This is a genomic window from Pseudomonas sp. GM50 (assembly GCF_000282375.1).
Taxonomy (GTDB): domain Bacteria; phylum Pseudomonadota; class Gammaproteobacteria; order Pseudomonadales; family Pseudomonadaceae; genus Aquipseudomonas.
Genome location: NZ_AKJK01000101.1, coordinates 1 through 57,671 on the forward strand (window position 1 = coordinate 1; position 57,671 = coordinate 57,671).

The window sequence follows — 57,671 nt, forward strand, 5'->3', positions numbered from 1 at the left end:
AAGCCTCGCTCCTACGGGGGATTTGTGGTGTTGATGCATTTAATGTGGGAGCGAGCCTGCTCGCGATGGCGGTGTGTCAGTCAACATGGGTGTTGGTGTCATTCTGAAAGCCGGGTTGTCCGGGTTGTAACCCCGCTCGGCAATCGCTTTTCTCAGTTTGCTCTCCAATGCGCCGTCGCTTTGATCCTTCAACGCGGTTTCAATCAGCGTGGCGCGCGAGATGCCATGACTGCTCGAGTCATTCTTCATCGTCTCGGCATAGTAAAGCCCCTTGGCCAACGGCTGCATGCCCGCCGGTGCATGGTCGATCAAGGCATCCCGGGAAAGCATGGCCTGGAGCTTGCGCCCCAGTGCCTGGGTCGTTGCGTAGTCAGCCTTGATATGGAGAACGGCAGAGTCCGGCCGGGCTCCCATTTCGCTGGGGCCGGCTATCTTGGCAGCGACAATAGCGTTCTCACTCTTGACCAGTGTCGCGATGACTTGCGCCAATTCACCCGAAAAGCGCGGTTCGATATTGACGGTCAGGCGCCCCGTACTCAGCTCGTGGGAAGTCCGTCCTTTCGGCTCGAACCGGTAGAAATCCATGCCCGGGTCGGGATGCCCCTCGATGAGCCTGTCGAGGGTGACGACTCTTCTGTATTCGGCCGGCATCTCATCGAACGATTGCGGCGTTATATCGACACCTTGCTCGCGGTCGAGTCTTACCAGCTCATTCAAGACGGCCTTTTGTTCTGCAGGCTCGAGGCGCTGAACCTTGGGGTTGTCATCCAGATAAAGGGTGTAAATGTCTTCCGTGGTTATGGGCTGTTTGAGGTGTTCAGCCTTTTTGGCCCATTCATGCAAGCTGGCAAAGGCCTCTTTGCCGTCGGGCACGCCCTGGTCTTTTACTTCGGTCACCGGGCTGCTGCTCTGGCCTTTTTCGAGGATGAGCGGGTTGAGCTGGAAACGTCCCCCCGGGAAAGGTTCTTGCCGTGGATTTGTCGGGGGATTAGCGGCTTTCTCGTTCAGTGTCCGGGCGATATGCGAATCCTCGCTCTGCCCATTTAGGAGGGCGTAGACGCTTTTAAAGAAGGTCCACTGTGTGGCTTGATCGTCCGGGCGTTCGACCTGAAATTGGCCATCCGCCGCACTACTGATCCGATAGGTATTGCCGCCGACCTCGATCTGGCCATGGGCCTTGAGCGCCGGGATATCGACGGGCGCGTTTATCAGTGCCTCGACACTGGGGAAGCGAAATTGCAGAGGATTCATGGCGCAGAGGCGTCCTTGTTCAGCGGGTGGATGGTTGCCTGAAAGCCGGGTTGTCCGGGTTATAGCCTTTCGCGGCAAGCGCGGTTTTCAGCTTTTTCTCCAGGGAGCCGCTGCTGTGATCGCTCAGCACGGTCGCAATGATGTCTGCTCGTGACAGGCCATGACTGCTCGAGTCACCCTTGACTGTTTCGGCATAGGCCAGACCTTTGCCCGCCGACTGCATGCCCGCGGGGGTATGGTCGATGAAGGCCTGCGCGGGCAACATGCTCTGTAGTTTGCGGCCCAACGCCTGGGTCTCTGCGTAATCGCTGCGCACATAGAGAATGGCCGAATCGGTTCGTTGGCCAAATATTTCCGGCCCGGCTATTTTGCCGCTGAGGACATTGCCCTCGTTCTTGATCAGCGTCGTCATGGCCTTTGCCAATTCGCCGGCATAGCGCGGCTCGACACCGATGGTCAGCCGTCCCGTATCGTCTTCCTCTGTGCGACGAGAGTGTTCAGGCACGATCCGGTAGAAGTCCTTGCCTGCACCAGGATGCTCGGCCATGTAGACGCCGAGTAGGCGGTCTTCCTTGTTCATGCCGTCCAGCCCTTGGGGCCACAGATCGATACCCACCGTGCGTTCGAGCTTTTTAAACCCCTCCATGTAGGCTTTCTGCGCGTCGGGCGCCATGAGCCTGGACTTGGGTGTTTCCTGCTTGAACAGCTGGTAGATGGTTTCCTGCATGGGCTGTTTGAGCTTTTGCGCTTTTTTCGTCCAGGCGAGCAGGCTGGCGAAGGCCTTCTTGCCGTCGGGGATCTCGCCTTCTTTTGCCGTAACGGCGGTCGCCGAGGAACTGCTCTGGCCTTGCTCCAGGTTGATCTGTTGCAGATTGAGGCGTCCACCCAGTTGGCGCGTAAGCTGCGGCCGTGCAGAGGCTGCGGCGGCTTTCTCGTTGAGCGTCTGGGCGATCCGCGTGCTCTGGCTCTGTCCGCCGAGAAGATGGCTGGCACTCTTGAAGAACTTGTCCACGGCGGCCTGTTTGTCCGGGCGTTGCACACTGAGTTGCCCATCCGCCGCGGCGCGGATTTCATAATGCTTGCCATTGACCTCGATCCGGCCGTGGGCCTTGAGCGCCCGCACGTCGACAGTCGAGTCTTTCAGCGCTTCGACACTGGTAAAGTGTGATTGCACGGGATTCATATACGCGCCTCACGCCAACCCTTGATCCAGTCGATCAGCGTCGCGATTTCGCGCATCAACACCGCTACGCTGGCTTTTTCCCGGGCGATGCTTTGATAGGCAAAATACAAACCGCTGCCAGCATCCCAACCGAGTCCGGGACCGGCACTGACGAGGGGATTGAGCGCACCACCCAACAAGCGCTGCAGCGGCAGGTCTTTTGGCGTCTCGAGCAAACCGATCAGCAGCAGGCGCTGGTGAGGGTCATTGCACGCCAGCTTCAGCGGATAGGTGTCATCGATGATCAGATCGCACATCCCTCGGGCATCGAACGCCAAGGGCTGCATCTCGAGGGCGGTGGAAAGATCTTTGAGCAAGGTTTTGTAGAAGAGGCCACTCATGGCTTAACCCGTAAATGATGGACATAGGGGCTAAGTGGTGTGGCGGGTGCTGGCGGTTCCGTTATTGCGACAAATAGCTCTGTTGTATACGCGCCAGGGTGCCGTCATCGCGAAGCGTTTCAACCGCCTTGCGCAAGTCTTGCACCAGTTGCTCGGAGCAAAGCCTGGAGCAAGCCAGATAGAGCTCCGCGCGGCTCATGACGGGGCTCATGAACAGCTTGCGTTCAGACATCTTCGGCCAGATGTATTGACTCTCGGGCACACCGTTGAACCAGGCATCAAGGCGACCTTTCAAGAGCATCTGCGCGGGATTGTCGCCAATGGTCAGCGGGTAGATCTGCTCGTCGCTGAAGCCTTGTGCACGCAGGATTTCCTCCTGCGCACTGCCCAGGCCGACGCCGATCACCCGGTAGGTTTTTTTCGCTTGCGCAAAGCTGCTCACTGGCCGGTCGAGGCTGAAAAAGGCTCGCTCCATGGGCATGATCGACGCGATCCAGGTGAAGCGATCCTCGCGTTCTGGCGTACGTGACAAGGGGGCTATCAGGAGATCCTGCTTCTCGCTGACGTACTTCTGCGATCTGGCCCAGGGAAGCCCATGGACATGAGCGACATAACCCGCGTTGGCAATGGCCGTCAGGACGGCTTCTCCGACCATTCCGTGGCCTTTGGAACCATCGACAAACGTCAGTGGCGGAGCGTCCGGGATATACAACTCAAGCGGCAAGGAGGCGCCCTGCGCGTTAAAGGTGATCAGCAGCGATACCCACAGACAAAGCCTGCAAAGCGCTTTTGTATTGGCTATTGATACCCATGAGCTCTCGCTCATGGTTGATAGTTCAGGCATTGAACGTAAAAGGGCGCCACAAGTCACCAGTGGTGTTGATCACAGGGATGATGAGTCTGCCGACCGTCGTTTGTTATTGAATCCGGTATCGGCCCGGCATTCTACGCAGACTTGAGGTCAGGACACATCCTCCCAGGGTGACAGGGGCGCTTGTTGCTCTTTATTCAAGCCTCTATTTGCGCGATCAGCGCGCACAAATACGCTGCGCCCCTGTCACCGATTGCATTACGCAATGTCCTCTCGGTTACCGTGACAGCGTTATGGCTGGCCGCCCGGCAGAATCGATAAACCAGATCAACCACTTGTTGCCGGTCCGGCGCCTGCCGTGTGTCGGCATCACAATGGGCAAGCAGCAGGTGGCGTAGCGTCAAGGTCCGGATGGCCAGTGTGGCCGCCCACTCGGTAAGGCTCGCCCCATAATCAAGCCCGGCACTGGTACTGGAAATGAACGGGAATCCCGTGCGGGTCATTTCGGCGGCAATGAAACGCTTCAGGATCGGGTCGAGCGTGCCATGAATCTTTTCCCGGTAAAGGTCTCGATAGGCAGGCTTCAGCATCCATTGAGCCTGTTCCGGCGTTTCACCGGGCTCGATGAGCGAGGCGCCGAGGATTTGTTGACGCAATGCCGGCGGCACACCGGATGCGTTCAGAATGTTCATCAGCACGATCAGCAACGGGTCCGCAATGATCGGCTCGCTGCTGGCTATTGGCGGTTCATACCCTGCCGCCTGAAAGGGGAGCTCTTCGGCCCAACAGGCATAGGGCAACGCGTTCAGCCTGGCGGCGATCCAGTGCAGGCGCAGCAATACCTGCCCGGTGGACAGTTCCGTCGACAGCGCTATCTGCAGAAGAAAGTCGACCACTGAACGCCAGTGGGACGCGTCGATGCCAGCAAACGCCAGGTTGCTTGCCCCGTAAAGGTGGAAGTCGTCTTGCCGGCTTTCCTCGATACGGTACGGGTCGTCGCCAAACAGCCCCAGGCGGGCGATTTCCGGGCAGCTCATGGTCGCCGATTTCACCAGCGAACCATTGATCCGGCGATACATGCGCGGGTAGTTGGCACAGGTATCCGTGAGTACTTGTTCGCCCTGTTGCGCGTGTATCTGGCAACGTCCGCCCTGAAGCGCTCCACACTGACCGCCAGCCCGGCTCATTTGATAGCCCGAATCGTCTTTGACGATCAGGTTCAAGAGCTCAGGGTAGGTTCGGCTATACAAATCCTGACTGCGATCACTGACCGCGATACGCCAGTCGCCCTTGCAGCAGTTGTCTTCGCAGCGTTCGGCCAAGCACGCGAATTGCTGCACATACCTGAAAGCCCTGGTGGACTGAATTCCCATGAACAATCTCCAGCGTTCGTTTCAGACTGAGTGGACGTTGTGCTGGAGTTGTTCCATGGCCGCAGCGCAAATAGCGAGGGAACTTCTGATTGCCTTGATCGCGTTGCAATGGAACTGAATCGCTTCGGGCAGCCACTGAATTAAAACCGCTGGCTTGCAGGAGATCGTTCGGTTTTTGTTTTTCGCCAACGACGGAATTCTTATTTTAATAAAATAATGCGCATGGAGATCAACATGGGACTGAAGCTGAACGTTGGGCAGAAACTGGGGTTGGGCTTTACCTTTGTATTGATACTGACGCTTGCTTCCATACTGCTGGCCATGAGTCGCGTGCATGAAATCAAGGACACATTGACGCGAATCAATGACGTCAACAATGTGAAAACCCGCTATGCCATCAACTTCCGGGGAAGTGTGCATGATCGGGCGATTGTTTTGCGTGACATCCTGCTGATAAACAACATTCAGGATGTCTATCCTGAACTTGAAAAAATAAAACAACTCGCGGCGAACTACGCTGAAGCGGCCATCGCCCTGGACAAGATTTTTGCGTCGCGCACCGATATTACCGACGAAGAACAGCGAGCGCTTTCAGCGATTAAAGAGGTTGAGGTCAATACCTTGCCGTTGATTGAAAAGGTCATCCATTTACGCATGAGCGAACAAGCGCCACGCGCGGTAGAGGTCTTGCTTGCCGAAGCCCGGCCTGCTTTTGTGGAGTGGTTGCGCGTGGTCAACCAAATGATCAACCTCGAAGAAAGGATGAACCAGAAGGCTGCGGCGCAAGCTCGCGATGTCGCGACAAGCTTTGACGCACTGATGTGGGCGCTGGCACTCGGAGTGATTCTGCTCAGTGCAGTGATGGCATGGCTGCTGACGCGCAGCATCACGCAACCACTGCGCCAGGCTTCAAAGCTGGCTCAGGATATTGCTTCCGGTAATTTGTCCGGGGTGGTCAATATCAAGGGGACAGATGAGCTGGCAGGGTTGCTCAATGCGCTGGTCGGTATGCAGTCGAGTCTGAGTGGCACGATCAGGCTCATCTCGGACACGGCAGACAAAGTAGCCGTCTCCGCAGAACAGATGCAGGTGGCTACCGAGAAAAATACGCAGCACATGCACAAGCAGAGTGACGAAGTGATCCAGGCTGCAACCGCCGTCAATCAAATGAGTACGGTCGTCGATGATGTGGCACGCAATGCCGCGTCGACTTCAGATTCATCAGTCATCGCCAATCGTTCTTCCCGGCAAGGGCGGGACCAGGTGCTTGCCACGGTCGGTGCGATTCAGAACATGGCCGATGAATTGGGCCATACCTCGGTGTTGGTCCTGGGGCTGGCCGATAAAAGCCGGGAAGTCGGCCGGGTGCTGGATGTGATCCGTAACATCGCCGATCAAACCAATCTGTTGGCACTCAATGCCGCCATCGAGGCCGCCCGTGCCGGCGAAAGTGGTCGCGGTTTCGCCGTTGTGGCGGACGAGGTAAGGGCGCTGGCGCACAGAACTCAAGCATCGACGGTTGAGATTGAAGCGATGATTTCCAGTATTCAAACATGCGTCGATGGTGCCACACACTCCATGAGTCAATGCACGAGCAGAGCGGAAAGCACGCTCGAAGTCGCCAATTCTGCGGGCAGCGCCCTTGACGAAATTGCCGCTGCGGTCGAGCTGATCACTGAACGTAATCTGCTCATTGCCGGTGCCGCCGAGCAACAGGCCCAAGTGGCTCGGGAGGTCGATCATAATCTGGTCAACATTCGTCAACTCTCGATGCAATCCGCTGAAGATGCAGGTCGCTCCAGCGTGGCCAGTGGTGAACTGTCCAGGCTGGCTCAGGGCTTGCGGGAGATGGTGCTGAAGTTTTCGTTATGAAAGAAAACTTCAGCGATAGAACACGCCCAGGCTGATATCAACGACCCAGGTGCCGTAGGAGGAAGGCGCTGATCTGGTCCAGTGCCCGGCGGGCTTCTTCGAGTTGATCGCTCATGGTCTGGAAGACATGAATCATTCCCGGCCAGACGTCCAGGTGGACCGCCACTTCGGCGCTGGCCAGGCGGCTGGCGAGCCGGGTTGAATCGTCCAGCAGGCATTCCCGACTGCCCACCTGGATCAGCACTGGCGGTAAACCCTGAAGGTCACCGTACAGGGGGGAGGCCAGCGGATTCAGTGGCTCGGCGCCCTGCAAATAGGTGTCGGCCATAAGGGTCTTGCCAGCAAGCGGGCCGAGCAATGGATCTCGAGCCTTCTGCAAATTCCAGGACTCTCCTGTCTGAGCCATGTCCACCCAGGGCGACATCACTACCGCAGCCGCGGGCAGCGGCAAACCAGCGGCCTTGGCAGCCAACATCAGAGCCATGCACAGACCGCCGCCGGCACTGTCTCCGGCCAGCACCAGATGCTCGGCGTTCACACCGTTTTCGAGGAGTGCACGGTAGACATCCAGAGCGTCGTCTACGGCGGCCGGGAAAGGGTGTTCCGGGGCCAGGCGGTAATCGATGCACAGGGTACGAATCCGGCTGCGGGCTGCCAATTGGCTGGTGAGCGGGCGATAGGCCTGGGCACTGCCGAACGAGTAGCCTCCGCCATGCAGATACAACAACACGAAGTCAGGCCGGGCATCCGTGGGAATAGCCCAAAGCCCGCTGACGCTGGCCAGGTTGGCGGCCTCAAAGGTCACGCCTTCGCCACAGGAAGCGCTGCCGAAGAGTCGTTCGGCCTGTTGACGTTGTTGGTCGATCGTCAGCGAGCCGAGGGGCGGCAGTTGGCTGAGTTGTTCGATGAGGCCGTCGATATTGTTGTGGGCCATGTGGTTTCCTGATCGTTGTACCGCGATGGATGGGGTCTTCCGCCAAACAAGTTAACTTTCAACATAGTTAATGTTAATAACTATATTGGCAAGATAATTTCGTTTCATCCCCAGGTCGGCCTGCATCAGGCCGATGCTTGTCGGTACTTCTTCAATCGGTACGCAAACTGCGCACGACTCAACCCCAGCAACCGCGCGGCGGCCGCCAGGTTGCCTTCGCTCTTTTGCAGTGCTTCGTCGATCAGGCGCGACTCCAGTCCTTCAATGGAGAAGCCGTGTTCCAGACGAGCCAGGGTTTCCAGCAAGGCCGGCCGAGGCTGTGTGCTGGCGGGGCAGGGGTCAGTGGCTGCGAGGCTGCCATTGCCGTCCAGAGAGTACGCCTCCTGCGGCATGGGTTCGTTGCGAAACAGGTGGACCAGATCGATGGCTTGACCGTCTTCGCTGGCGATCAGGCCGCGCTCGACCAGGTTCTGCAATTCCCGCACGTTGCCGGGAAAGTCATAGCGCAACAGCACCTTGAGCGCGCGCATGGTCAGCCCGGCGGGCTTGCGCGCATAGGCCTGACAGAAGCGTCGCAGGAACGCGTTGACCAGCAACGGGATGTCATCACGACGTTCGCGCAGTGGCGGCAACGTGATGGGGTAGACGTTCAGGCGATAGAACAGGTCCTCGCGAAAGTCTCCGGCCGCCACGGCTTTGCGCAAGTCGACGTTGGTTGCCGCCACCACCCGGACATCGACCTTGATCGGCTGGCTGCCACCGATGCGCTCGATCTCACGCTCTTGCAATGCACGCAGCAGCTTGCCCTGCCCGGGCAGGCTGAGACTGGCGATTTCATCGAGAAACAGCGTGCCGCCGTGAGCCCGTTCGAAGCGTCCTGGGCGCGAATGGGTCGCGCCGGTATAGGCGCCGCGCTCGACACCGAACAGTTCGGCCTCGATCAGATTGTCCGGGATCGCGGCGCAGTTGAGGGCCACGAAAGGTGCTTGATGGCGTGGGCTGAACTGATGCAACTGACGGGCGAACAATTCCTTGCCGACCCCGGACTCGCCGCTGAACAGCACCGTGGCCGGCGTCGGCGCAACGCGCTGCAAGGCGAGGGTCGCGGCGTTGAAGGCGGCGCTGGCGCCAATGGGTTTTGGCCCGCCGGGTAGTTCGCTGTCGTCATCCTGGGGCGTGGGCGCCGGGGCTGGACGCTGCTTGGGGGCGACGCTGGATGGCGTGGCGGTGAGGTAACTCAGGTCCTGTTCGACATCGCCCCATTGCTCGGCAGTCTTGCCGATCACCCGGCAGCTCTCATGGCCCATGCCGCGGCACTCGGTCTCACGGAAGATCACCAGGCGGCCGAACAGCCCGCTGACGTAACCGATGGCATAGCCCAGTTCGGTCCAGCACACCGGATCCTGGCCGATCCCGTAGGCGGCGATATGTTCGTCGGCCTCACAGGAGTGGTGCCAGAGGAACTCACCTTCGTAGAAGCCTGAGTCGGCGTCGAATTTGAAGTGCAGGGGTTCGACCTTGGTCATGCCTTCAAGCGTGTGCAGGCGCGTGCCGGCGGAGAAAACCGCCGCAGCATCGGCGTCTGGCCAGCGCTCGCGGATCAATCGCGCATCGCGAGCGCCGGACAAATACCCGGTGCGGGTAAACAGACCGCGGGTCTGTTCCAGTCCCTGGCGCTCGATAATCTCGCGCCGCAGTGCGCCGAAGGATGAACTGTGCAATAGCAGCATGCGCTGGTCGTTGAGCCAGATGCGCCCGTCGACAGGGGAAAAGAACAGGCATTCGGTCAACTCGGCCAGGGTCGGTGAGTTGCCCTCGGCCAGTTGCGTACTGTCTCCCCGGGGCGAGAAATGTTCCTCCTGCACCGCGAGATGAGGAAGCAGCGAATGGGGATTATTCATTGTTATATGCCCCTGAGCGAGTCGACTGATCGAAATGATCAATTAGCAAAACAGTTATTAAACATAACTTTATCATTTGGACAAGTGGCCGGGTGTCGGCCGAGGGCCGAACGCTTTGCTCTATTCGTCGATGCTCCTCTCAAGCCCTCAGGCCAGAGCCTTCGCTACCTAAAACGCAGCGCAACGCTGGAAGTCGGCACAGCCCTTGCTCTAGTGCTTCAAGACGCAGACGACCTTCATCGCTTTAGCAAGGCCGCGTCAGGCAATTACAAACACAAGAGCCGGGAGACCGAAATGTCGGTAAGTGAACCATCTGATTTTCTGCGGGACGAGCTGTGGTGCGAACGCATCTTCAATGGCGACTGGATACGTCCATTGGGCGGCGTCAATAGAGTCATCGAGCCGGCCACCGGAGAGGTACTGACCGTCACAGGATTGGCCGATGCGGCGGACATCGCGTTTGCCAGCCTGATCGCTGCCCGTGTTCAACCGGCCTGGGCGGCATTGGGGCCACGGGAACGCGCAGAGATCTTTCGCAACGCCGCAGCCTTGGCCCAGCAACACTTTGCCGAATTGGCGCTGTACATCGCTCGAGAAAGCGGCGGCAGCCTGTTCAAGGGTGAGCATGAGGTTCGTGAGGCGATCGTGTTGCTGCATCAGGCTGCCGGCCTGCTGTCGCAACCCCATGGGTTGGTCCTCCCAAGCGAAGCGGGGCGTTTGTCCTATGCGCGCCGGTTGCCCCATGGCGTGGTCGGGGTGATCTCGCCGTTCAACTTTCCCCTAGTGCTCTCCCTGCGCTCGGTGGCACCGGCGCTGGCGGCCGGCAACGCGGTGGTGCTCAAGCCCGATCCGCAAACCCCGGTGAGTGGCGGTTTCATCATTGCCCGGTTGTTCGAGGCGGCCGGTCTGCCCAAGGGACTGCTGCAGGTTTTGCCGGGCGCAGCCGTGGCCGGTGAGGCCCTGTGCCGCGACCCGCATGTTCGGATGATCGCGTTCACTGGTTCTACCGCCGCCGGGCGCAAGGTCGCGGAGCTGGCTGGGCGTCATCTGAAAAAAGTCGCCCTGGAGTTGGGCGGGAAGAACTCGTTGATTGTGCTCGAAGATGCCGATCTTGAGTTGGCGGCGAGCAATGCCGCCTGGGGTGCCTGGCTGCATCAGGGGCAAATCTGCATGGCCACTGGACGCATCCTGGCCCATGAATCGATCGCGCAAGAACTGGTCCGCCGGCTGGCAGAGAAAGCCCGGGCGATCACGGTCGGCAATGCCGCTCGCGGCGAGGCGGTGCTGGGGCCTTTGATCAACAAACGACAGCTGCAACGCGTGCATGAAATCGTCACGGAGAGTGTGACTGCCGGGGCAACGCTGGAAGCCGGCGGCGAGTTTGAACGGCTGTTCTACCAACCTACGGTGCTTTCCGGTGTGCGCCCGGGCATGCGCGCATTCGACGAGGAAATCTTCGGCCCGGTGGCCACGGTGGTGAGTTTTGCCAGCGACGATGAGGCCATCGACCTGGCCAACCGCACCGAGTATGGCTTGTCCGCGGGGATCATTTCGCCTTCGGTCGGGCACGCGATGGCGATTGGCGAGCAGCTTAATTGCGGTCTGCTGCACATCAACGATCAGACGGTGGCCGACGAGTGCATCAACCCGTTCGGTGGGCGCGGCAGCTCGGGAAATGGCGGCAGCGTTGGCGGCCCGGCCGACTGGGACGAATACACCCAATGGCAGTGGGTGACGGTCAAGGATAAGGCGCCACGCTACCCGTTCTGACGGACAGGACCAGACCGACGAGGTCGGGCGAGTACACAAAAATAATAAGAGGACTCAACATGAAACTCGACAACAAGATGGTGCTGGTGACCGGGGTCTCTTCGGGTATCGGCGCCGCCACTGCAAGCCTGCTGCGCGCCCACGGCGCCCACGTGATTGGTATCGATCTGAAGGCCCCGCACATGACCCTGGACGGTTTTGTTCAGGGCGATCTGAGCAGTGCCGAGAACATCGACCGGCTGTTGCCGCAGCTACCGGCACGGGTCGACAGCCTGTGCAATATCGCCGGGGTGCCGGGCACCGCAAACCCGCAACTGCTGGCGAAGGTCAACTACCTGGGGTTGCGTCACCTTAGCCAGGCATTGCTGCCGCGCATCACCGCTGGCGGCAGCATCGTCAATATCGCCTCGATCCTCGGCGCCGAGTGGCCGTTACGCCTGGAGTTGCACAAGGCGCTTGCGCGCATCGAAGGTTTCGCCGCCGCGCAAGCCTGGCTGGCCGAGCACCCGGTACCGGATGAGACCTGCTACCAGTATTTCAAGGAAGCCTTGATCGTCTGGAACTACCTGCAGGCCCAGCCCTGGTTTCTCGAACATTCAGTGCGCATGAACAGCGTGGCGCCGGGCCCGGTCTTCACCCCCATCCTCGGCGACTTCGTGAGCATGCTCGGTGAAGCACGAACCCAGGCCGATGCCCATCGCATGAAGCGCCCCGGTTATGCCGATGAGGTGGCGGCGGTGATCGCTTTCCTGTGTGCCGACGAGTCGCGCTGGATCAACGGCGTCAACCTGGCGGTCGATGGCGGATTGGCCTCCACCTACATCTGAAACCCCGTGGCGAGGGGGCTCGCCCCCGTTCGGCTGCGAAGCAGTCGCAAACCGGTACACGGGGTCTGCTTGAGAGAACTCGTTGCCTGAATTCAGGGCCGCTGCGCACCCCAGCGGGGGCAAGCCCCCTCGCCACAAATGCAAAGCCATGCCAAAAATAAAAATAATGAGGAGCGTCCATGGACAACGTTAAACGTTGCTTTCGTTTCAAGCATTGCGCCCTGTTTCTGGCGTTATGCAGCACAGGCGTAATGGTCGAAAGGGCCGAGGCCATGCAAATGGACCTGGGTGATTCGGACTGGAAACTGCGTTGGGACAACACCATCAAGTACAGCCAGGCCTGGCGTCTGCAAGGTCAGGACAGCCGATTGGTCAACGCACCGACCGCCAACGGCCTGTACCCCTCGATCCAGAGTCAGGGCGATAAAAACTTCAGCAGCGGCCTGGTCTCCAACCGCCTGGACCTGTTCTCTGAAATGGACCTCAGCCGGCAAAACTATGGGCTGCGTGTGAGCGGCGCGGCCTGGTACGACGATATCTACAACCAGGACACCGACAGCAGCGAGCAGCCGCATTTCCTCAGCGAAACCCGCGAACTCCACGGTCGCGACGCGGAAATTCTCGACGCCTTCGTGTTCCTGCGCGGTGACCTCGGTGACGACTCCCAGGGCGTGGTGCGTCTGGGCCGGCACAGCCTGATCTACGGTGAAAGCCTGTTCTACGGTGGCAACGGCATCGCCAATGCCCAGGGCCCGACCGATGTGGTCAAGTTGCTCAGTGTGCCGGGGACCCAGTTCAAGGAGATCCTGCGTCCGGTCAACCAGATCTCCGGGCAGTTGCAGATCAACCCGCAGTTGTCGGTGGGCGCTTACTACCAGTTCGAGTGGGAACGTTCCAATCTGCCCGGCGCCGGCAGCTACTTGAGCGATGTCGATGCCATCGGATATGGCAGCGGTTCGCTGCGCGAAGTGTTCGGCAACGACACGGTGAATGGCGGCGATGTGAAGCCACGAAATTCGGGGCAGGGCGGCATGCAGATTCGCTTCAAACCGACCGGGACCGAACTGGAGCTGGGTTTCTACGCCGCGCAGTATCACGACAAAACCCCGATCGGCCTGTATGCCTACCTCGACGGTGCGGCCGCGGCGGCCACCGGGCTGCCGATCCTGGGTTCTTATCGTCAGGTCTACGCCGAAGATATCAAGACTGCCGGCGTCAGCTTCTCCACTGCCTATGGGCCGTTCAACTTTGCCGGTGAAACCTCCGTGCGCTGGAATGCGCCGCTGGTGAGCAACCTGCAAGTGGTGACCCCAGGCATGGAGGCCGATGGCGGCGATGACTCACTGTTTGCCCGAGGCAAAACCGCTCACGCCAACCTCTCGGCGATTTACCTGTTATCGCCTGGTGCTTTCTGGGATGGCGGTTCGGCACTGGCCGAACTGGCCTGGAACCGAACCCTGAGCGTCACCGAGAACGCCGCGGCGCTGGACTCCAACACCACCCGTGATGCCACGGCGCTAAGGGTATTGGTGGAGCCTGCGTACTTCCAGATTGTCGACGGGATCGACCTGACCGTGCCGATCGGCATGGGTGTGGTGCTCGACGGGCGTTCTTCGGCCGTCAACAAGTCGGGCTTCGGCAATACCCATGCTGGCGACTGGAGTGTCGGGCTCAAGGCCACGTATCTGCAGCGCTGGGATGTCGGCCTCAACTACGTGAACTTCTTCGGTGCGCCAAAAGCCGGGCTGCGCGAGGACGGCAATTTCAGTTACGGGCAATCACTGGCCGACCGTGACTTCGTTTCGCTCTACGTGAAAACCTCATTCTAATAAGGTGGATTCGCCATGCAGAACAACGCTTTCCTGAACACTTGCGTCCTTACCCTGGCCCTGGCCGGAATCAGCCTGGCGCAGGCAGCGGTGTCGCCTGAACAGGCTGCACGCTTGAAGTCTGAACTGACGCCCCTTGGCGGTGAGCGCGCCGGCAACGCCGATGGCAGCATCCCGGCCTGGGACGGCGGTTACACCAAGGTCGCGCCGGGCTACAAACCGGGTGACAAACGTGCCGATCCATTCGCCGGCGAGAAACCGCTGTACTCGATCAAGGCCTCGAACATGGAGCAGTACGCCAGCGGATTGGCCGAAGGCACCAAGCTCCTGCTGAAGAAATACCCGGACTATCGCCTGGACGTATACCCGACCCATCGCTCGGCAGCGGCCCCGCAATGGGTGTATGACAACACCGGCAAGAATGCCACCCGTGCCACACTGGATGTGGACACCGAGAAAGTCAGCAGCGCCTATGGCGGTATCCCGTTCCCGATCCCGGACAACGGCGCGCAAGTGCTGTGGAACTACCGGTTGTCCTGGCAGGGCGGCGAGACCATCAGCGCACCTTTTGATACCTGGCTGATGACCGCCGGTGGCAAGAAGGTCCAGGCCACCCGAGCCCTGTTCAGCTATCAGTTTCCCTACTACTCGGAAAGCGGCAGCCTGGAAAATTTTGCCGGCAAGTACCAGATTGGCAAGCTGCTGACCGAACTGCCGTCATCCAAGGCCGGCGAAGGCCTGATGACCCATTGGGACATGGACCCGGCCAACCGTGCAGCCTGGCAGTATCTGGTCGGCCAGCGCCGGGTACGGCGAGCGCCGAACATCGCCTACGACACCCCGGACTTCGTCACCTCCGGCGTCGGTCTGTTTGACGAAGCGTTCATGCTGTTCGGGCCTACCGACCGCTACGATCTCAAGCTTGCGGGCAAGAAAGAACTGATCGTCCCTTACAACAATAATCGCGCCGGCCTGGCCAAGAGCGACGACCTGGTCAAGCAGAACTTCCTCAATCCTGATCTGGTGCGCTGGGAGAAGCATCGGGTCTGGGTGGTCGAGGCCACGCTCAAATCCGGCAAGCGCCATGTGGTGCCGCATCGGACCTACTACGTCGACGAGGACTCCTGGCAGATCCTGATGGTCGACGGGTATGACGCCCAGGGCAAACTGGGCCGGCAGATGTATTCGCTGACGCTGTTGGCACCGGACCTGCCGGCGCTCACTGCGCAAGTCATGTGGGGCAGCTACAACCTCGATACGGGCGCCTACTTCCTTAACTCTTCGAGCAACGATCTGGCGGTCCAGTACCAGACGATCGCAAAACCTTCGGCTTCCTTTTACACACCGGATGCCATGGCCAACGAAAACATGCGTTGAACCATGGAGCGCCGTGACGAGCGAAAAACTCGTCGCGGTCGCTGGCGATTTTCCAGGCGGGATAAAGACATGAACGTTGAAAAAATCTTTGCGAGTTTCGGTCTGCGATGGAGTGCCGGCGCGCTGGCGTTGTGTCTGTTGGCGAGCACGTCCATGGTTGCGCAGGCCGCGACGTTTGCTGTGCTACAGCAGCCGGCACTGCCGACCGCCAAGGCGGCACGTGCGGTATTGCTTGGGTTGGCCCGGGCCGGCGAGCGTCTGGTGGCGGTCGGCGAGCGCGGCATCGTGTTGCTCTCGGATGACTCTGGAATGAGTTGGCGCCAGGCCCGTGTGCCGGTCAGCGTCAGCCTGACCGCGGTGCAATTCGTCGACGCGGAGCAGGGCTGGGCGGTCGGTCATCTGGGGGTGGTGTTGCACACCGAGGACGGTGGCGAAACCTGGCACAAGCAACTCGACGGTGAGCGTGCCGCCGCGCTGGCGGTGCAGGCCGCGGAGCGCGATGCCGATCAGCCGGGCGGCGCCAGTAACCTTGCGCAGGCACGGCAGATGCTGGATGACGGGCCGGATAAACCGTTTCTCGACCTGTACTTCAGTGACCGGCTGCATGGCTACATCGTGGGTGCCTATAACCAGATCTATCGGACCGACGACGGCGGACGAAACTGGCGACCGTGGATGCAGCATGTGGACAATCCGCAGGGCCTGAACCTGTATGCGATCCGTGCTTCGGGTAACGATCTGCTTCTGGTCGGAGAGCGCGGTCTGTTGTTGCGTTCGACCGATGCCGGGCATTCGTTCAAGGCCCTGAAATCACCTTATGAAGGCAGCTTTTTCGGTCTTCTCGGTACCCGCGACGGAGCGTTGATTGCCTATGGATTGCGCGGCAACGCCTGGTGGTCCGAGGACCGTGGCAGCAGTTGGCGACGACTCGACACCGGCATCGAATCAACGCTGGCGACCGCCATCGAACTGCGTGACGGCAGCCTGCTGTTGGCCAGCCAGAGCGGCGAACTGTTGTTCAGCCATGACCAGGGTCGCAGTTTCGACAAACGCCGGAGCCGCAGCGGCGGGACGGTCGCTGCCGTGCAACAGACAGCCGACGGCAGTCTGGCCAGCGTCGGTTTGAGTGGCGTGGCCACTGATCAGGATCCGCGGGCCTCCGCCAAACCTTGAAACTTCACGGTGTAGCGCTATCGGGCCATGGCCCGTGCAACAGGAGTCAGACTTGAAAGACGACAAAACCCAAACCGTGATCGGCCGCCTGGAAGACTTCGACCAGGCGTCGGGCAACTTCGCCGAGCGAATGATCTTCAACCATCGGCCGCTGGTGATCCTGCTGTGTCTGCTGGTGACGCTGGTGCTCGGTTGGCAAGCCACGCGCATCGGCATCAACGCCAGCTATGAGAAGACCATCCCTACGGGGCACCCCTATGTCGCCAACTTCCTGGAGAATCGCAGCGAGTTGAGCGGTCTGGGCAACTCGTTGCGAATCGCCGTGGAGGTCAAACAGGGCAGCATCTTCACCAAGGATTACCTCGACACCCTGGCCAGGCTCAACGACGAGCTTTATCTGCTGCCGGGTGTCGACCGCCCCTACATGAAGTCGTTATGGACCCCGACCACGCGCTGGACCGCCGTGACCGAGGAGGGGCTCGATGGCGGCACCGTGATCCCCGACGATTACGATGGCTCGGCGACCAGCATCGAGCAGGTGCGGACCAACGTCGCCCGCTCCGGTGAGGTCGGTCAGTTGGTGGCCGGTAACTTCAAGTCCAGCGTGATCTTCGTGCCGCTGCTGGAAATCAGTCCGCAAACTGGCAAAGCCCTGGATTACGGTGAGTTCTCCCGGCAGCTGGAGGCGCTGCGGGACAAGTACCAGACCGATGAACTGCGCATCCACATCACCGGTTTTACCAAGATCGTCGGCGACCTGATCGAGGGGCTGACCCAGGTCTTGTTGTTCTTTGTGATGGCTGTGTTGGTGACCGTGGTGGTGCTTTACGGTTACACCCGTTGCGCGCGCAGCACCCTGGTGGTGGTGACCTGTTCGCTGGTGGCCGTGCTTTGGCAGATGGGCCTGCTTGCGACGCTTGGGTACGAGCTGGACCCGTACTCGGCGCTGGTGCCGTTTCTGGTGTTCGCCATCGGCATGAGCCATGGCGCGCAGAAGATGAACGGCATCATGCAGGACGTCGGTCGTGGCACCCATCGGGTAGTGGCGGCGCGTTATACCTTTCGCCGACTGTTCGCCGCCGGCATGACCGCGTTGCTCTGCGATGCGGTGGGCTTCGCCGTGTTGCTGCTGATCAATATCCGGGTGATTCAGGACCTGGCGATCACCGCCAGCCTCGGCGTGGCGGTGCTGATCTTCACCAATCTGATTCTGCTGCCGATCCTGCTCAGCTATATCGGTGTCAGCCCGACAGCGGCGCAACGCAGCCTGAGTTCGGAAACCGCCGAGTTGCAGGCACAGATCAAGCATCCGTTGTGGCGTGTGCTCGATTTGTTCACCCAACGGCGCTGGGCCATTGGCGCCATGCTGGGCGGCCTGCTGTTGGCAGCGTTCGGTTTTGCCGTGAGCCTGAACCTGAAGATCGGCGATCTCGATCCTGGCGCCCCGGAGTTGCGCGCCGACTCGCGCTACAACCGCGACGCGCTGTTCATGACCCAAAACTATGCGGCCAGTTCGGATATTTTCGTGATCATGATCAAGACGCCAGAAGATCAGTGCACGCGCTACGCCAGCCTGTCTGCGGTGGACACGTTGGCCTGGCAACTGGAGCAATTGCCCGGCGTGGAGTCGACCACTTCAATGGCAGCGCTGAGCAAGATTGCCACGGCCGGTTACAACGAAGGCAACTTCAAGTGGTATGAGCTGATCCCCAATGACGGCGCGCTGGGAGCGGTACAGACCCGTGCACCGCGGGAGCTGTTCAATCAGGGCTGTTCGATGCTGTCGCTGTACGTTTACCTGTCCGATCACAAGGCCGATACCTTGAATCGGGTGGTGGAGGCGAGCGAGGCCTTCATCGCTGCGCATCAGGTGCCAGAGGTCAAATTCATGCTGGCCGCCGGCAGCGCCGGTATCGAAGCCGCGACCAATATCGTGGTGAAAAAATCCATGCACGAGATGCTGTTCTGGGTCTACGGTGCGGTCAGCCTGCTATGCCTGCTGACTTTCCGTAGTTGGCGTGCAACCCTTTGCGCGATGCTGCCGCTGATGCTCACCTCGATTCTTTGCGAGGCGCTGATGGTGGGGCTGGGCATGGGCGTAAAAGTGGCGACACTGCCGGTCATCGCGCTCGGCGTGGGCATCGGCATCGACTATGCGCTCTATGTGTTGAGCGTGATCCTGGCTCGAATGCGTGCCGGTGACACCCTGGCCCAAGCCTATTACCAAGCGCTGTTGTTCACCGGAAAAGTGGTACTGCTGACCGGCATGACACTGGCGGTTGCAGTATCAACCTGGGCCTTCTCGCCGATCAAATTCCAGGCCGACATGGGCATCCTGCTGGCCTTCATGTTCCTGGTGAACATGCTCGGTGCCTTGATCCTGCTGCCAGCACTGGCCTGGCTGCTGCTGCCGCAGAAGGTCTTCGCAAAAAAGCCTGAGGCGAGCGTGCTTGTGCAGTGGGTCAAGGAGGGCTGAAGCACTCGGTAAAGAGCAAGGGCCGGGATGGAGTGCTGTCGTTGCGAGTAGCCGTTTTCGGCACAATTGCACCATTGCTCGGTCTGGCGGAATGGAACTTGCGTGCTCAACGGTCTGTAAGCCTTGTGTGCCCAACAGGACAGGTCCATGAATAACAATAATCCAGGCGTGGAAGTCGCTACCGGCACGCCGGACATGACCGCGGTGATTCATCGCTATCGCACCAATGACATCGATCAGCACGCACAGAACATGGGCGGCTGGCAGGTACGCTATGACCAGCTGACGCCAGGACGTTTCGAAGGCGAGTTGATCGAGTTTCGCGCAGGCTGGATGCAACTGGTGCGGGACCGCTCTAATCAGTCGATGCTCAAGAGTGGTAACGCCTGGAAAGGGGCCATTACCTTCAGTGTGCCGTTGAGTTCACAGGGGCCGGTGTTTTGTGCGGGGCATCCGATTCATGAGCAGAGCCTGCTGGTGGCTCATGGTGACCACCTGCCCGATCTGCGCACGCCCGAGCATCTGGATCTCTTGGGGGTGGCGGTTGAAGTTCAGGCCCTTGAACATGTGCTGGAGCGCCAGGGCGCCCGGTTTCGAATTACCGATCTTCCCAAGTGTTACCGTTTGGGGATGTCCTCGGTGCAGGCGGAGCTGGCGGCACTGTTCGATGAGTTGGCCAGTGCCGATCAGGGGCACGATAGCCTGCTGGGCTATGAGGCGATTCGTCATGGCATCCGCGACGCCGTGATGGTGCAACTGCTGGAGTTAGTCGCGCCGGACCAGGTACCGCCCCTGAGCCCGACGGCGCGCAAACGCATGGTCGATCGCGCCAGGGAATACGCATTGGGGCATCTGGACGAGCCATTGTCGATCCTTGATCTGTGCAATCACATCGGTGCCAGTCGACGCAAACTTCAGTACTGTTTCCAGGAAACCCTGGGCATTAATCCGGTGGCGTATTTGAGGGCATTGCGCCTCAATGCGGTGCGCCGCGAACTGCGAGACAGCATTGATGAGCACGGAGTGCAACAGGTGGCGGCACGTTGGGGGTTCTGGCACCTGAGTCGCTTTGCCAGTGATTACCGTACCTTGTTCGGTGAGACGCCATCGCAGACCTTGCGTCGCCATTAACTGTGCTGAAATCGGATAACCCGCCTCCCGGGGTCGTTACTAGGATGGCCCACACCATTTGGTTGGGAGGGGCATTCGATGATTTACAACAACAACAAATCAAACGTCAGTCGCGTCACCTTGGTCACCCTGGGTCTGTTCAGCCTATGCACCGCAGCACAGGCTACTGAAAATGGGGCGCCGACCACCGCTGTAGGGGTCTATGACTTTGGCGCAGGGATGATGCCGCCGGCCACGCCGTTCGGCACTCTGGGCCTGCGCACAGCCTTTTATTCGGCCAATGTGCAGAAGGACCGCCACGGGCGTTCCTCCGACAACAACTTCTCCCTTGACGTGCTGTCGATCGGCCTGGCCTACATGCGCATGACGGACTACAGCGTTCTGGGCGCCAAGTACGGCTTTGGCACGGTTGTGCCCTTTTTCAAGATGGACGCTTCCCTGGAGGTGCCGACGCCGGGCGGTCCGTTGAAGCTTGAGGCCGATCCGTTCCGCCTGGCCGATGTGCAATTCCTCCCGCTGATCCTGCAGTGGACCCTGTCGCCCAACCTGTTCATCAACACCCAGTTTCAGATCCAGGCCCCGACCGGCGACTACGACAAGAACCGGCTGATTTCCCCCGGGCTCAATCACTGGACTTTTTCCCCCATTGTCAACGCGACCTATATCAGCGACACCGGCTTCGAGGTGTCGTCGAGCTTCGAGGTGGACGTCAACACGCGCAACCCGGACACCGACTACAAAAGCGGCGTGGAGTACCGTCATGAGTTCGCCGTGGGACAGCACTTTGGCCCCTGGACCGCAGGCATCGGCGGGTACTACTACCGCCAATTCACGGATGACGACGCTCCCGGCTTGACCAGCGGCAATCGTGCCCGGGTGCTGGCCGTGGGCCCGGCGGTGAGTTACTTCAAACCGGGGCTGCCGCCAGTCTGGCTGCACCTTTACAAAGAGCAAGGCGCGCGCAACCGCGCCGAAGGCTACACCGTCGCCTTGCGCGTTTCCCAAAGCTTCTGAGGACCGGATCATGACTTCTGTGCATTCTGCTTCGACCCTGGCGACGCCTGTCGCGCGTCAGGCCACGGGACGCCGTGAAGGGCTGGTGCTGATGTTGGGCAGCAGCTTGACCATCATGGGAGCGGTGATGATCGCGCCGATCCTGCCCAAACTCGGTGCCGAGTTCGGACCGCTCAATCCTCGGGCTGATCTGCTGGTGCCATTGGCGGTGACCGGGCCGGCGCTGGCGATTGCCTTGTGCGCGCCGCTGGCCGGCTGGCTCGCCGATCGAGTGGGGCGCAAGGCGCTGCTGGTGATCGCCACCTTGCTTTATGCGGTGCTCGGCGCGGTACCGGCACTGCTCGGAGATCTGTTGTCCATCGTCGCCGTGCGCCTGCTGTTCGGGGTGGCCGAAGCGGCGGTGATGACGTGTTGCGCGACCTTGATCGCCGACTATTGGCAGGGCGAAGAGCGACTGCGCTACATCAATCGCCCATCGGCCTGGTCGGCGCGCTGTTCTTCGTCCTGGGCGGTGCTTTGGGCGAGCACTCCTGGCGCTTGCCGTTCCTCCTCTATCTGCTGCCGCTGCTGTTAGTGCCTGCAATGATGAAGGTGCTCTGGGAACCGGTTCGTGCTCAGCCATGCGTTGAGGCGCAGGGACCGGAGCGGGTGGCGATCCTGCCGCTGATGCTGGGTTATCTGCTGATCCTCGGCGGTATGGTGCTGAGCTTCGTAGTGCCGGTGCAGGCGCCCATTTTGCTGGTCGGTCTTGGCGTGACATCCAGCACCCTGATTGGCCTGTCCGCCGGCCTGAGCCTGCTGGCCACCCTGGGCGGCTCCCTGGCCTGGCCGCTGCTGCGTCGGCGTCTGGGGATCGCCGGCACCAATGCGGTGTTGCTGCTGTTGCTGGCGCTCGGGCTGTGGTTGCTGATGCGCGGGCAAAGCTACAACGAGGTGTTGCTGGCAGTGCTGATCCATGGCTTGGGCGCGGGACTGCTGGTGCCCAATGTCATGGCGCCGGTGATGGAGGCCCTGAGTGTCCGAACCCGTGGCCGGGGCTTGGGCGGCTTTACCGCCTGCCTGTATTTCGGTCAGTTCGTCAGTCCCTTGGTGGTAGCTGTGCTGAGCGCGTTTGCCGGGGACTTGCGCCATGCCATCGAGTGGCTGGCCTTTGCCAGCCTCGCTGCCGCGTTGTTTTGGGGGATCGTTGGGTTGTTGCGTCACCAATCGAACTCTCCCGAGCCTTTCACCCATTCGTCATTGAAATAGATCCGGAGTATCAAGCATGCAAGACATCCAGCAGCTGTTGGACAAGGAAGACGCCACTGGCTTGGCCGCGTGGGTCAGGCGTGGCGAAGTGCAGCCCGTGGAACTGCTCGACGCGGTGATCGAACGACTGGAGCGGGTTGAGCCTCAACTCAATGCAGTGGCGGAGCGGCTCTACGACAAGGCCCGTGAGGCGGCGCTTGAGCCCGGAGGGCGGGAGGGACTGTTCGCCGGTGTGCCGACCTTGATCAAGGATCTGTTTTCACCGGTGCAGGGGGCGGCGATGACTAACGGATCATTGGCGCTGGGCGGGGCACGCGCCGATTTTGAGTCCGAGGTTGTCACTCGCTTGCGTCGCGCCGGTTGCCTGATCATCGGCACCAGCACGGCACCGGAATTCGGGACGTCCTATTCCACCGAGTCGACACGCTTTGGTGCCACTCGCAACCCATGGAATACCCAACGCAGCGCCGGCGGCTCCAGCGGCGGAGCGGCGGCCCTGGTGGCGGCGCGGGTGGTGCCTTTTGCCCATGGCAATGACGGCGGTGGTTCGTTGCGGGTGCCGGCGTCCTGCTGCGGGGTCTTCGGCCTAAAACCCAGCCGCGGCTTGCTGCCCTCCGGGCCGATGGTGGGCGAGGGGTGGGCCGGCATGGGCACCAATCACTGCATCACCTTGTCGGTGCGCGACAGCGCGGCGTTGCTCGACGCCACGGGGGGGATCGACTTGGGCGCACCCTATGCGGCACCGCTGCCGGCGCAACCTTATGTGACGGCTTTGCAACAGGCGCCGCGGCCATTGCGTATCGCGCTGGTGGAGCAACTGGGACCCTGGCCGACTTCCACGCAAAGCCTGGAGGCGGTGCGTCAGGCCGCGAGCCTGTGTGAGTCGCTGGGGCATCGGGTGGAACCCGCCCGGTTGCCGGTGGTGCTACCTGAGTTTCTCGACCAGGTGTTCACCATCATCGGTGCCAGTACGCGAAATTATGTCGACCTGTTGGGGCGAATGCGTGGCGCGCCTGTGCAGCCAGAAGAGCTGGAAACCCGCACCCGCATCATTCTGCGCGACAAGGGCGGAGTCAGCGGTGCGCAATACGCAGCAGCGGTGGAGTGGATCCATGCCCTGGGTCGGCAGCTGGCGCTGTTCATGCGCGATTACGACCTGATCCTCAGCCCGACCCTGACCCGTGAACCGGTACTGATCGGCGAACTGGATCTGCAGGACGACAGCTTGAGCCTCGATGAATTGATCGAGCGCTTCCACAGTTACTCGCCGTTTACCGCGTTGTTCAATGCCAGTGGGCAGCCGGCGATGTCGGTGCCGCTTCACTGGAGTGCGCAAGGCTTGCCCATGGGCGCCCACTTCGCCGGCCGTTTTGGCGAGGAGACGACCTTGCTGGCCCTGGCCGCGCAACTGGAGCAAGCCCAGCCCTGGCGGCAACGCGTACCGCCGGTGAATGCGCGCCAGCCGTAGCAGCCGAACGCTGCCTCGCAGGCTCGACAGCTGCTACAGGTGAACGCTGCCTTCGGCAGCTGCTACAAAGAGTGCGGCGCGGTCAGGGTTTGTCCGCGATCGGATTCGCCGTTCTGAGTCCGGGCTCGGTCAGTGGGGCCGAACGGGCAATCACGCTGATGATGGTCAGTGCTGCAATCACCAACCCGGGGGAGGTCGCCAGCAATACCCCGGTGGTGCCAGCTCCGGCCGCCAGAATCTGCCCCGCGGCCAACGGCCCGGCCACCGATCCGAGGCGACCGATGGCCACCGCCGCGCCGACGCCGGTGGCACGCACCGAGGTTGGGTACGACGGCGGTGCCAGCGCGTAAAGCACCAGTTGCGCAGCCATCACAAACAACCCTGCGGCAAACCCTGCGATGCCCATCGGGACAATGCCCACCGACAGGCCGACCCCGGCCAGCGCCGCCAGCAACCCGGCGTAGACAAACAGCACCACCTTGATGCCGTTGCAGCGATCCAACAGCAGTCCGCCGAGCAGGGAGCCGAGGGCGCCGCCGATATTGAACAGCATCTGCACCAGGCCCGCCTGGGGTTTGCTGAAACCCTGTTCCAGCAGCAGTGATGGCAGCCAGTTGAGCAACATGTACATCACGGTCAGGGTGAAGAAGTAACTCAGCCACAACGCCAGGGTGACGCGAGCCCGGCCTTCGCCGAACAGTGCCTGGCCGGTTGAAGCGCGCGCCACATTGACGGTGCCTTGTTGCTGGCGAAAGGCGCTGGACTCGGGCAGCAACAGGATCATCAGCGGCACCACCAGCAGCGGTGCGAGACCGCCGATGATGAAGGTCGCCTGCCAATGATCGGTGAACAGCATGGCGACCACCGCCGCCAGTGCTCCACCCAACGGCACACCGGCATACATGATGCTGATGGCGGTACCACGGCGTTGTTCACCCACGGCTTCGGCGCACAGGGCGATCAGGTTGGGCAGGGCGGCGCCCAGGCCAAGGCCGGTCATGAAACGTGCCAGCAGCAGGCTGGAGAACGTGCTGACGTAGGCAGTGCTGAGCGAGAACACGCCGAACAGCAGCACGGCACCGATGAGGATTTTCTTGCGACCGATGCGATCGGCAATCCAGCCGCCGAAGAAGGCGCCCGGCAGCAAGCCGATGATGCCGGCACTGAACACCCAGCCCATCATTTTCGGGTCCAGGGCAAAGGTCTGGCGCAGGCCCGCGGCGGCAGTGCCGGCAGCTTGCAGGTCGAAGCCTTCAATCAGTGCAACGATAAAACACAGGGCGATGGTCAGCGTCGTACGACGTGATGGGGTGTCCATGGCGAACCTCATTTATTGTTTTTGTGGGTGTGCTGACGGGTGAACGCGAGCCTGCTCGCCTCAAGCGACGATAGGCTGGAATTAAGATTAACAAAGATAACTAAAAAATGAACGATCAAGGATATTCGCTGGAGAATGTCATTAATTCTATTGAAATCAATCTCATGACGTATGGGTGATGATGGATCTAAAAAATAGATAATAATATTAATGTTCGTTTATCGGCCATTATGGATTGACGCCGCCCTCAGCTCTTTCCATTCTCTGGCCTGAGATCCCTGGGGCAACCTTGGCGATCCCGTTCAAAAAACAACAACAATAAGTGGACATCGAACATGCCAAAGCTCCCTTGGAACGCCCTTGCGGCGACTTCAGCCTTACCTGTTCGTGCACCTTGCCTGGTCCTGTTGGGTTTGAGTGTGGTTGCCACCCCGGCGTTGGCTGAAGGCTTTATCGACGACAGCCACGGCACCTTGACCTTGCGCAATTACTACCTGGATCGCGACTACAAGGATGATGGGGCGAAAACCGCGGCCAGGGAATGGGCTCAGGGTTTCATCATGAATGTGGAGTCGGGCTTTACCCCGGGGACTGTCGGCTTCGGCCTGGATGCCCGCGGGCTGATGGGGGTGAAGCTGGACTCGTCGCCGGACCGCAGCGGCACCGAGTTGCTGCCGGTGTCCAGCAGCGACAAGCGCGCGGCGGACGAATATTCGCGCCTGGCCATGACCGCCAAGATGCGTTTTGCCCAGACCACGGTGAAGACCGGTGATGTGTCGATCTTCCTGCCGTTCGCTTTCGCCAGCCCGTCGCGACTACTGCCGCAGACTTTTCGCGGCACCACCCTCAGTTCCAAGGACATCGACGGACTGACCCTCAATACCGGCTACATCGATCGCATCAACAAGCGTGATTCCACCGACTACCAGCCGATGAGCATCGCCTCGCCGAACCGGCGTTTCAACGGCGCGGCCACTTCATCGCACATGGCCTATGTCGGCGGTGATTATCAGGTGAACAAGGACCTCAGCCTGCGTGCCTATCACGCCGAAGTGGCGGACCTGTACCAGCAGAACACCCTGGCCTTGCTGCACAATCTGCAGGTGGGCGAGGGCACGCTGACCACCGATCTGCGCAGTTTTTTCAGCGACGAAGATGGCAGCGCCAAGGCCGGCAAGGTGGACAACCGCAACCTGTCGGCGCTGTTCGGTTATCGCTTTGGCGGTCATCGCCTGAGCCTGGGCTATATGCACGCCAGTGGCGATACAGCGACGCCTTATGTGTCGGGCACCGAGTTGATGGGCATGAGTGAGCTGACCATGAGTTCGGACTTCCTCAATGCCAAGGAGCGGACCTGGCAGGCGATGTACGACTATGACTTTGCCGCCGCCGGGGTGCCTGGGCTGAAGAGCCGGCTACGTTATGTGCGCGGTGACCATATCGAGCTGACGGCGTTGAATGCCGACGACCGCAAGGAGCGAGAATTCCAGATGGAGCTGGGGTATGTCATCCAGAGCGGTCCGCTGAAGAACGTCGGGCTGATGGCGCGCAAGTCGATCTATCGCAATGACTTCCCCGCTGGCGCAGCGTTTCGCGATGAAAACCAGACCCGTTTTCTGGTGCTCTACACCGTGCCGATCTGGTAAGTCGTTTACCTGCCAAGTAGCCGGCCGTTCCCCAGGAACGCGCCGGCGTTGGCGTTTCAGGCCTGGTAGACCTTTTTCAAGAGCCTGAGCAGTTCTTCGCGTTCCTGGCTGTCGAGGTTGGACGTTGCATCCAGGTCGCTCTCGGCCGCGATCAGTTTCAGCTCCTTGAGCAGGGTCTCGCCGGTCTTGCTGAGAAAAATCCCGTAGGAGCGCTTGTCCGGTTTGCAGCGCACCCGCACCGCCAGTGCCCGGCTTTCCAGTTTGTTCAGCAGCGGCACCACTTGCGGTGGCTCGATGGTCAAAGCCTTGGCCAGATCGGCCTGCATCAGTCCGGGATTCTGGTCGATGATCGCCAGGGCCGAGAACTGCGCCGGTCGCAAGTCATGGGCCGAGAGCCGGCCAATGAGGTTCTGGAACAGTTTCAGCTGCGCCCGGCGCATGGCGTAACCGATCAGATCGTCCAGGGCGGAATCCAGCGGCGCCTGGGTTTCGGCGCTGTCGGCAGGGGCCTCGGGGGCGGCGGCAATCTTGGAAGACTTGGCCATTGCAGGGTGAATCCTCAGGCTGGCGGTTAAGAAGACTATCTAGTTTGCCGAGATTGGCCGGGGATAGCCATGACCTCTTTCATATCTCTGGGCGTTGCGCTTGTTTTCGGGACAAAAAATATTCGGTTAATTTGATTAATAGTTAATTGACATAACTAATGTTGCGGTTTAGTTTTTACCCATCGTCAAGCCAAGAACAAGAGAGCAACGCCATGAGCAATTACGAAGGTCGCTGGACAACGGTCAAAGTGGAAATCGAAGAGGGCATTGCCTGGGTCATCCTCAATCGTCCGGAAAAACGCAACGCCATGAGCCCGACCCTGAACCGCGAGATGATCGACGTTCTGGAAACCCTGGAGCAGGATCCAGACGCCGGTGTGCTGGTGCTGACCGGTGCGGGCGACGCCTGGACCGCCGGCATGGACCTCAAGGAATACTTCCGCGAAGTCGACGCCGGCCCGGAAATCCTGCAGGAAAAAATTCGCCGCGAAGCCTCTCAGTGGCAATGGAAACTGCTGCGCATGTACGCCAAGCCAACCATCGCCATGGTCAACGGTTGGTGCTTCGGTGGCGGTTTCAGCCCGTTGGTGGCCTGCGACCTGGCGATCTGCGCCGATGAAGCGACCTTCGGCCTCTCGGAAATCAACTGGGGCATCCCGCCAGGCAACCTGGTGAGCAAGGCCATGGCCGACACCGTGGGCCATCGTCAGTCGCTGTACTACATCATGACCGGCAAGACCTTTGGCGGGCAGAAAGCCGCCGAGATGGGCCTGGTCAACGAAAGCGTACCCCTGGCGCAACTGCGTGAAGTGACGATCGAGCTGGCGCGTAACCTGCTGGAGAAAAACCCGGTGGTGCTGCGGGCGGCCAAGCACGGCTTCAAGCGTTGCCGTGAACTGACCTGGGAGCAGAACGAAGATTACCTCTACGCCAAGCTCGATCAGTCGCGCCTGCTGGACACCGAAGGTGGCCGCGAGCAGGGCATGAAGCAGTTCCTCGACGACAAGAGCATCAAGCCCGGTCTGCAGGCTTACAAACGCTGAAACCCGGACATGAATCAGGGCGAGCTGGCCGGGCGATCGAGCGTCTGCCAGCTGTTTGCCCCGGCGCCCAGGCGCTACTGTGAGCCCCTCGAACGTATTCCCGATAAAGACAATAAAGAGGAATCACCATGCTGGACGTGCCCCTGCTGATCGGCGGCCAGTCGTGCCCCGCCCGAGACGGACGAACCTTCGAACGGCGTAATCCGGTGACCGGCGAAATCGTGTCGCGGGTTGCCGCCGCCACTCTGGAAGATGCCGATGCTGCGGTCGCCGCGGCCAAAGCGGCATTCCCCGCCTGGGCGGCCCTGGCCCCCAATGAACGACGCACCCGGTTGCTGCGTGCGGCCGAACAGTTGCAGGCCCGCAGCGCGGAATTCATTGCGGCAGCCGGCGAGACCGGCGCCATGGCCAACTGGTACGGCTTCAATGTGCAGCTGGCGTCGAACATGCTGCGTGAAGCGGCGTGCATGACCACCCAGATCACCGGCGAAGTCATTCCCTCTGATGTGCCCGGCAGCTTCGCCATGGCCCTGCGGCAACCGTGCGGCGTGGTGTTGGGCATCGCGCCGTGGAACGCTCCGGTGATCCTCGCCACCCGCGCCATCGCCATGCCGTTGGCCTGCGGCAACACCGTGGTGCTCAAGGCGTCGGAACTGAGCCCGGCGGTGCACCGATTGATTGGCCAAGTGTTGCAGGATGCAGGCCTCGGGGACGGCGTAGTCAACGTCATCAGCAACGCGCCCCAGGATGCCGCGGCGATTGTCGAGCGGCTGATCGCCAACCCGGCGGTGCGTCGGGTCAACTTCACCGGCTCGACCCATGTCGGGCGCATCGTCGGTGAGCTGTCGGCGCGTCATCTCAAACCGGCGTTGCTGGAACTGGGCGGCAAGGCGCCGTTCCTGGTGTTGGAGGATGCCGACCTGGACGCAGCGGTGGAGGCTGCGGCCTTCGGCGCCTTCTTTAATCAGGGGCAGATCTGCATGTCCACCGAGCGCCTGATCGTCGATGCCAAAGTGGCCGATGCCTTTGTCGCCAAACTCGCGGCGAAGATCGCTACCTTGCCCGCCGGCAACCCCAACGCCGAAGGTTCGGTGCTCGGTTCACTGGTGGACAGCAGCGCCGGTGAACGCATCAAACTGTTGATCGACGATGCCCTCGACAAGGGCGCAACCCTGGTCACGGGTGGTCAGCTTGCGGGCAGTATTCTGCAGCCGACCTTGCTCGACGGTGTCACTGACGGCATGCGCTTGTACCGCGTAGAGTCCTTCGGCCCGGTGGCGGTGGTGTTGCGTGGCGAGGGCGATGAAGAATTGTTGCGCCTGGCCAACGATTCCGAGTTCGGCTTGTCGGCGGCGATCTTCAGTCGCGACACTGGTCGTGCTCTGGCCCTCGCCCAGCGGGTCGAGTCGGGCATTTGCCATATCAACGGTCCGACCGTGCACGACGAAGCGCAGATGCCCTTCGGCGGGGTCAAGTCCAGCGGCTATGGCAGTTTTGGCGGCAAGGCGTCCATCGAGCATTTCACCCAGTTACGCTGGGTGACCTTGCAGAACGGCCCGCGGCACTACCCGATCTGAGCATCCGCCGCACCGTCGGGCGACAAACACTTGAGAGTGATTGCCGCCCGCGTGCAGGCAGACATAACAATAAAGAGGCTGCAGCCACGCATTTGTGCGAGCCGGTGGTATGCCTTGATGGAGAGCAAGCACGTGAGTTCCGAATTCAGATCGCCACCCCAGACCGAAGCCAATGCGCCGCGCTATCGCCAAGTGTCCATCGGCAATCCTGCGGTCGAGGTCAGCGAAGAGCAGGGCATCCTGCATATGCGCTCCCTGGAACCCTTGGCCAAGTTGCCTGTACGTTTGCTGGATCGCCTGGTGCATTGGGCCCATGTGCGCCCGCAACAGACCTTTATCGCGGCTCGCCAGAACGGCGGCGACTGGCGCCGGGTGAGTTACGCCGAGATGCTGACCAGCGTCCGCGCCATTGCCCAACGCCTGCTCAGTTATGGGCTTTCGGCGGAACGACCGCTGGCGATCCTCTCGGGCAACGACATCGAGCATTTACAGATTGCCTTGGGTGCGATGTATGCCGGGATTCCTTACTGCCCGGTTTCTCCTGCCTATTCATTGTTGTCCCAGGATTTCGCCAAGCTGCGGCATGTATGCAAGCTGCTGCAACCGGGCCTGGTGTTCGTCAGCGACGCCGCAGTCTATCAGCGGGCGATCGATGCGGTGCTGCCGACCGAAACGCCGCTGATCACCGTGCGCGGTCAAATTCCTGGGCGCAATCAGGCGAGCTTTGCCAGTCTGCTGGAGCAACCCGGCGGTGCCGAGGCCGATTGCGCTTTCACGGCTACCGGGCCGGACAGCATCGCCAAGTTCCTGTTTACCTCAGGCTCCACCAAGTTGCCCAAGGCAGTGATCACCACCCAGCGCATGCTCTGCGCCAACCAGCAAATGCTGTTGCAGACCTTCCCGGTGTTCGGCGAAGAACCTCCGGTGCTGGTGGACTGGCTGCCGTGGAATCACACCTTCGGCGGCAGCCACAACGTCGGGATCGTGCTGTACAACGGCGGCACTTTTTACCTGGACGACGGCAAGCCGACCGTCCAGGGGTTTGCTGAAACACTGCGCAACCTCAAGGAAATATCGCCCACCGCGTACCTCACCGTGCCCAAAGGCTGGGAAGAGCTGGTCAATGCACTGGAGCAGGACGGCGAGTTGCGTGAATGTTTCTTCTCGCGCATGAAGCTGTTCTTTTTCGCCGCCGCCGGTTTGTCCCAACGCGTTTGGGATCGCCTGGACCGGGTCGCCGAACAGCATTGTGGCGAACGCATTCGCATGATGGCCGGGCTCGGCATGACCGAGGCGGCACCGTCCTGTACGTTCACCACCGGGCCACTGTCAATGGCCGGCTACATCGGCCTGCCGGCACCCGGTTGCGAAGTGCGGCTGGTGCCGGTGGACGGCAAGCTGGAGGGGCGTTTTCGCGGGCCGCACATCATGCCGGGTTACTGGCGTGCGCCACAGCAGACCGCCGAAGTGTTCGACGAGCAGGGCTTTTACTGTTCCGGCGACGCGTTGAAACTGGCCGACGCCCGCGATCCGCAACTGGGGTTGATGTTCGACGGGCGTATCGCCGAGGACTTCAAACTGAGCTCCGGCGTGTTTGTCAGCGTCGGCCCGTTGCGCAATCGCGCAGTGCTCGAAGGTTCGCCCTATGTTCAAGACCTGGTGGTGGCCGCGCCGGACCGCGAGTGCCTGGGTGCGCTGGTCTTCCCCCGTCTTTACGAATGCCGACGTCTGGCCGGTTTGAGTGCGCATGCCAGTGATGCCGAGGTCCTGGCCAGCGCACCGGTGCGAGATTGGTTCGGCGATTGGCTGCAACGGCTCAATCGCGACGCCACCGGGAATGCCAGCCGCCTGGAATGGATTGCGCTACTCGACGAACCCGCCTCCATCGACCGCGGTGAAATCACCGACAAGGGCTCGATCAACCAGCGTGCGGTGTTGCAGTGGCGCGCCGACAAGGTCGAGGCGCTGTATCGCGGCGAAGAACCTTCCATCTTGCGTGCCGGACCTCTGCCATGATTGGAGCGGGGCAGTATTCGAGCTTTGGCGATGTGGCCATTTTCGAAGCACTGCGCACGCCCTGGGTCGATCTCGGCGGGGCCTTGGCCCAGGTTTCGCCGATCGACCTGGGGATCAAGGTCGGGCGCGAGGTGCTTGCCCGCGCCGCTATCGATCCATCTTTGGTCGATAGCGTGTTGGCCGGCTCCATGGCTCAGGCCAGTTTCGATGCTTACCTGCTGCCTCGGCATATCGGCCTTTACAGTGGCGTGCCGCAAGAGACTCCGGCACTGGGTGTGCAGCGCATCTGCGCCACCGGTTTCGAACTCTTGCGGCAGGCCGCCAGGCAGCTGGATGACGGCGTGCAGTTGGCCCTGTGCGTGGCGGCCGAATCCATGTCGCGCAACCCGATTGCCGCCTACACCCACCGAGGTGGTTTCCGGCTCGGTGCGGGCGTGGAATTCAAGGACTTTCTCTGGGAAGCCCTCTACGATCCGGCCCCGGGTGTAGACATGATCACCACCGCTGACAACCTGGCCCGGCGGCACGGTCTGAGCCGCGAAGAGGTGGATCGTTACGCCCTCGACAGCCATCAACTCGCGCTACAGGCCCAGGCCGATGGCTGGTTTGAACCGGAGCTGGTGGCGCTCGGCAATGAGCGCTTTGAACTGACTGGCTATCAGCCACGGAGTATCCAGTTGCCACGGGGCGTAGACCGCGTGACTCGCGATAGTCATCCGCGACCCACCGATCTGGACGCCTTGGGCCGGTTGCGGGCGGTGCATGCCGGCGGTGTGCAAACGGCCGGCAACAGTTGCGCGGTGGTCGATGGCGCGGCGGCCGCGCTGGTGGGGCGAGCGTCTGCGGCCCGGCGTCCGGCGTTGGCCCATTTGCTGGCCAGTGCCGTGGTGGGCGTGGCACCGGAATTCATGGGCATAGGGCCGGCGCCAGCCATCCAGTTGCTGCTGCAACGCAGTGGGCTGCCGCTTGGTGAAATCGGCTTGCTGGAAATCAATGAGGCCCAGGCCGCTCAGGTATTGGCTGTGGCCCAGGCGCTTGAACTGGACGGTGATCGGCTCAACCGGCGGGGCGGCTCGATTGCTTTGGGGCACCCTTTGGCCGCCACGGGTTTGCGCCTGGTGCTGACCCTGGCCAGGCAACTGCGCGAGGGCAATCTGCGTTATGGCATCGCCGCAGCGTGTGTCGGTGGCGGGCAGGGCATGGCTCTGCTGATCGAAAACCCGGCGTATCAAGGCTGAAGCAGAACCCCGAGACCTTTGCTGCAGTCAGCCCAATCCTTGCGTCACTGTCTTGCGTTACTATGCAGACCCACCTTTCTGGAAGTTGCCTGGATGAGTAAGCCCGGTCAAACGGTGCTGGTCGCGTTGCGCAAGATGATCGCCTCGGGCGAGCTGGCGGCTGGCGAGCGCTTGATGGAAATTCCCACAGCAGAGTTGTTTGGTGTCTCGCGAATGCCGGTGCGCATGGCGTTCCGCACGCTGGAGCAGGAAGGCTTGCTGGTGCGCTTTGGCGGGCGCGGGTTTCAGGTGCGTTCGGTCAGCCCCGATGACATTGCCGGTGCGGTTGAAGTGCGAGGTGTGCTCGAAGGCCTGGCGGCGCGTCAGACCGCCGAGCGCGGGCTATCGGACGAGGCCCGGGCGACCCTTGAACAGTGCCTGATGCAAGGTGATCAGCTGTTCGACAAGGGGTTTGTGACCATCGAGGACCTGGAGGTCTATCACGACCTCAACATGCGTTTTCACGAAGTGATTGTCGAAGGCAGCCACAACCCGGCGATCGCCGACGCACTGGCGCGCAACGACCACTTGCCCTTCGCTTCGGTAACAGCCCTGGCTGTGGACCGTAACGACATGGTCCGGGAATACCGACGCTTCAACTACGCCCACATGCAACACCATTCGGTGTTCGATGCTCTGGTCAACCGCCAGGGCGCGCGTGCCGAAGCGATCATGCGCGAGCACGCCAACGCCACGCTGCGCTATGCCGAGATCTTCGGCTCGGCGACGGCTGAAGAGCGGATGAAGGTCATTCTCCGCTCGGAATAGGCGCGACTCTTTCAGATGTCCAGCACCAGCAGTGGCGTTTTCGAGCGCGAGCAGCAAGGGGTGAATTGGTCGTTGCAGGCCTGTTCATCCTCGGTGAGGAACAGGTCACGGTGTTCCGGCACGCCCTCCAGAACCCGCGTCAGACAGGTGCCACAGATGCCCTGTTCGCAGGAAATGGCGATCTCGATGCCCTGGTTTTGCAGCACCTGTACCACGCTCTTGTCGGCCGGCACCTCGAAGACCAGGCCGCTGCTGGCGACCTTGATCGAGAAACTGCCATCGGCGCCAGTGTCGACAGGGGTGGCGGCGAAGTACTCGCGATGCAGGCATTGCTCCTGCCAGCCTTTGGCCTTGGCCGTGTCCAGCACATGCTGCATAAAACCGCCGGGGCCACACACATATAAATGCACATCGTTCTGAGGTGTGGCCAGGACCTTGGCCGCGTCCAGCGCGGTGTCGGGTTCCTGATCGAAATGCAGGAATACCCGGTGTGCAAAAGGCGAGTGTTGCAGGCGTTCTACAAAGGCTGCGCGCTCTCGCGAACGGGCGCAGTAGTGCAGTTCGAAATCCGCGCCGCTGTGGGCCAGGCGCTCGGCCATGCACAGGATCGGGGTAATGCCGATACCACCGGCGAAGAGCAGGCTGCGTCGGGCCTCATGCGCCAACGGAAACAGGTTACGCGGCTCACTGATAGACAGCCGCGTGCCGGGGTGGATCTGCTCGTGCATGGCCAGTGAACCACCGCGAGAGGTCGGATCCTTGAGCACGCCGATCAGGTAGCGATGGCGTTCTTCAGGGTGGTTGCACAGCGAGTATTGCCGGATCAAGCCGCCGGGCAGGTGCACATCGATATGCGCGCCGGCGCTGAAGATCGGTAGCGGTCGATCATCGACACTGGCCAGCTCGTAGCTGCAGATGTCCTGGGCTTCGTTATTGCGCGATACCACCAGCACTTCGATCATGCCATTGACTCCTGCGTGGCCCGTTCCTTGGCGATCAGGCGCTCCAGAATACGGCGCGACTGCACACCGCCGGCGTCGATATTGAGCTTGAGCAAGTTGCGCTGGGGATGGCTGATCAGATTCTGTTGCTGGCGTTCGAGCATCTCCAGGTCTTCGCTGAAAATCTTGCCCTGACCTTCGCGAATGCTCGCGGTCAAGGCCTCATCCTGCGGGTTGAAATTGCGCGCCATGCCCCAGAAGTACCAGATCGAGGTTTCGGTTTGCGGCGTGATGAAGTCGACGACGATACTCGACGCCTTGAACTGTTGGGGGGCGTGATAACCACCTTTTCCGGCATGGGCCACACCGACTTCGATCAGCACATGACTGGGCGGGGTGAAGCGGCAGATCTGCCAGCGGTCCACGGGTACATCGTCGGCCAGGTTGTTGCCGCGCAGGGCCATGCGCCAGAAGGGCGGGGCCATGATGTTTTCCATGTGGCGGGCAGTGACCACCTCGTCGCCGTCGACCGTGGTCACCGGCGGTGCTTCGTCGATTTCCTTTTGACCGATGCTGGACGCGTGAACGTAGGTTTCGTGAGTCAGATCCATCAGGTTGTCGATCATCAGGCGATAGTCGCACTGGATGTGGAACAGACCGCCGCCATAGGCCCATTCGTCGCTGACGGCCCATTCCAGATGATGGATCAGCGCCGGGTCGGCCAACGGCTGATCGCCGGGCCATACCCAGATAAATCCGTAACGCTCGACCACGGCGAATGTCTTGTTGCACGGAAAGCCGCGAACCCGCTGCCCGGGCATTTCCACGGTCTTGCCGTCGCAGCCCATCACCAGGCCGTGATAGCCGCACACCAGATTGCCGTTTTCCACATAACCCAAAGACAGCGGTGCGCCGCGGTGGGGGCAGAAGTCCTCGACAGCCGTCACCTTGCCTTCATGCCCGCGGTAAAAAACCATCTTTTCACCACAGATCTGACGGCCTAGCGGCTTGTCGGCGATTTCATCGGGCGTACAGGCGACGTACCAGGTGTTCTTGGGATACATGGAGATTCTCCAAGGCTGTTTGTTGTTGTTTAGTGGATCCATTAATGGTGATTTATGGGGTGTTTGTCAAACTGATTCTGTTTATTAACGATATAGTGGATCCATTGGTGGATTTTAGTCCTCTGCACGGCCGGCCGGATCAGTGCAATCCGAACTTCGTGACACTGACCATCGACGTGCATCCTTGGCGACCTGTTCGCCCAGCACCGTAACGACGCGTTGTTGAGCGTTGGCGAGTTGCGCATAACCGCCTGGCGCGTCCTCCCTGAACCGGCCCTGACACAGCAGCCGGGCAGTGGACGTGTCACCGGCAAAACTCAGGCTCCAATCTGCGTGTAACTCGACTTGCCGGCCGGGCCAGTTATCGAGGCGTCGAACCTGCACCTTGATTCTCAGCACCGGTTTATTCGGTGCCTGTGCAAGCCCTGAAATGTCCTGGGTATTGAGGCGCTGCGTCAACGCCGCAGAAAGTGCACTGCGTATTTCGTCACTCAGCGGCGCTCCCCATCGCTCGCCTTCAAGCACATCGATACCGTTGTCACCGTGTCGCACAACCCATTGCGGTTGGTCGATCTGAACCGGTACGCCTACCGACATCACGTCAATCAGAAATGGCGAAGGGGGAAGGTGAACCGAGGTCGCCGGGGCTGGCATCACCAAGGTGTGATAATGGGTGGTCGTTGAAGCGCACCCGGTCAGTCCGATGATCAGGGCGAAAAGATAAAAACGGGGCACACGACTCATTGCGATAACTCCTGCGAAACCTTGAGTGCGCGAGGAGCGGGCTGATCATTAGGTCGGCCACGCAGCAAAGATTCCGGATGGCGGCTCAGCAGGTCGGTGAGAACGCGAAAAGTCACCGCGGCGCGTTTCACTTCTTGCATGGCCTGGCCCAGTGCCTGGGGTATCGGCGCGTCTGCATCTATCAGGATCTGCATCGTGCCCAACGTTTTGTGAGCTTGCTGCAACGTCTGCGTGGTCTGCGGCAGCACTTGCTCGTTGATCTGGCTCAGGGTCTTGTCCAGGCCAATCAGGCTTGTGTCCAGATGCCGGGCGATGGAGTCGAGCGGTAGTTTGTCGATCTTGCCGACGATGCTGGCCAGTTGTTCTTGCAGGTGTTCGAAACTGCTGGGGATGGTCGGAATGTTGAGAGGGCGCGCGCGGGTATCGAACATGACCCTTGGTGCGTTTGGCACATAATCGAGTGCCACATAGAGCTGACCTGTCAGCAGGTTGCTCGAGCGCACTTGTGCGCGCAGACCCTGTTCGACCATACCTCGCAAAAACGTAGCGGCCTGTTGCTCTCGGTCGCCAGAGGTTTTGGGGAGTTTTTCCTGAACCCGTCCCAGTCGCTGTTGATAAATCTCTATGCCAACGATCGTCGGAAAGCGCTGCCTGGAGGCATCGTAATCGAGCTCCATCGAGACGACCCGGCCCACCGTGACGGATGAGAATTCCACTGGAGCACCCACCGTCAGGCCACGCAAAGACTGGTCAAAACGAAGCTGGATGTAATGGGCCGGGCCATCCGGTTGCGCCATCGCGGTTTGCTGATCTTGTGCCAGCGTAAACGGCGAGTGGGCGGTGGCTGGTTCGGCGCGACTGTCATCGGGCGAAGAAAATGCAATACCTCCGGCCACAAGGGCAGCCATCGACTGCGTTTTGACTTTCAGCCCTTCGGCTCCGAGAGAGACATCCACGCCGCTGGCATTCCAGAAGCGCGTATCGGTTGTCACGAAGCGATCATAGGGCTCGTCGATGAACACTTGCAGGTTCACATTCTTGCCGTCGCTGTTCAGCTGATACGACACCACCCGCCCGACTTTGATGTGGCGGTAGTAGACGGGGGAATCGATGTCCAGCGAGTTAAGGTCAGCGGTGTGCACGGTAAAGATCTTGCCCGGCATGCCGCTGATGACGGTGGGTGGGGATTCCAGTCCGGTGAAGGTCTTGGCAGGCGTTGTTGATACACCGGCATCGACACCGATGTAAGCCCCTGAAAACAACGTATCGACACCGGAGATACCGCGAGCGCCAATACGTGGCCGCACGACCCAGAAGCGCGTGTCCTCACGGGCGAGGCTTTCTGCGCTTTCGACCAGGGACGCGGTGACCAGCACATGGGTACGATCATCGCTCAGGGTGATGGACGACACGTTGCCGACCGTGACGTCTTTGTATTTGACCGGTGTCTTGCCGGCTTCCAGACCCGTGGCGGTTTGAAACGTCAGGGTAATTTGCGGGCCGACCGACAGCCACGCTCGCATCAACATCGAAAGCCCGACCAGGGCGGCTACCAGAGGCACCAACCAGACCAGGGATATTCTGCGGCGCCTGTCCATCCTCGGAGGGGGTGGCAAGTCATGGGTATTGTCAGGCACGTGACGCATCGGCTTGTTCACCATCCCAGATCAGACGTGGGTCGAAACTCATGGCCGAGAGCATGGTGAGGATCACCATCAGGCCGAAAAAAAAGATGCCTGCGCGAGGTTCGATAACGCTGAGGGTTTGGAACTTGACGAGTGCGGCCACGACGGCGACCACCATCACGTCAAGCATCGACCAGTAGCCAATCAACTCGATCAGGCGGTAGAGGCGGGCACGTTCAAGCATCGCCCGATGGCTGCGCTGCTGTGCGGTGAACAGCAGAGCACCGAGTAGCAAAAATTTGCTGCAGGGCACCACCACGCTGGCGATGAAAATAATCAGTGCGATGCCGTAAGAACCCGAGTCCCAAAACTCGACAACCCCTAGCAGGATGGTGCTCTCACTGCTATGACCGAGCAGGCTGGAGTACATCACCGGCAGAACATTGGCGGGGATATAGGCAATGAGGCCCGCCAGCAGAAAAGCCCAGCCTCGCGCAATGCTGTCCGGGCGTCGTCGATGAAGCCTTGAACGGCAGCGCGGACATTGAATGGGCTTGCCTTGGTCAGGAACGCTCTCACAGACCAGCCCACACAGTTGGCACGCGACTACGCCCAGATGCGCTGCACGCGGTGAGTATTTCAACCTCTCACCTCATTGCCATGTGGCTGCGCGGTCAGCTCCCACAGCCATCGCATGTCGCGGTTGGCGATCAACCCGAGCAGCATCATCAACACGGCCATACCCCAGATACCCGCACCCGGCAGTACCTGCACAACGCTTGAGAGTTTGATCACCGCGACCAGGGTACCGAGCATGCAGACCTCAACCATGCACCAGGGTCGCAATTTGATGAGCAGCCTCAGGACCTGAGAAAAACCGGGAGCCCTTCGCCCGGCTCGGGCGAATCCCAGCACCCAACCCAACAGAGCTATCTGCAGCAGAGGCGCGATGATGATCGAAAACACGACCAGCGCCGCGATGGGGGACGCCGAGCTATGCACGAGCGCGGCAGTTGCATCCCAAAGGGTCGCTTCGTTGTGCAGACCATGGAAACTGATGCGGATGACCGGGCAAACGTTGGTGATCACGAAGGCAATAGCCGCCGCGACGGTCAACGCCAGCCATCGATCGACATCAAGAAGACTTCCCCGATACAGGACGGCCGAGCATCGCCTGCATCGCGCCACTTCTCCTGAGGTCACGGCGAAGCGTTGATACACCGTGTCGCAATGCTCGCAGGCGATCAGGTACGGGTACGTTTTCATAGGTTGGTTATTCGAACTGGGCGACGAGCGCGTCGGCGCCTTTGTCGATCCCCGTTTGTGCGGCGCTCAGTGCCCCCCGCGTGGCGCTGATGTTCAGCGAGTTCGGGTATTGCTTGGTCACATAAGCCTTGAGCAGGCGGTTGGTGGACGCGTCGTAAATCTCGACAGAGAAGAACACCGAACCGGTGAACGTGCCTTCTTTTTCGCGAATCGATTGCACGATGTTGTAAGGCCCACCCGCCAGGTCGAATCGCGTGAACGTGCCGAGAAAGGGCGTCGTGGTTTGCGCGCCGGTCAAGGTCAGTTTTACGCGCATGGCATTGGGCGCCGCGAAAGGCGTCAGCTTGAAGCGCTCTTTCAGGCGTTCGCTGAACTGCGTGTGCATGTAGTGGGCGAGGGTTTTCCGGTCTTCTTGAGAGAGGTCGCCGAACTGATTGTCCGGCCCTTGATAGAGTGCTACGGGGTCGACAATAACGGCCGAGTACTTGCTCCAGTCCACATTCGCCTTGTAGATGTACGGTACACGGCCTGAATCGTCTTCGAGGTTGGGTGCCAGGCGCGCGGAGGAGTCTATGTCGGTATAGATCGGTGGCGAGGAACCCGCGCATCCGGCCATGGCCAGGGTGATCGTGAGCATTGCCAGTCGAGAAGCCTTGAACATTCTGTCCATGTCGGAACCCTGTTTGAAGACGCGTGATCAGGTGGGATAAAGGTGCTTGACGTTCGCCGGTGCCAGGTGCGCCCCAGCCTTTCCTTGTCTTTGAAGGAGCTGGGCAGTACAGTGGTTTTTTGCTAAAACTGAACCAGTTGGTACGCTTTAGATTCTTGCGTGGCGGGCAAATGCCTGTCAAGCAAAAAATGTACACGTCGGTTCACTTATGAAATTGGAGTGGTGATGAAGGTAAGGACGGAGGCGCGCCGCGAAGCGATCATTGAGGCTGCGGCGCTTCTGTTTCAGGAAGTGGGCTACGAACGGGCGTCGATGAATGAATTGACCAAGCGGTTGGGAGGTTCCAAAGCCACGCTTTATGGCTATTTCCCTTCCAAGGAATCGTTGTTTGTAGAAGTCGTTCGTTCAGTGGCCACCGTGCATTTATCCGAGGCGGTGGCGCAACTGTCTGCCCCTGATAGGGATGAGGTCACGCTCGAGCAGATGCTCAGGCGCTTTGGCGAGCGAATGCTATTTGTGTTGACCAATGAGAGCAGTGCGTTGGCGGTGTACCGGATGGTCATGGCCGAGGCCGGGCGCTCGAACATAGGCATGCTGTTTTACGAGGCCGGGCCAAGCGAGTGTAATGAGGTGTTGTCGACCTGGATGGCCGACGCCATGAGCCGTGGTGAACTACACCAGGCTGACCCTGAAGTAAAAGCAGCGCAATTTTTGGCACTGTTGACAGCTGAGGTGCAGGTAAGATTTTTTCAACCCAGCTCAGAGCCTCTGAAGGTTGAGCAGATTCAAGCGTTGGTAGGTCGAGCGGTGGAGATGTTTTTGTTGGGGGCAGCTCCTCGCTAGCAAGGCGTTTTACGAGATCCACACAGATGAAGGCGACACCTGCTTCACCCGCCAACCCGCGATGACAGACAGCGCACAAACCATCATCTATGCGGCGGATCAGTAACTCGTTAGTTAATAGTACTGAGGGTATTTACTGGAAATACGTCGCATCATACAATGAGAATCATTACTACTAACTCATTGAGTGCGACGTCTTGAGCCATCCCCACCCCTTTGCCCGCCGCAAAGTCTTCATGAAACACGCGTTGCCAACACTCTCCTGCGTTATGTTTGCCAGTCCACTGTGGGCACAGGAAGCCATTGAACTGCCGACCACTGATATTCAGGCAAGTCGCGTCAGCCAAGACACTAGCTACACCACCTCTCAAGCCAGCACGGCGAGCAAAAGCAATGTGCCGATCAAGGAAGAGGCGCAATCGGTCAATGTGGTCACCCAACAAACCCTGGCCGACTATCAGGTGCGCTCGCTGGAGGACGCCATGAAATTCGTCAGCGGCGTCAGCCAGGGCAACACCCTGGGCGGCTCCCGGGACTCGCTGGTCAAGCGCGGTTTTGGCACCAACGATGACGGCTCGATCCTGCGCGATGGCGTGCGCTCCAATCTGGGACACAACTTCAGCGCCACGACGGATCGTGTCGAAGTGCTCAAAGGGCCTGCCTCGATGCTGTACGGCGCGCTGGAGCCCGGCGGATTGATCAACGTGATCAGCAAGAAGCCTGAATACACCCAGAGCACAACCCTGAGCGGCTCGGCCTACAGCGAAGGCGGCGGCACCCTGGCGGTGGATACCACCGGGCCGATGGGAGATACGGGCCTGGCTTATCGCCTGATCGCGGAACGTGGTCATGAAGATTACTGGCGCAACTACGGCGTGAATGAGAGCACGTTGGTCGCACCATCGCTGACCTGGACCGGCGACCGCGCCAGCTTGACGCTGAGCTATGAGTACAACGAATACTCCAATCCCTTCGACCGCGGCACCGTGTTCACCAACGGTCATCCGGCGGACATCGACTACGACAAGCGCCTCGATGAACGCTGGGCGAAAAGCGTCGGTATCCGTGAACTGGCCACCGCGCGTTTCGAATATCAGCTGAGTGATGATTGGAAAACCCGCGTTACCTACGGCTGGAACAACGACCGCTACAGCCTCTCGATTGCCCAGCCGAATTCGTTGACCGGCAACAATCTGCGACGTGCTGCCAACGGCGCTCATTACGACGATGAGACCCGCTACGCCAGTTGGGATTTCATTGGCCAGCAGGAACTGTTCGGCCAACGCCATGACCTGCTGGTCGGCGCGGACACCGAAGCATCCGACCAATTTCGCGGCAAAACCTACCGTAATACAGCACGGTCAGGCTTCGACATCACGTCGCCGGTTTATGGTCGTCTGGCCGAGCCGAGCCTTGTCAGCGCTGCTCAAAGCGACTTGAGTAACCAGCTGACCTCAAGCTCCGTGTACTTCAAGGATAACTGGCACCTCGATGACCGCTGGATCCTGGTCCTCGGTGGTCGCCAGCAGCATTACGATCAGTACAGCGATCAGGGCCGCGGCAGCAGCTATACCGTCAACCGCGACGATAACGGCGATGCCTTCGTGCCGTTCCTGGGCCTGGTCTACAAAGCCACCGATAGCCTGTCGCTGTACGGCAACTACAGCCGTTCGTTCAAGCCCAATACCGATGTCGACGATGCCGGCCACACCTTCGATCCGGAGGAGGGCCGCAGCTACGAGGTTGGCGCGAAGTACGATCCGCTGCCGGGGCTGAACATCAACCTTGCGCTGTTCGACATCGTCAAGAAAAACGTCGTGACCAGCCAGACGGTCAATGGCGTCAGCCTCTCGGAGGCGGCAGGCAAGGTCGGTTCGCAGGGCCTGGAGCTGGACATCACCGGGCGTGTGGCCGAGCGCTGGGACCTGATCGGCACCTACGCTTACACCCACACGGAAATTCTCGACGATCCGGATGACGAGGGTCACCGTCTCGCCAACGCGCCGAAGCACACCGCGAGCCTGTACCTCACGCATCATCTGAACATCCCTGCGGAGTTCGGGGCTTGGCATACCGGTGCCGGCGCGCGTTACGTCGGCGAGCGTGCAGCGAACAACGCCAACGATTTCTGGCTGAGCAGCTACACCGTGGCCGATGCCTTCGTACGTTGGGAATCGCCGATGTTCGGGTACAAGACTTCGCTGCAGTTCAATGTCGACAACCTGTTCGACAAACAGTACTACCCGTCCTCCACCGGCAGCCAGCTGCAGGTCAATGTTGGCGAGCCGCGCACGGCACGCCTCAGTGCCAGTGTGACATTCTGACCCTATGTATTGACGGCGATGCTTGGGCTGTAGGTCGAGCCCAAGTAGCCGGCGCAACCCAATTCAAAATGTGGGAGCGGGCTTGCTCGCGAAGGCGATGTGTCAGTCACCATCAGTGTTGGCTGACCTGACGCTTTCGCGAGCAAGCCCGCTCCCATAGGTTCCTTACCATGAGGCTTCGGCCTGTTCTTTCGTTCCGGCGAATCAGAAGTTGATCGAGGCGCTCAGCCGCGCGGTCAGTGGCGCGCCCTGGAACAGGTAGCCATCGCCCATGTACTCACCGGCGTCACGCCAGTAGCGCTTGTCGAACAGATTGTCCACGGTCAGTCGGAACACCGTGTCGTAACCATCGATGCGCGTGCTGTAGCGGCTGCCGATGTTGAAGATGGCATAGGCGCCGGTCTGCACTTCACCCTGGCGGTTGGCGTACTTGTTGCCGCTGTACTGCACGCCGCCGAGCAACGCCAGGCCGTCGAACCAGGGCAGGGCGTAGTCGCCGTAGAGGCTGGCGCGCAGGGTCGGAACGTTGATCGCCTGGTGGCCTTCATAAGCTGGCGTGCCGCTGTCGGTGACGCGCGCGCGAATCGCCGCGACGCTGGCAGAAATCTGCAGGCGCTGGCTGGCCCAGCCATTGGCCGAGAGCTCCAGCCCGGTGTTCTTCTGTTCGCCCTGTTGGGTGAACGTGAACGTGCCGTCGTCATTCGGTCGTGAGTACTGATAAGCCTGACGGATCTGGAACAGCGCCGCGGCCAGGCTGATGCGCTGCCAGTCGTATTTGATGCCGGCCTCGATTTGTCGCGACACGGTGGGCGCGAGGATTTCAAAGGCATTGGTGGTGAACCACGCCGCTTCGCCGCCCAGGGACAGGCCCTTGCTGTAGCGGGTGTACAGCGACAGGTTTTGCAGTGGCTTGTAGATCAGTGCGGCCTGGGGCAGGAACACATAGCGCTGGGTGTGCCGGGTGGTGTCGCCCTGGCTGTCGAAGGTCTCTTCATCCAGGCGCACTTCGCGCCCGCCGAGCACGGTTTGCCATTGCTCGTTGAAGCTGATCCGGTCATTGAAGAACAACCCGTACTGACGGCTGTCCAGGCGTCGATAGGAATCGTTGAGCGGCCCGTCGTAGCGGGCAAAATCAGCCGGTTCGCTGTAGATGTTGGCGCTGCCGATCATCTGGTTGATGGCGTCGCGCTTGTCCACTACACGGCGGAACGCGCTGGTCCCCACGCTGAGTTCATGGCTCAGGCCGGCGGTTTCGAAGTGGCCGCTGAGGGCGGCCTGCACCTCGTCGTTGCGGCGGGTATCGTCGGGGCTGCGGAAATCGTAAATGTCGTAGTCGCCCTCGGGGCTGAAGTAGTTCGGCACCGCCGCGCTGGCGCAACTGGTTGAGCCGTAGCAGCCCCAGGCGAATGAACTGTAGTCATCGATCACCACCCGGCTGCGCGAGGCGCCAAGGCTGCCTTTCCACTGGTCGCTGAAGCGGTACTCGAAGTTGCCGTTGAGGTTCAGCGCATCGGTGGTGACCGGCTTCGAACCGCTCTGGTGTGCCAGCAGCTTCTTCGGCGAGGCGTGGTGCGGCAGGCTGGATCCGCCGAGCAATTGATAACCCGGTGACGAGCGCTGTTCCTTGGTCTGGTACTCGGCATCCAGTTGCAACAGCGCATCCGGGCTGATGTTCCAGTCGAAGGCCAGCGAGGCGAAATCGCGCTGGCCGTTGGTGTGTTCAACGTAGGAGTGAAGGTCTTCGTGTGCCAGGTTGGCGCGCAGGCCGAACTGCTGTTCGCTGCCGAACCAGCCACCGACATCGGTGGCCAGGTAGCCGCTGCCGCGATCATCGGTGGAGACGGTGACCGAACGCACATCGGCAGGCCGCTTGGTCACGTAGTTGACCAGCCCACCGGGCTCGCTGACACCGCTTTGCAGGCCGGAAAGGCCTTTGAGCAATTCCACCTGCTGTTTGTTTTCCAGCCCGACGTTCTGCTCGCCGGTGATGGTGCGGCCGTTGATCTTGTAGCTGCTGGCGGAGTTGAGGGAGAAGCCGCGTACCACGAAGTTTTCGTAGTAACCGACCGGCGCGTAGCTTTCACCCACCGAGGCGTCGTTGCGCAGCACTTCGCTGAGCAGGCGCGCCTGCTGATCCTTGATCAAGGTCTCGTTGACCACCGAAATCGATGCCGGCGTATCAAGCAATGGCGCCGCTTCGAAACCACCGACCGAAGCGCTTTCGGCCTGATAACCGGAGGTGTCTTCGCCGGTGACGGTCACCGCCGGCAGTTCGGTGGCGGCCCAGGCCGAAGGCATGGCGCTGGCCAGCAGCAGGCCCAGGTTCAGGGGATTGAACGCGAACCGCGGGGCGGTCACTCCCTCGCGGGAGGTCCGGTAAAGCATATCCATGAAAACTCCTCGACGACTGCGCTCCCGGGCTCGCGAATACCGGGCACAGGTGCCCGGGCGCGCTTCAGGAATGAGTCGGTTAAAACTGGAAAAAGCGATGTGCCCTGAGGGCTGGTAGTGCATGACCCCTGGCGCGCACGGCAATCAGCGCGCGCAGGGGCATTCTACGGTGGTCAATGCTCTTTGGCTTTCCTGATTCTGATCAAAATAAACAGCAGGACGCAGAGCGCGAGCGGAGTCATGGCCAGCAGGGCGTCTCTCGCGGAAATGTCCGCGCCCATGACATGCAATCCCGAGTAGAACAGCTTGAACAGGCTCAACAAGTAATAGGTGATGGCGATGATCGACAAGCCTTCGACGGCGCGCTGGATTTTGATTTGAGTATCGGCGCGGGCGTTCAGGCTCTTCAGGATTTCCGAGTTCTGCTCTTCCATTTCGACCTGGACACGGGCCTGCAACAAGTCCCCGAGGTTGGCCACGCTTTCGGCCAGTTGCTCCAGGCGCTGTTCGGTCACCGCGCAGTATCTGACCGTGGGTTTGAAGCGTCTTTCGATGAAGATACCCAGTCGCTGGCAATCACCCACATGACTTTCGCGCAGTTCGCCCAGGCGTTCGAAAACCAGCTGTGCATAGGCTTGGGTGGCGCTGAAGCGGTGTCGGGTTTTTGCGCTGCTGCTGACCACTTGCGCCGACAGGTTGGCAATGTCGGTCAGCAACGCTTTCGCATTTCCGGTATCGGGGCCGGCGTTACGTTCCGAGAGGTTTACCAGGGTCTTGTCGAAGACGTTGAGCTGAGTGCTCAAGGCTTTCGCGGTGATGAGTGAAAGCGAAGCCATCATTCGGTAGGTTTCGATTTCCAGCAAGCGGCGGATCATCCGTCCCAGGCGATACGCATTCAGGCGTTTGTTAATGAACAGGAAACGATTGGTGCCGTCCTCACTCAGGCGAAAATCGCTCCAGACCGTCGCATCGCCACCGCCGATGCAAGAGCCGCTAGGATCTTTGAATCCATAAACAGACAAATCGCCGGAAAAGGACGTATCAGTGCGCACCACAATCTGCACCGCGTTGATCACGTGCTGCATGAAGGGTTCGACCCGGTCCATCAAGGCCCTGGGTGGCGGGCTCCAGCATGGTTCCTGACTGGAGGAGGGCACCACCAGCGTCAGCGTCAGGAACTCCGCGTGCCGTTCCCACTTCAAGGCATGGCCCTCCAACTCGGTGATGCCCTGGGCTGCATCCGGGTCGACCGGGCCTGGGCAGCAGCGACTCAGCAGGGTGTCGCATTCCCCGTCATTCGCCAGAAACGCCAGATGAAACACATGGGCGGGCTCGTCGAAATACAGAGAAGGGCGCGCGTGCAACTCGTTGTGCAGGATCAGTCTTTGCGGATGCATGCTGTTTGGGCCATGTTGGAGTTGTTTGTTCTTGGGACTGGATGCCCCATTCTTGAGTCACAAACAAAACCGGCGATCGACCAATGCCAGTCAGCCAAGCGCAGTACATGTGGGAGCGGGCTTGTGTGGGAGGGGGCTTGTGTGGCGAGGGGGCTTGCCCCCGTTCGGCTGCGAAGCAGTCGTAAATCAGGACACCGCGTTTCTGACTAAAGATCGCGGAGACTGGTTTTAGGGTCGCTTCGCACCCCAACGGGGGCAAGCCCCCTCGCCACACAAGCCCCCTCCCACAGGTTTTAACGCAACGCTGTACAGAACGCCCGAATCGCCTCGCAGGCCTGGCGCAATGACGCGTCATCCAGCGCATAGGCAATACGAAAGTAGGGGCCAAGGCCGAACGCACTGCCATGCACCACCGCCACATCAGCTTCGTCGAGCAGCGCGTGGGCGACATCTTCGTCGGTGTGCAGCACTCGACCGGCCGGCGAGGTGCGGCCGATCAACCCTGCACAAGAGGCGAACGCGTAGAACGCGCCCGCCGGGCTCACGCATTCCAGCCCTGGAGTGTCATTCAGCAACGCCACCATCAAATCGCGCCGGCCCTGGAAAGCGACACGGCTTTGGCGGATGAAGTCTTTCGGCCCTTCTAACGCGGCGAGTGCGGCTTGCTGCGAGACAGAGCTCGCGCCCGAGGTCTGCTGGCCCTGCAGTTTTTCCATGGCCTCCAGCAACCAGCGCGGCCCGGTGGCAAAACCGATGCGCCAACCGGTCATGGCGTAGGCCTTGGAGACACCGTTCATGGTCAGGGTTCGCGGCGCCAGTCGTGGCTCCACCTGGGCCAGGGTGTAGAACGCTTGATCGTCGAAGATCAGGTGTTCATAGATGTCATCGGCCAGAATCAGCACGTGGGGATGATCCAGCAACACAGCCGCCAGGGCACGAAGTTCCACCTCGCTGTACACCGCGCCGGTCGGATTGGACGGTGAGTTGAGAATCAACCAACGGGTCTGCGGGGTGATCGCGGCGGCCAGCGCTGCGGGTGTCAGTTTGAAACCCATACCGGCATCGCAGGTGACGATCCGCGCTTCACCGCCGCACAGTTGCACCATCTCCGGGTAACTGACCCAGTACGGCGCCGGCACGATGACCTGGTCACCCTCGTTGAGGGTCGCGGCCAGGGCGTTGTAGATCACTTGTTTGCCACCGTTGCAAACCAGCGTGTCTTGCCAGCTCACGTCCAGACCATTTTCACGGCGGAACTTGGCCGCCACCGCTTCACGCAGTGAGCGCACACCGGCGACCTGGGTGTAGCGGGTATGGCCGTGCTCGATGGCATGAATAGCCGCCTCGCGCACATGTTTGGGGGTGTCGAAATCGGGCTCGCCGGCACACAGCGAAATGATCTTCGCCCCTTGTGCCCGACGCTCCGCCACCCGGTCCATGATCCGATAAGTCGCCGAGGGTTGTGCGCTGGCCAGGCGCTGATTCAGCCGTTGGATATCGACGCTCATGCGCGGGATCTCCACTCAGTCAGGTTCATCAGTTCCAGGGTCGAGCGGCCTTCGGTCAGCGCCTGCATCATCTGCGCTTCCTTGTTCGCCCGCGCTTCGCCTTCGGCGAGGGTACGTGCTGCATCGGCCTTGGGAATGATGATCACGCCGTCGTCGTCAGCCACCACCAGATCGCCCTGTGCCACGAAAGCACCATTGAAATTGAACGGTTGTCCCACTGAGGGGGCGCTGGCCTTGACCGTACCTTTCACCGAAATGCCACGGGCAAATACCGGAAACTGGCGTTTCTTCAGCGCGGCGATATCGCGTACGCCACCATCGATGACCAAGCCGACCACGCCCGCCGCTTCGGCTGCCACGGTGAGCACCTCGCCCCAGTAACCGGCGATGAAACCACCCGTGCCCACGACCAGTACGCTGCCACGGGGCACGCGTTCCATCGCCAGATGCAGGGCCAGGTTGTCACCCGGCGAACACTCCAGCGGATAGGCGGGGGCAGCGATGAAGGCGCCGTCCCAGATCGGCCGGATCGCACTGTCGACCGCGCAGGGCAGATGGGACGCTTCATACAGTGTCGAGCTGCCCAGTACTTTTGCCCGCGCGCGAAAATCCAGGGGGAAGGGGAGCGTGGTCATCAGACTTTCCTCTGAAGGTTGTGGTAACCCAGGGCGGCCCGGGCTTCTTTAAGGGTTTTACCTTGGGTGATCAGGGCGCGAATATCGGCTTCGACTGATTCGATCTGACGGGCACACGCCGCCACTTCAGCGGCACGGGCGCGAGGCACGATCACCACACCATTGGCGTCGGCGACCACGATGTCACGGGAGCAGACCCTCGCCGTGCCGATGGACACCGGCTGGTTGACCGACTGTACTTGCACGCGGTCTTTGCCGGTGCGCATGAAGCGGCCTTTGCTGAAGATCGGGTAGCCATCTCCCAACGCCTTGTTCACATCACGGCACACCCCGTCGATGACCGTTGCGGCGATCTGTCGAGAGCCCGCGTACTGGGTCATGATGTCGCCCCAAACGGTGCAGTCGGTGCGGCCGCCATTGTCGATCACCACCACGTCGCCAGGCGCGACGTCTTCGATGAAATCACCCACCGTGCCCGGCGGGACACTGGCCGAAACGTATTGCACGGTGAACGCTGGCCCGACGATGACCTTGCGATAATTGTCCAGCGGCGCCACGCCGAGGCATTGACCGGGCAGGCCGAGCTTGTCCAGGGCATCGGAGACGCCAGGAGTGTCGAGGCCTTCAAACAAGGCGACCAGGGTTTGATCTTCAAGATTCATCAGGCGTGCTCCACGCGGATCGCTTCGAACTGGGTGTCATGCATCACCTCGGCCACCGAGCGACCGCTGCGCACGGCCTCGACCATGCCGTCCTGGCGGCGGGCGATGCGCTCACCGAGGTCGATGACCTTTTCGATATAGGTTTGGGGGACGAACACGGTTCCGCAGGTATCGGCAATGACATAGTCATCCTCGCTGACGTCGACACCGGCGACTTTGATCGTCACTGCCGCATCGACCTGCACCACGCGGTTGCGCGCACTGATCATGGTGACCCCACGGCCATAAACCGGGTAACCAATCGCTTCGCTGCCGTCGATGTCGCGGCTGAAACCGTCGATCACCGTGCCGCGTACGTGCTTGCCCGCCGCCGCGTTGGCGAGGATGTCGCCCCAGCAGGAAATACCTTCGATGCCGCCGGCGATCACCAGCACACGATCGTCGCTGTCGATTTGTTCAACCACCGGGGTAATCAGGTGCACGGTGGGCACGGTGTCGGACTTGGGCGCCAGCAATACGGTACTGGCGCGGCCAACGATCTTCGGGCAGTTCCACAGCGGGCGTAGCCCCACGGTGGCGCCTGGCAGGCCGAGGAAGTCGAGCGCGTCGGAAACCGTGTTGGTATCCAGCGCCGCCAAGCGATCCAGCAAACTCTTATTGATCATGGGAAAGCCCCAGTGGTGACGGAGGCGCCCAGTGTCAGCGAGACAATTTGATAGGTATATTACTAATCACAGAAGCGTTACATACGTTAAACCTATGGATTAGCCATGATCAATTTCCGTCTGATTCGTCACCTCTGGTTGTTCCTGGCCGTCGCCGAAGAACAGAATTTCGGCCGCGCCGCCAAACGCCTGGGAATGTCCCAGCCGCCGCTGAGCGAGCAGATTCAAGTGCTGGAGCAGGCACTCAAGGTCAAGCTGTTCGAGCGCTCGCGGCGTGGCGCGAAGCTGACTCCGGTGGGGGCGGCGATCCTGCCAGCAGTGCGCAAATTCGCCGAGCAACTGGAGCGCTTGGAACTGGCCGTGGAAGAGGCGGTGGCGGGGCAGTCAGGGATGTTGACCGTCGGCGCGATTTCCACGGCGATGTTCGATGTGTTGCCCGGGCTGATCGAGCAACTGAAGATTGATTACCCGCACCTCAGCGTGTCCGTGCGGGAAATCGACAGCGTCGAAGCCGTGCCCGCACTGGAAGCCGGGGACATCGACCTGGCCTTCGCCCGTCTGGATGGTGATCTGGGGGCTTCGATCAAGTCGCTGCCGCTGACCGAGGATCGTCTGGTCGTGGCCCTGCCCAGCGATCATCCATTGGCTGCGCGCAAGCGCATCAGCCTGTCGAGCCTGGCCACCGAGCCCTTGGTGATGTTTTCCCGAAAGGTCAGCCCGGTGTACTTCGACAATCTGATCGCAACCTGCCGCGCCAGTGGTTTTTCCCCGCGCGTGTTGCATGAAGTGCGCTCCGTCGCTTCGCAAATCGCTTTCGTCAGTTGTGGGCAAGGCATCGCTTTGGTGCCGGCGTCGCTGAAAAAACTGGCCCCCGACAATGTGGTGTTGCGACCACTGAGCCAGCCGCTCAATGTGGTAACGACAGCGGTGGCCTGGAACGCCGATCGGCCCAATCCGCTGGTGGAGGAGGTGGTCGCCCGGCTCCGAAAGAGAGTTTGATAGGTTTGACCTATGACGGTATTCCCGAATGAGGAATTTACAGAAGGCCCGATCCCCGCGAGATTGACGACTTTGCTGCGGGCGGCAAAGTCGGCCCGGCGGTCACCTTTTCGCTCAAGGAATTCATCACGTGTCCAAACCCGAAACCTTCACTCAAGCGCACATTCCACTGACGGTGGAGGGCGTCCAGCTGAACATCGCTACCCTTCACCGAGACGGTGTACTGGCGCCGATTGTGTTCCTGCATGGGTTTGGCTCGACCAAGGAAGACTATGCCGACATCGTGCAGCAGGCCGCCTTCGCCGGTCATCCTTTCGTCGCTTATGACGCACCGGGTTGCGGCGAAAGCCAGTGCAGCGACCTTTCGCGGATTTCCATCCCTTTTCTGCTGAGGACCGCGTTGCAGGTGCTGGAGCATTTCGGTATCGAACGCTTTCATCTGGTCGGCCATTCCATGGGTGGGCTGACCGCACTGATGCTGGCCCATCAATGCCCGGACCGGGTGCTCAGCTTCGTCGACATCGAGGGCAACATCGCTCCGGAGGACTGCTTCCTCAGCCGGCAGATCGTCGATTATCCGGCGGACGATCCCGAGGTGTTTTTCGCCGCCTTCATCGAACGCGCCCGGCACGCGCCGGCTTGTGCCAGTGCGCTTTATTCCGCGAGCTTGCGCCACAAGGTGCGTGCTGGAGCGGTGCGCGGGATTTTCGAGTCGATGGTCGATCTCTCCGACAACGCCGACTTGATGGGCAAGTTCCTCGGCCTGCCATGCCCGCGCATGTTCATGTACGGCGTACAGAACGCTTCATTGTCCTATCTGCCACATATCCAGGCCCAAGGCGTGCGGTTGGCGCCGATCGCGCAGTGCGGGCATTTCCCCATGTATTCCAACCCGATCGCGATGTGGCAGCAGATCGCCGATTTTCAGGCGAACGGCCATCGCGGATGAGTCCGGCACGAGATGCACAGCACCGTTGTGAACTATTCTTTTCAAGTGGCCCCTGCAATGCCTCATTCAAGGAATTGATATAAATCAACGCTTAAGAGGCTTTAATGGCGGAGTCTGGGCCTGATGCTGGATTCTCGAGCCGGCGTCGAGGATCAACCTGTCTGGAGTCAGATCATGAGCCAGTATCAACGGTTATTACTGATCATCAACCCGCTCCTGCGCCATTCTCCTGCGATAAACCATGGCGCCGCCCTGGCCAAGGCCAGCGGGGCGAGCTTGCACATTGCCGGCCTGATTCCCTCGTTGGACATTCTGTCGCTGCTCGAAGAAGGCGACCGCAAAATGGCCCGGGCGACCTACCTGCAGGAGCACCGTGACTGGCTCGAGGAGCAGGCGGCAAAGATGCAAGGCCGGGGGATCGAGGTGACAACCGAAGTCGCATGGGCTGACAACATGCGCCAGGACATCCTTGACCACGTCAAGCAAATGCAGCCCGATCTGTTGATCAAGCAAGTGCAGCATGAGCCGGTGCTCAAGCGCGCGTTCTTCACGCCGCTGGATTGGCGTTTGTTGCGCCATTGTCCGGTCCCGGTTTATCTGGTAGGGGGTGAATGCCATGCCTTGCCGCAGAAGGTAGTGGCCGCGGTTGACGTGTCAGACACCGAGCCTTCGAACAGTGAACTCAATGACCGGATCATCCTGCAGGCGTCGAGTCTTGCGCTGCAGTGCAACGCCGAGCTGCATCTGTTGTACGCGTGTGACATTTCGGCAGCTTTTCTGGCGGATCTGAGCGGCGGTCTGACGCTCTCGGAGCTGACCAGGGATTTGCGCAACGACCTGGAAGCGTCATTTCTCAAGCTGGCCGCCCGATTCGGTGTACCCCCTGAGTGTCGACATTTCATCGTGGGGCAACCTGTCTCGGTACTGAGTGAATTCACCCACGTGCATCAAGTGGATGTGATCGTGATGGGCAGGGCTCAATACCGTGGCCTGGAGCGGCTGCTTGGCAGCACAACGGAACATATCCTGTACCAGGTGCCTTGCAGCATTCTGGCGGTCTAGGGGCGGGCACCCTTATCGGGATCCCGCCCCAGGGAGGTTTTCAAATGACTAGTCCTTCATTGCAAACCATCTTGCATGACCGGGTTGATGCCGGCCGAGGCCTGGTGGAGCCGCTGCTTAAATACGCGAAAAGAGCCGACGTCATCGTCCTTGCCTTGCCCCGGGGCGGCGTTCCGGTTGCTTATGAAGTGGCCACGGCCCTGGAGGTTCGCCTGGACCTGATGCTGGTGCGCAAGTTGGGAGTACCGACCCACCAGGAGTTCGCCATGGGCGCGATTGCCAGTGGCGGGATACAAATCGTTAATGAAGATGCGCTGCGGGCTAATGGTATTGATCAACGTACATTCGATGGCGTGGTTGCAAAGGAAACGCAGGAATTGTTGCGTCGCGAGCGGGTGTACCGGGCATCGCGCGCACCTGTGGCGCTCAAGGATCAGGTGGTGATTCTGATCGATGATGGCCTGGCGACAGGGGCGACGATGATGGCCGCGATACAGGCTGTGCGCCTGCAAACACCGTCTCGCATCGTCGTTGCCGTGCCGGTGGCCCCCCTTGAAACGGCAGAGGCGTTGCGCGACGAAGTGGACGAGCTGATCTGCCCGCTGATCCCTGATTGGCTGATTTCGATTGGCCATTGGTACACGGATTTTTCGCAGACATCGGACGAAGAAGTCATCGATCTTTTGCATCGGGCGTGGCAGAGAGAGTCCGGCTCGGGCGACTCATTTCAGAACGGTTCCGGTATTTGAGCCGTTGCCTGGCGTGGAATAAACCACGTCAGGCCTTCAAGTAATCCTGACGTTCACGAATTGCCACGGATCGGATTCATCGGTCTGCTCGGGCATCAGTGAGTGACGTCCGGTAAGGGGCGTCCAGTCGGAATAAATGCCTTCTACATTGCCAAGGTAAGGCATGCAGATCTGCAGAATCTCCCTGAAGGGCAATTCATCCGGCTCGACTATGCCGCGTTGCGGATTGCGAATAGCCCAGATCACGCCGGCCAGCACTCCCGCCGTCACTTGCAGGCTGGTGGCGCTGTTATAGGGGCATAGAGCCCGGGCTTGCTGGATCGATAAGCGCGAGCCATACCAATAACTGTTCCTGGCATGCCCCATCAGCAGCACGCCGAGTTCGTCACTGCCGCCGAGGATTTCGTCATCGAGCAGACGCTGGCCGCTCTGCGGTTTCCAGTTGCGCTCGGCGAGTTCGTGCACCGAGAGCAACGCATCATCACAGGGCCGATAAGCGTAGTGGACGGTTGGCCGGTAAGTCGGCTGCCTTCCCCCCTGGCCAAGGGTCAGGTAGTCGGCAATCGACAGGGCTTCGTTGTGAGTCACGAGCAGCCCATGGGTTGGCCCCGTCGAGGGTGTCCAGGTTCGAACCGGCGTGGAGGCGCCGGGGCGTTGCAGATAGATCCCGGCCTGGCACCCGAAGGCGTGGTAATAGCCATCCTCGGGCAGCGCTTTCTCATGGCTGCCCCAACCCAACTCCGCCGGTTGGCTGCCTTCACTGATGAAACCGTCCACAGACCAGGTGTTGACGAACTCATCGGCGATTTTGTGTTGCGATGAATACTGCGAATCGCGTTCGGCGATATGGATGCAGCGGATATTCAGTCGACTGGCCAGTTGCGCCCATTCTTCGCGAGTAGCGGGCGGGGGCGTTGTGTCACCCAAATTCTCTGCGAGGTTGACCAGTGCCTGCTTGACCAGGTGGGACACCAGACCGGGATTGGCCCTGTGGGTCAAAATGGCGGTGGGCATGCCTTGCGCACCTTCACCCCGAAGCCGGAGTGCCGCTTCCCTCAATGCATAGTTGGATCTTTCGGACAGGGATTTGTCGGGGTCGGTATAACCGCCTTCCCACGGTTCGATACAGGTGTCCAGATACAACACGCCTTTACGCTGGGCGAACTGAATCAGGGACAGGCTGGACACCCCTACGGAGAGGTTGAGCAGAAAGTCGCCAGCGTTCAAAAGAGGGTCCAGCACCTTCTCGTAATTATTCTGGTCCAGTTGCTCGGCTTGGTGGGTGACGCCAAATTCCTGCACGAGCAAGCGTCCATCTTCATCGGGACTGAGGATCAGCAGTCGCTGCGGCTCAAGCTCAAGATGGCGCAACAGCAGCGGGAGTACGCCTTTTCCGATACAGCCAGAGCCGATCATCACCAACCTGGCATTAAAGGGCTGAATGACATGCTCAAGGTCGGACATCGATTGCCTCCACCGCCTGACAGCGCGCTCGCCGCGAATGACCTGTCGATAACCACGACGCTCTCAACTAGAGACTGCAACGCTGACTTAAAACTCAAAAAACTTTCGGACACCTTCAAGGTGGATCTCCTGCACCCATCGAGACCGAAAAAAACTCATGAGAATGAGGCGAACTGCTGGCCCCCCGATGTCCGTTTGGTTGTCAAACTTGCTTTCTTTTCAGAAGGTTAGGCATTGGCGATATGCGGACTTTGGTTTGGATGGCTGCAACGTTTTTCCTGGTGACTCTCTCGCTTGAGGCCCAGGCAAAGGACCTGAGTAAAAACAGTCGTTTCGTCTGCAGCTGGGGCTCGGACATAGCTGCCGGCGCACAGGCGTCGAAGCTTTCCGGGCTCACGCTTTACGGGGCACGCAAGAAACTGCAAGCGCAAAAATTCCCCCGGCCGTGGATGCGCATGACAGCCATGGGGATCACGGAGCAAACCTACAACAGTCCCTCGCGCCTCAAGCCGTCCGGCATCAAGCAAACGTATTACGAGCAATGCATCAACCATGAACTGGCGCAACGGTAGCCTGGAGGAGGGCTAATGTAGGAGCTGCCGCAGGTTGCGATCTTTTGACTTTGGCGTTTGTTCAGGGAATGAGTCGTCTATTGGAAAAGATCAAAGGATCGCAGCCTTCGGCAGCTCCTACGAGGGTTCCCTCGCAACATACGCCGACAGTTCACAATCCCCATCCCTCTTTCACAGCCTTTCGAATCCCTTCCAGCAACATCGCAAACGCCGGGTTGTCATTGTTCTCGCGCCAGATCAAATGCAGCTCGCTCTGCACGCCTTCCCACAGATCGATATCGCGAAACACCACGTTCTTGAACACAACGCTGGTGGCGCAGCGCGGCACTAGCGCCAGGCCCATTCCGGCGTTGACCAGGGCCAGGATGGTCAGGGATGAGCCGAGCCATTGCACATATTCCGGGGCGACGCGGGCCGAGCGGAGCATGCCGGTCAGCAGTTCGTTGAACGGCGGGTAAGCCGCATGGGAGTACATGAGGAAGGGTTGTGCGTCCAGGTCTTTGACAGACACGGTTTCGGCGCTGGCCAGCCGATGGTTGTGGGGGACGGCCAATACAAAGGGTTCACGCACCAGGCATTCGGTGGCGTAGCCCGGCTCCAGCAACGGCGCGCGGACGATGCCCAGATCGATCCGGCGGGCGCGGAGGGCTTCGTGTTGCTGGTAGGTGTTCATTTCCGACAGATCGATTTTGACCTGAGGCTGTTTGAGCCGCGCTTCAGCGATGACCTTGGGCAGGAACTCGTAAACGGCGCTGCCGACGAAGCTGATGTTGACCGTACCGATGTCCCCTTCGGCGAAACGCCGGGCGGTCACGGCGGCTTGCTGAGCGCGCTCCAGCAGGTTCTGCGCTTCGATGAAGAAGGCCCGGCCGGCGGCGGTCAAGGCGACGCTACGCGTGCTGCGGGTGAACAACTCGACGCCGAGGTGATGCT

Annotated in this window: 47 protein-coding genes and 2 pseudogenes (1 of these 49 running past the window's edge); 25 read left to right on the plus strand and 24 right to left on the minus strand. The window is 60.5% G+C overall.

Annotated features, from left to right (window positions below; translation table 11 throughout):
• Positions 1–39: 39 nt before the first annotated feature.
• The 5 genes from PMI30_RS06570 to fliB form a co-directional block, all read right to left on the minus strand.
• Positions 40–1,251, minus strand: a complete 1,212-nt coding sequence (locus tag PMI30_RS06570) for a T3SS effector HopA1 family protein (RefSeq protein WP_008012957.1) — start codon at positions 1,249–1,251, stop codon at positions 40–42.
• 19 nt (positions 1,252–1,270) lie between these two features.
• Positions 1,271–2,434 (minus strand): T3SS effector HopA1 family protein, encoded by a 1,164-nt coding sequence (locus tag PMI30_RS06565; RefSeq protein ID WP_008012958.1) that lies wholly within the window; start codon positions 2,432–2,434, stop codon positions 1,271–1,273.
• Positions 2,431–2,814: a CesT family type III secretion system chaperone gene (locus tag PMI30_RS06560; RefSeq protein WP_007895837.1), complete on the minus strand. Its 384-nt coding sequence runs from the start codon at positions 2,812–2,814 to the stop codon at positions 2,431–2,433. The genes PMI30_RS06565 and PMI30_RS06560 overlap by 4 nt, the downstream gene beginning before the upstream one ends.
• A 61-nt stretch (positions 2,815–2,875) precedes the next feature.
• Positions 2,876–3,640 carry a substrate-binding periplasmic protein gene (locus PMI30_RS06555; protein ID WP_008012959.1) on the minus strand — a complete coding sequence of 255 codons (765 nt, stop codon included), beginning with the start codon at positions 3,638–3,640 and terminating at the stop codon, positions 2,876–2,878.
• A gap of 182 nt (positions 3,641–3,822) precedes the next feature.
• Positions 3,823–4,998 carry a flagellin lysine-N-methylase gene (fliB, locus tag PMI30_RS06550; protein WP_008012960.1) on the minus strand — a complete coding sequence of 392 codons (1,176 nt, stop codon included), beginning with the start codon at positions 4,996–4,998 and terminating at the stop codon, positions 3,823–3,825.
• A gap of 234 nt (positions 4,999–5,232) precedes the next feature.
• Here fliB and PMI30_RS32210 point away from each other — a divergent pair.
• Together PMI30_RS32210 and PMI30_RS32215 are read left to right on the plus strand one after the other, a co-directional pair.
• Positions 5,233–6,012, plus strand: a pseudogene (locus PMI30_RS32210) (MCP four helix bundle domain-containing protein); the annotation flags it as partial.
• Between the two features lie 102 nt (positions 6,013–6,114).
• A complete protein-coding gene (locus PMI30_RS32215) occupies positions 6,115–6,870 on the plus strand; it encodes a methyl-accepting chemotaxis protein (protein ID WP_443216312.1) in 756 nt (251 codons plus the stop codon).
• Positions 6,871–6,907: 37 nt separating this feature from the next.
• On the opposite strand, the gene PMI30_RS06540 is transcribed toward PMI30_RS32215, so the two are convergent.
• On the minus strand, positions 6,908–7,804 hold the full coding sequence (locus PMI30_RS06540) for an alpha/beta hydrolase (RefSeq protein ID WP_008012962.1): 897 nt from the start codon (positions 7,802–7,804) through the stop codon (positions 6,908–6,910).
• 125 nt (positions 7,805–7,929) lie between these two features.
• Entirely contained in the window at positions 7,930–9,705 is a 1,776-nt protein-coding gene (locus PMI30_RS06535) for a sigma-54-dependent Fis family transcriptional regulator (RefSeq protein WP_008012963.1), read from the minus strand.
• A 294-nt stretch (positions 9,706–9,999) separates the two neighbouring features.
• Between PMI30_RS06535 and PMI30_RS06530 the strand changes: the two genes are divergently transcribed.
• From PMI30_RS06530 to PMI30_RS06490, 10 genes and pseudogenes are all read left to right on the plus strand, one after another.
• On the plus strand, positions 10,000–11,475 hold the full coding sequence (locus tag PMI30_RS06530; RefSeq protein WP_008012964.1) for a benzaldehyde dehydrogenase: 1,476 nt from the start codon (positions 10,000–10,002) through the stop codon (positions 11,473–11,475).
• Between the two features lie 59 nt (positions 11,476–11,534).
• Positions 11,535–12,302, plus strand: a complete 768-nt coding sequence (locus PMI30_RS06525; protein ID WP_008012965.1) for a coniferyl-alcohol dehydrogenase — start codon at positions 11,535–11,537, stop codon at positions 12,300–12,302.
• Positions 12,303–12,481: 179 nt separating this feature from the next.
• A complete protein-coding gene (locus PMI30_RS06520) occupies positions 12,482–14,131 on the plus strand; it encodes a DUF1302 domain-containing protein (protein ID WP_008012966.1) in 1,650 nt (549 codons plus the stop codon).
• A 15-nt stretch (positions 14,132–14,146) separates the two neighbouring features.
• Positions 14,147–15,508: a DUF1329 domain-containing protein gene (locus PMI30_RS06515; RefSeq protein ID WP_008012967.1), complete on the plus strand. Its 1,362-nt coding sequence runs from the start codon at positions 14,147–14,149 to the stop codon at positions 15,506–15,508.
• Between the two features lie 69 nt (positions 15,509–15,577).
• On the plus strand, positions 15,578–16,681 hold the full coding sequence (locus PMI30_RS06510) for a WD40/YVTN/BNR-like repeat-containing protein (protein WP_008012968.1): 1,104 nt from the start codon (positions 15,578–15,580) through the stop codon (positions 16,679–16,681).
• Positions 16,682–16,733: 52 nt separating this feature from the next.
• Entirely contained in the window at positions 16,734–19,157 is a 2,424-nt protein-coding gene (locus PMI30_RS06505; protein WP_008012969.1) for an efflux RND transporter permease subunit, read from the plus strand.
• 147 nt (positions 19,158–19,304) lie between these two features.
• Complete coding sequence (locus PMI30_RS06500) at positions 19,305–20,288, plus strand: helix-turn-helix domain-containing protein (protein WP_008012970.1); 984 nt, start codon at positions 19,305–19,307, stop codon at positions 20,286–20,288.
• Positions 20,289–20,366: 78 nt separating this feature from the next.
• Entirely contained in the window at positions 20,367–21,302 is a 936-nt protein-coding gene (locus tag PMI30_RS06495; RefSeq protein ID WP_008012971.1) for a SphA family protein, read from the plus strand.
• A gap of 10 nt (positions 21,303–21,312) precedes the next feature.
• Positions 21,313–22,550, plus strand: a pseudogene (locus PMI30_RS0129855) (MFS transporter).
• A gap of 16 nt (positions 22,551–22,566) precedes the next feature.
• Positions 22,567–24,018, plus strand: coding sequence for an amidase (locus tag PMI30_RS06490; protein WP_007895820.1), 1,452 nt, complete (start codon positions 22,567–22,569; stop codon positions 24,016–24,018).
• Between the two features lie 82 nt (positions 24,019–24,100).
• Here the strand turns inward: PMI30_RS06490 and mhpT are convergent, their stop codons facing one another.
• Positions 24,101–25,336 carry a 3-(3-hydroxy-phenyl)propionate transporter MhpT gene (gene mhpT, locus PMI30_RS06485; RefSeq protein WP_008012974.1) on the minus strand — a complete coding sequence of 412 codons (1,236 nt, stop codon included), beginning with the start codon at positions 25,334–25,336 and terminating at the stop codon, positions 24,101–24,103.
• Between the two features lie 335 nt (positions 25,337–25,671).
• Between mhpT and PMI30_RS06480 the strand changes: the two genes are divergently transcribed.
• Entirely contained in the window at positions 25,672–26,982 is a 1,311-nt protein-coding gene (locus tag PMI30_RS06480) for an OprD family porin (RefSeq protein ID WP_008012975.1), read from the plus strand.
• A 56-nt stretch (positions 26,983–27,038) separates the two neighbouring features.
• On the opposite strand, the gene PMI30_RS06475 is transcribed toward PMI30_RS06480, so the two are convergent.
• Positions 27,039–27,527 carry a MarR family winged helix-turn-helix transcriptional regulator gene (locus PMI30_RS06475; protein WP_008012976.1) on the minus strand — a complete coding sequence of 163 codons (489 nt, stop codon included), beginning with the start codon at positions 27,525–27,527 and terminating at the stop codon, positions 27,039–27,041.
• A gap of 212 nt (positions 27,528–27,739) precedes the next feature.
• Between PMI30_RS06475 and PMI30_RS06470 the strand changes: the two genes are divergently transcribed.
• The 5 genes from PMI30_RS06470 to PMI30_RS06450 all read left to right on the plus strand — a co-directional run bounded on the left by PMI30_RS06470 (position 27,740) and on the right by PMI30_RS06450 (position 34,208).
• Positions 27,740–28,570 (plus strand): p-hydroxycinnamoyl CoA hydratase/lyase, encoded by an 831-nt coding sequence (locus tag PMI30_RS06470; RefSeq protein ID WP_008012977.1) that lies wholly within the window; start codon positions 27,740–27,742, stop codon positions 28,568–28,570.
• Between the two features lie 128 nt (positions 28,571–28,698).
• Positions 28,699–30,147: an aldehyde dehydrogenase gene (locus PMI30_RS06465; RefSeq protein ID WP_007895814.1), complete on the plus strand. Its 1,449-nt coding sequence runs from the start codon at positions 28,699–28,701 to the stop codon at positions 30,145–30,147.
• Between the two features lie 132 nt (positions 30,148–30,279).
• Complete coding sequence (locus PMI30_RS06460; protein ID WP_008012978.1) at positions 30,280–32,163, plus strand: feruloyl-CoA synthase; 1,884 nt, start codon at positions 30,280–30,282, stop codon at positions 32,161–32,163.
• On the plus strand, positions 32,160–33,401 hold the full coding sequence (locus PMI30_RS06455) for a thiolase family protein (protein ID WP_008012979.1): 1,242 nt from the start codon (positions 32,160–32,162) through the stop codon (positions 33,399–33,401). Before PMI30_RS06460 ends, PMI30_RS06455 begins: the two co-directional genes overlap by 4 nt.
• 93 nt (positions 33,402–33,494) lie before the next feature.
• The gene (locus PMI30_RS06450; protein WP_007895809.1) at positions 33,495–34,208 is read left to right on the plus strand and encodes a GntR family transcriptional regulator; all 714 of its coding nucleotides are present in this window, start codon (positions 33,495–33,497) and stop codon (positions 34,206–34,208) included.
• An 11-nt stretch (positions 34,209–34,219) separates the two neighbouring features.
• On the opposite strand, the gene PMI30_RS06445 is transcribed toward PMI30_RS06450, so the two are convergent.
• The 7 genes from PMI30_RS06445 to PMI30_RS06415 form a co-directional block, all read right to left on the minus strand.
• Positions 34,220–35,170: a PDR/VanB family oxidoreductase gene (locus PMI30_RS06445; RefSeq protein WP_008012981.1), complete on the minus strand. Its 951-nt coding sequence runs from the start codon at positions 35,168–35,170 to the stop codon at positions 34,220–34,222.
• Positions 35,167–36,213, minus strand: a complete 1,047-nt coding sequence (locus tag PMI30_RS06440; protein WP_007895804.1) for an aromatic ring-hydroxylating oxygenase subunit alpha — start codon at positions 36,211–36,213, stop codon at positions 35,167–35,169. The genes PMI30_RS06445 and PMI30_RS06440 overlap by 4 nt, the downstream gene beginning before the upstream one ends.
• A 114-nt stretch (positions 36,214–36,327) precedes the next feature.
• Complete coding sequence (locus PMI30_RS06435) at positions 36,328–36,957, minus strand: PqiC family protein (protein WP_008012984.1); 630 nt, start codon at positions 36,955–36,957, stop codon at positions 36,328–36,330.
• Complete coding sequence (locus tag PMI30_RS06430) at positions 36,954–38,594, minus strand: PqiB family protein (RefSeq protein WP_443216313.1); 1,641 nt, start codon at positions 38,592–38,594, stop codon at positions 36,954–36,956. The genes PMI30_RS06435 and PMI30_RS06430 overlap by 4 nt, the downstream gene beginning before the upstream one ends.
• Entirely contained in the window at positions 38,587–39,225 is a 639-nt protein-coding gene (locus PMI30_RS06425; protein ID WP_008012988.1) for a paraquat-inducible protein A, read from the minus strand. The genes PMI30_RS06430 and PMI30_RS06425 overlap by 8 nt, the downstream gene beginning before the upstream one ends.
• Complete coding sequence (locus tag PMI30_RS06420; RefSeq protein WP_008012990.1) at positions 39,222–39,848, minus strand: paraquat-inducible protein A; 627 nt, start codon at positions 39,846–39,848, stop codon at positions 39,222–39,224. The genes PMI30_RS06425 and PMI30_RS06420 overlap by 4 nt, the downstream gene beginning before the upstream one ends.
• A gap of 7 nt (positions 39,849–39,855) precedes the next feature.
• A complete protein-coding gene (locus PMI30_RS06415) occupies positions 39,856–40,518 on the minus strand; it encodes a DUF3313 domain-containing protein (protein WP_008012992.1) in 663 nt (220 codons plus the stop codon).
• A 225-nt stretch (positions 40,519–40,743) separates the two neighbouring features.
• On the opposite strand from PMI30_RS06415, the gene PMI30_RS06410 reads away from it, so the two are divergent.
• Positions 40,744–41,361 (plus strand): TetR/AcrR family transcriptional regulator, encoded by a 618-nt coding sequence (locus PMI30_RS06410; protein WP_008012993.1) that lies wholly within the window; start codon positions 40,744–40,746, stop codon positions 41,359–41,361.
• A 236-nt stretch (positions 41,362–41,597) separates the two neighbouring features.
• The gene (locus tag PMI30_RS06405; RefSeq protein ID WP_050562566.1) at positions 41,598–43,685 is read left to right on the plus strand and encodes a TonB-dependent siderophore receptor; all 2,088 of its coding nucleotides are present in this window, start codon (positions 41,598–41,600) and stop codon (positions 43,683–43,685) included.
• 204 nt (positions 43,686–43,889) lie between these two features.
• Here the strand turns inward: PMI30_RS06405 and PMI30_RS06400 are convergent, their stop codons facing one another.
• From PMI30_RS06400 to PMI30_RS06375, 6 genes are all read right to left on the minus strand, one after another.
• Complete coding sequence (locus PMI30_RS06400; protein ID WP_008012996.1) at positions 43,890–46,076, minus strand: TonB-dependent siderophore receptor; 2,187 nt, start codon at positions 46,074–46,076, stop codon at positions 43,890–43,892.
• A 173-nt stretch (positions 46,077–46,249) separates the two neighbouring features.
• Entirely contained in the window at positions 46,250–47,473 is a 1,224-nt protein-coding gene (locus tag PMI30_RS06395) for a DUF3422 domain-containing protein (RefSeq protein ID WP_008012998.1), read from the minus strand.
• A 293-nt stretch (positions 47,474–47,766) separates the two neighbouring features.
• Positions 47,767–48,981 (minus strand): pyridoxal phosphate-dependent aminotransferase, encoded by a 1,215-nt coding sequence (locus tag PMI30_RS06390; protein WP_008013000.1) that lies wholly within the window; start codon positions 48,979–48,981, stop codon positions 47,767–47,769.
• On the minus strand, positions 48,978–49,616 hold the full coding sequence (locus PMI30_RS06385; protein WP_008013002.1) for an RraA family protein: 639 nt from the start codon (positions 49,614–49,616) through the stop codon (positions 48,978–48,980). Before PMI30_RS06385 ends, PMI30_RS06390 begins: the two co-directional genes overlap by 4 nt.
• On the minus strand, positions 49,616–50,278 hold the full coding sequence (locus tag PMI30_RS06380) for an RraA family protein (RefSeq protein ID WP_008013004.1): 663 nt from the start codon (positions 50,276–50,278) through the stop codon (positions 49,616–49,618). Before PMI30_RS06380 ends, PMI30_RS06385 begins: the two co-directional genes overlap by 1 nt.
• Positions 50,278–50,943, minus strand: a complete 666-nt coding sequence (locus PMI30_RS06375; RefSeq protein ID WP_008013007.1) for an RraA family protein — start codon at positions 50,941–50,943, stop codon at positions 50,278–50,280. The genes PMI30_RS06380 and PMI30_RS06375 overlap by 1 nt, the downstream gene beginning before the upstream one ends.
• Positions 50,944–51,048: 105 nt before the next feature.
• Between PMI30_RS06375 and PMI30_RS06370 the strand changes: the two genes are divergently transcribed.
• The 4 genes from PMI30_RS06370 to PMI30_RS06355 all read left to right on the plus strand — a co-directional run bounded on the left by PMI30_RS06370 (position 51,049) and on the right by PMI30_RS06355 (position 54,702).
• On the plus strand, positions 51,049–51,942 hold the full coding sequence (locus PMI30_RS06370; protein ID WP_008013009.1) for a LysR family transcriptional regulator: 894 nt from the start codon (positions 51,049–51,051) through the stop codon (positions 51,940–51,942).
• Positions 51,943–52,072: 130 nt separating this feature from the next.
• Complete coding sequence (locus PMI30_RS06365; protein WP_008013012.1) at positions 52,073–52,891, plus strand: alpha/beta fold hydrolase; 819 nt, start codon at positions 52,073–52,075, stop codon at positions 52,889–52,891.
• A 174-nt stretch (positions 52,892–53,065) separates the two neighbouring features.
• Positions 53,066–53,953, plus strand: coding sequence for a universal stress protein (locus PMI30_RS06360; RefSeq protein WP_032835979.1), 888 nt, complete (start codon positions 53,066–53,068; stop codon positions 53,951–53,953).
• Between the two features lie 44 nt (positions 53,954–53,997).
• The gene (locus PMI30_RS06355) at positions 53,998–54,702 is read left to right on the plus strand and encodes a phosphoribosyltransferase (RefSeq protein ID WP_008013016.1); all 705 of its coding nucleotides are present in this window, start codon (positions 53,998–54,000) and stop codon (positions 54,700–54,702) included.
• Between the two features lie 36 nt (positions 54,703–54,738).
• On the opposite strand, the gene PMI30_RS06350 is transcribed toward PMI30_RS06355, so the two are convergent.
• Positions 54,739–56,166: a homospermidine synthase gene (locus PMI30_RS06350; RefSeq protein ID WP_008013018.1), complete on the minus strand. Its 1,428-nt coding sequence runs from the start codon at positions 56,164–56,166 to the stop codon at positions 54,739–54,741.
• A gap of 242 nt (positions 56,167–56,408) precedes the next feature.
• On the opposite strand from PMI30_RS06350, the gene PMI30_RS06345 reads away from it, so the two are divergent.
• Positions 56,409–56,738, plus strand: coding sequence for a hypothetical protein (locus PMI30_RS06345; RefSeq protein ID WP_008013020.1), 330 nt, complete (start codon positions 56,409–56,411; stop codon positions 56,736–56,738).
• 151 nt (positions 56,739–56,889) lie between these two features.
• On the opposite strand, the gene PMI30_RS06340 is transcribed toward PMI30_RS06345, so the two are convergent.
• On the minus strand, positions 56,890–57,671 hold the 3' portion of the coding sequence (locus PMI30_RS06340) for a LysR substrate-binding domain-containing protein (protein WP_008013022.1). 121 nt of this gene lie beyond the right edge of the window; only the last 782 of its 903 coding nucleotides appear in the window; its start codon lies beyond the right edge, outside the window — the gene reads right to left on this strand; the stop codon is at positions 56,890–56,892.

Coding starts and splice junctions, on each gene's coding strand:
- PMI30_RS06570 (WP_008012957.1), bottom strand. CDS start 1,251: ATGAATCCTCTGCAATTTCGCTTCCCCAGTGTCGAGGCACTGATAAAC.
- PMI30_RS06565 (WP_008012958.1), bottom strand. CDS start 2,434: ATGAATCCCGTGCAATCACACTTTACCAGTGTCGAAGCGCTGAAAGAC.
- PMI30_RS06560 (WP_007895837.1), bottom strand. CDS start 2,814: ATGAGTGGCCTCTTCTACAAAACCTTGCTCAAAGATCTTTCCACCGCC.
- PMI30_RS06555 (WP_008012959.1), bottom strand. CDS start 3,640: ATGAGCGAGAGCTCATGGGTATCAATAGCCAATACAAAAGCGCTTTGC.
- fliB (WP_008012960.1), bottom strand. CDS start 4,998: ATGGGAATTCAGTCCACCAGGGCTTTCAGGTATGTGCAGCAATTCGCG.
- PMI30_RS32215 (WP_443216312.1), top strand. CDS start 6,115: ATGCACAAGCAGAGTGACGAAGTGATCCAGGCTGCAACCGCCGTCAAT.
- PMI30_RS06540 (WP_008012962.1), bottom strand. CDS start 7,804: ATGGCCCACAACAATATCGACGGCCTCATCGAACAACTCAGCCAACTG.
- PMI30_RS06535 (WP_008012963.1), bottom strand. CDS start 9,705: ATGAATAATCCCCATTCGCTGCTTCCTCATCTCGCGGTGCAGGAGGAA.
- PMI30_RS06530 (WP_008012964.1), top strand. CDS start 10,000: ATGTCGGTAAGTGAACCATCTGATTTTCTGCGGGACGAGCTGTGGTGC.
- PMI30_RS06525 (WP_008012965.1), top strand. CDS start 11,535: ATGAAACTCGACAACAAGATGGTGCTGGTGACCGGGGTCTCTTCGGGT.
- PMI30_RS06520 (WP_008012966.1), top strand. CDS start 12,482: ATGGACAACGTTAAACGTTGCTTTCGTTTCAAGCATTGCGCCCTGTTT.
- PMI30_RS06515 (WP_008012967.1), top strand. CDS start 14,147: ATGCAGAACAACGCTTTCCTGAACACTTGCGTCCTTACCCTGGCCCTG.
- PMI30_RS06510 (WP_008012968.1), top strand. CDS start 15,578: ATGAACGTTGAAAAAATCTTTGCGAGTTTCGGTCTGCGATGGAGTGCC.
- PMI30_RS06500 (WP_008012970.1), top strand. CDS start 19,305: ATGAATAACAATAATCCAGGCGTGGAAGTCGCTACCGGCACGCCGGAC.
- PMI30_RS06495 (WP_008012971.1), top strand. CDS start 20,367: ATGATTTACAACAACAACAAATCAAACGTCAGTCGCGTCACCTTGGTC.
- PMI30_RS06490 (WP_007895820.1), top strand. CDS start 22,567: ATGCAAGACATCCAGCAGCTGTTGGACAAGGAAGACGCCACTGGCTTG.
- mhpT (WP_008012974.1), bottom strand. CDS start 25,336: ATGGACACCCCATCACGTCGTACGACGCTGACCATCGCCCTGTGTTTT.
- PMI30_RS06480 (WP_008012975.1), top strand. CDS start 25,672: ATGCCAAAGCTCCCTTGGAACGCCCTTGCGGCGACTTCAGCCTTACCT.
- PMI30_RS06475 (WP_008012976.1), bottom strand. CDS start 27,527: ATGGCCAAGTCTTCCAAGATTGCCGCCGCCCCCGAGGCCCCTGCCGAC.
- PMI30_RS06470 (WP_008012977.1), top strand. CDS start 27,740: ATGAGCAATTACGAAGGTCGCTGGACAACGGTCAAAGTGGAAATCGAA.
- PMI30_RS06465 (WP_007895814.1), top strand. CDS start 28,699: ATGCTGGACGTGCCCCTGCTGATCGGCGGCCAGTCGTGCCCCGCCCGA.
- PMI30_RS06455 (WP_008012979.1), top strand. CDS start 32,160: ATGATTGGAGCGGGGCAGTATTCGAGCTTTGGCGATGTGGCCATTTTC.
- PMI30_RS06450 (WP_007895809.1), top strand. CDS start 33,495: ATGAGTAAGCCCGGTCAAACGGTGCTGGTCGCGTTGCGCAAGATGATC.
- PMI30_RS06445 (WP_008012981.1), bottom strand. CDS start 35,170: ATGATCGAAGTGCTGGTGGTATCGCGCAATAACGAAGCCCAGGACATC.
- PMI30_RS06440 (WP_007895804.1), bottom strand. CDS start 36,213: ATGTATCCCAAGAACACCTGGTACGTCGCCTGTACGCCCGATGAAATC.
- PMI30_RS06435 (WP_008012984.1), bottom strand. CDS start 36,957: ATGAGTCGTGTGCCCCGTTTTTATCTTTTCGCCCTGATCATCGGACTG.
- PMI30_RS06420 (WP_008012990.1), bottom strand. CDS start 39,848: ATGAAAACGTACCCGTACCTGATCGCCTGCGAGCATTGCGACACGGTG.
- PMI30_RS06415 (WP_008012992.1), bottom strand. CDS start 40,518: ATGGACAGAATGTTCAAGGCTTCTCGACTGGCAATGCTCACGATCACC.
- PMI30_RS06410 (WP_008012993.1), top strand. CDS start 40,744: ATGAAGGTAAGGACGGAGGCGCGCCGCGAAGCGATCATTGAGGCTGCG.
- PMI30_RS06405 (WP_050562566.1), top strand. CDS start 41,598: ATGAAACACGCGTTGCCAACACTCTCCTGCGTTATGTTTGCCAGTCCA.
- PMI30_RS06400 (WP_008012996.1), bottom strand. CDS start 46,076: ATGGATATGCTTTACCGGACCTCCCGCGAGGGAGTGACCGCCCCGCGG.
- PMI30_RS06395 (WP_008012998.1), bottom strand. CDS start 47,473: ATGCATCCGCAAAGACTGATCCTGCACAACGAGTTGCACGCGCGCCCT.
- PMI30_RS06390 (WP_008013000.1), bottom strand. CDS start 48,981: ATGAGCGTCGATATCCAACGGCTGAATCAGCGCCTGGCCAGCGCACAA.
- PMI30_RS06385 (WP_008013002.1), bottom strand. CDS start 49,616: ATGACCACGCTCCCCTTCCCCCTGGATTTTCGCGCGCGGGCAAAAGTA.
- PMI30_RS06380 (WP_008013004.1), bottom strand. CDS start 50,278: ATGAATCTTGAAGATCAAACCCTGGTCGCCTTGTTTGAAGGCCTCGAC.
- PMI30_RS06375 (WP_008013007.1), bottom strand. CDS start 50,943: ATGATCAATAAGAGTTTGCTGGATCGCTTGGCGGCGCTGGATACCAAC.
- PMI30_RS06370 (WP_008013009.1), top strand. CDS start 51,049: ATGATCAATTTCCGTCTGATTCGTCACCTCTGGTTGTTCCTGGCCGTC.
- PMI30_RS06360 (WP_032835979.1), top strand. CDS start 53,066: ATGAGCCAGTATCAACGGTTATTACTGATCATCAACCCGCTCCTGCGC.
- PMI30_RS06355 (WP_008013016.1), top strand. CDS start 53,998: ATGACTAGTCCTTCATTGCAAACCATCTTGCATGACCGGGTTGATGCC.
- PMI30_RS06350 (WP_008013018.1), bottom strand. CDS start 56,166: ATGTCCGACCTTGAGCATGTCATTCAGCCCTTTAATGCCAGGTTGGTG.
- PMI30_RS06345 (WP_008013020.1), top strand. CDS start 56,409: ATGCGGACTTTGGTTTGGATGGCTGCAACGTTTTTCCTGGTGACTCTC.